Origin of the sequence: Streptomyces sp. NPDC014727 (genome assembly GCF_043083485.1) — a bacterium.
In the GTDB taxonomy this organism is placed as follows: domain Bacteria; phylum Actinomycetota; class Actinomycetes; order Streptomycetales; family Streptomycetaceae; genus Streptomyces.
Genome location: NZ_JBIBYR010000023.1, coordinates 50,475 through 107,018, shown reverse-complemented (window position 1 = coordinate 107,018; position 56,544 = coordinate 50,475). Strand labels below are relative to the sequence as shown.

The 56,544-nt window shown below is 70.6% G+C and carries 41 protein-coding genes and 1 riboswitch; of the genes, 20 read left to right on the top strand and 21 right to left on the bottom strand.

From position 1 onward, the window contains the following. The coding region (locus ACF1B9_RS28850; RefSeq protein WP_391745332.1) for a peptidase C14 at positions 1-1,625 on the top strand (1,625 nt) is incomplete at its 5' end. Further along, entirely contained in the window at positions 1,622-2,554 is a 933-nt protein-coding gene (locus ACF1B9_RS28845; RefSeq protein WP_391745333.1) for a GNAT family N-acetyltransferase, read from the top strand. The genes ACF1B9_RS28850 and ACF1B9_RS28845, both read left to right, overlap by 4 nt. Before the next feature lie 71 nt (positions 2,555-2,625). Here ACF1B9_RS28845 and ACF1B9_RS28840 read toward each other — a convergent pair whose 3' ends face one another. Beyond that, positions 2,626-4,017 (bottom strand): uracil-xanthine permease family protein, encoded by a 1,392-nt coding sequence (locus tag ACF1B9_RS28840; protein WP_391745334.1) that lies wholly within the window; start codon positions 4,015-4,017, stop codon positions 2,626-2,628. 174 nt (positions 4,018-4,191) lie between these two features. Next, positions 4,192-5,433 (bottom strand): MFS transporter, encoded by a 1,242-nt coding sequence (locus ACF1B9_RS28835; RefSeq protein WP_391745335.1) that lies wholly within the window; start codon positions 5,431-5,433, stop codon positions 4,192-4,194. Positions 5,434-5,579: 146 nt separating this feature from the next. On the opposite strand from ACF1B9_RS28835, the gene ACF1B9_RS28830 reads away from it, so the two are divergent. The 11 genes from ACF1B9_RS28830 to ACF1B9_RS28780 all read left to right on the top strand — a co-directional run bounded on the left by ACF1B9_RS28830 (position 5,580) and on the right by ACF1B9_RS28780 (position 15,871). After that, complete coding sequence (locus tag ACF1B9_RS28830) at positions 5,580-6,770, top strand: ROK family protein (protein WP_391745336.1); 1,191 nt, start codon at positions 5,580-5,582, stop codon at positions 6,768-6,770. Positions 6,771-7,023: 253 nt separating this feature from the next. After that, a riboswitch (FMN riboswitch) is annotated at positions 7,024-7,154 on the top strand. A gap of 158 nt (positions 7,155-7,312) precedes the next feature. Continuing rightward, entirely contained in the window at positions 7,313-8,413 is a 1,101-nt protein-coding gene (gene ribD / locus ACF1B9_RS28825) for a bifunctional diaminohydroxyphosphoribosylaminopyrimidine deaminase/5-amino-6-(5-phosphoribosylamino)uracil reductase RibD (RefSeq protein ID WP_391745337.1), read from the top strand. Next, positions 8,414-9,031, top strand: a complete 618-nt coding sequence (locus ACF1B9_RS28820) for a riboflavin synthase (protein WP_351084351.1) — start codon at positions 8,414-8,416, stop codon at positions 9,029-9,031. Further along, positions 9,028-9,672 carry a nicotinamide riboside transporter PnuC gene (locus tag ACF1B9_RS28815; RefSeq protein WP_391745338.1) on the top strand — a complete coding sequence of 215 codons (645 nt, stop codon included), beginning with the start codon at positions 9,028-9,030 and terminating at the stop codon, positions 9,670-9,672. The genes ACF1B9_RS28820 and ACF1B9_RS28815 overlap by 4 nt, the downstream gene beginning before the upstream one ends. After that, positions 9,669-10,967, top strand: coding sequence for a bifunctional 3,4-dihydroxy-2-butanone-4-phosphate synthase/GTP cyclohydrolase II (locus tag ACF1B9_RS28810; RefSeq protein WP_391745340.1), 1,299 nt, complete (start codon positions 9,669-9,671; stop codon positions 10,965-10,967). Before ACF1B9_RS28815 ends, ACF1B9_RS28810 begins: the two co-directional genes overlap by 4 nt. 30 nt (positions 10,968-10,997) lie before the next feature. Further along, positions 10,998-11,483, top strand: a complete 486-nt coding sequence (gene ribH / locus ACF1B9_RS28805) for a 6,7-dimethyl-8-ribityllumazine synthase (protein ID WP_114243451.1) — start codon at positions 10,998-11,000, stop codon at positions 11,481-11,483. Between the two features lie 35 nt (positions 11,484-11,518). Continuing rightward, a complete protein-coding gene (locus tag ACF1B9_RS28800; protein ID WP_391745342.1) occupies positions 11,519-11,791 on the top strand; it encodes a phosphoribosyl-ATP diphosphatase in 273 nt (90 codons plus the stop codon). A gap of 83 nt (positions 11,792-11,874) precedes the next feature. Further along, positions 11,875-12,723 (top strand): ATP phosphoribosyltransferase, encoded by an 849-nt coding sequence (gene hisG / locus ACF1B9_RS28795; RefSeq protein WP_361458207.1) that lies wholly within the window; start codon positions 11,875-11,877, stop codon positions 12,721-12,723. A 34-nt stretch (positions 12,724-12,757) separates the two neighbouring features. Beyond that, positions 12,758-13,222, top strand: coding sequence for a PH domain-containing protein (locus ACF1B9_RS28790; RefSeq protein ID WP_391745344.1), 465 nt, complete (start codon positions 12,758-12,760; stop codon positions 13,220-13,222). A gap of 184 nt (positions 13,223-13,406) precedes the next feature. After that, positions 13,407-14,777, top strand: coding sequence for a hemolysin family protein (locus tag ACF1B9_RS28785; protein ID WP_391745345.1), 1,371 nt, complete (start codon positions 13,407-13,409; stop codon positions 14,775-14,777). Beyond that, positions 14,774-15,871, top strand: coding sequence for a hemolysin family protein (locus ACF1B9_RS28780; RefSeq protein WP_391745347.1), 1,098 nt, complete (start codon positions 14,774-14,776; stop codon positions 15,869-15,871). The genes ACF1B9_RS28785 and ACF1B9_RS28780 overlap by 4 nt, the downstream gene beginning before the upstream one ends. 57 nt (positions 15,872-15,928) lie before the next feature. On the opposite strand, the gene ACF1B9_RS28775 is transcribed toward ACF1B9_RS28780, so the two are convergent. Together ACF1B9_RS28775 and ACF1B9_RS28770 are read right to left on the bottom strand one after the other, a co-directional pair. Beyond that, the gene (locus ACF1B9_RS28775) at positions 15,929-17,836 is read right to left on the bottom strand and encodes an AAA family ATPase (protein ID WP_391745348.1); all 1,908 of its coding nucleotides are present in this window, start codon (positions 17,834-17,836) and stop codon (positions 15,929-15,931) included. A 360-nt stretch (positions 17,837-18,196) separates the two neighbouring features. Then, positions 18,197-18,826: a uridine kinase gene (locus ACF1B9_RS28770; protein ID WP_391745349.1), complete on the bottom strand. Its 630-nt coding sequence runs from the start codon at positions 18,824-18,826 to the stop codon at positions 18,197-18,199. 175 nt (positions 18,827-19,001) lie between these two features. On the opposite strand from ACF1B9_RS28770, the gene ACF1B9_RS28765 reads away from it, so the two are divergent. Further along, the gene (locus tag ACF1B9_RS28765; protein ID WP_391745350.1) at positions 19,002-20,366 is read left to right on the top strand and encodes a peptidase C39 family protein; all 1,365 of its coding nucleotides are present in this window, start codon (positions 19,002-19,004) and stop codon (positions 20,364-20,366) included. On the opposite strand, the gene ACF1B9_RS28760 is transcribed toward ACF1B9_RS28765, so the two are convergent. Continuing rightward, positions 20,272-20,844: a tyrosine-type recombinase/integrase gene (locus ACF1B9_RS28760; protein ID WP_391745352.1), complete on the bottom strand. Its 573-nt coding sequence runs from the start codon at positions 20,842-20,844 to the stop codon at positions 20,272-20,274. The two genes, ACF1B9_RS28765 and ACF1B9_RS28760, sit on opposite strands and share 95 nt — an antisense overlap. On the opposite strand from ACF1B9_RS28760, the gene ACF1B9_RS28755 reads away from it, so the two are divergent. Together ACF1B9_RS28755 and ACF1B9_RS28750 are read left to right on the top strand one after the other, a co-directional pair. Continuing rightward, entirely contained in the window at positions 20,800-21,204 is a 405-nt protein-coding gene (locus ACF1B9_RS28755) for a RidA family protein (protein WP_391745353.1), read from the top strand. The genes ACF1B9_RS28760 and ACF1B9_RS28755 overlap by 45 nt on opposite strands. A gap of 241 nt (positions 21,205-21,445) precedes the next feature. Continuing rightward, the gene (locus ACF1B9_RS28750) at positions 21,446-21,757 is read left to right on the top strand and encodes an NIPSNAP family protein (protein ID WP_391745355.1); all 312 of its coding nucleotides are present in this window, start codon (positions 21,446-21,448) and stop codon (positions 21,755-21,757) included. On the opposite strand, the gene ACF1B9_RS28745 is transcribed toward ACF1B9_RS28750, so the two are convergent. Then, a complete protein-coding gene (locus ACF1B9_RS28745) occupies positions 21,708-22,106 on the bottom strand; it encodes a LysR substrate-binding domain-containing protein (RefSeq protein ID WP_391745356.1) in 399 nt (132 codons plus the stop codon). The genes ACF1B9_RS28750 and ACF1B9_RS28745 overlap by 50 nt on opposite strands. Positions 22,107-22,424: 318 nt before the next feature. After that, on the bottom strand, positions 22,425-23,903 hold the full coding sequence (locus ACF1B9_RS28740) for a hypothetical protein (RefSeq protein ID WP_391745358.1): 1,479 nt from the start codon (positions 23,901-23,903) through the stop codon (positions 22,425-22,427). A gap of 185 nt (positions 23,904-24,088) precedes the next feature. Between ACF1B9_RS28740 and ACF1B9_RS28735 the strand changes: the two genes are divergently transcribed. Next, on the top strand, positions 24,089-24,439 hold the full coding sequence (locus tag ACF1B9_RS28735; RefSeq protein ID WP_391745359.1) for a TetR/AcrR family transcriptional regulator: 351 nt from the start codon (positions 24,089-24,091) through the stop codon (positions 24,437-24,439). A gap of 45 nt (positions 24,440-24,484) precedes the next feature. Here ACF1B9_RS28735 and ACF1B9_RS28730 read toward each other — a convergent pair whose 3' ends face one another. Next, complete coding sequence (locus ACF1B9_RS28730; RefSeq protein ID WP_391745361.1) at positions 24,485-25,135, bottom strand: response regulator; 651 nt, start codon at positions 25,133-25,135, stop codon at positions 24,485-24,487. After that, positions 25,123-26,394: a histidine kinase gene (locus ACF1B9_RS28725; RefSeq protein ID WP_391745362.1), complete on the bottom strand. Its 1,272-nt coding sequence runs from the start codon at positions 26,392-26,394 to the stop codon at positions 25,123-25,125. The genes ACF1B9_RS28730 and ACF1B9_RS28725 overlap by 13 nt, the downstream gene beginning before the upstream one ends. Positions 26,395-26,529: 135 nt before the next feature. Between ACF1B9_RS28725 and ACF1B9_RS28720 the strand changes: the two genes are divergently transcribed. Together ACF1B9_RS28720 and ACF1B9_RS28715 are read left to right on the top strand one after the other, a co-directional pair. Beyond that, positions 26,530-27,045: a hypothetical protein gene (locus tag ACF1B9_RS28720; protein ID WP_391745364.1), complete on the top strand. Its 516-nt coding sequence runs from the start codon at positions 26,530-26,532 to the stop codon at positions 27,043-27,045. A gap of 53 nt (positions 27,046-27,098) precedes the next feature. Continuing rightward, the gene (locus ACF1B9_RS28715) at positions 27,099-27,653 is read left to right on the top strand and encodes a class I SAM-dependent methyltransferase (protein WP_391745365.1); all 555 of its coding nucleotides are present in this window, start codon (positions 27,099-27,101) and stop codon (positions 27,651-27,653) included. Positions 27,654-27,707: 54 nt separating this feature from the next. Here ACF1B9_RS28715 and ACF1B9_RS28710 read toward each other — a convergent pair whose 3' ends face one another. The 11 genes from ACF1B9_RS28710 to eccD all read right to left on the bottom strand — a co-directional run bounded on the left by ACF1B9_RS28710 (position 27,708) and on the right by eccD (position 51,379). Further along, the gene (locus ACF1B9_RS28710) at positions 27,708-29,045 is read right to left on the bottom strand and encodes a hypothetical protein (RefSeq protein ID WP_391745367.1); all 1,338 of its coding nucleotides are present in this window, start codon (positions 29,043-29,045) and stop codon (positions 27,708-27,710) included. Then, positions 29,042-29,689, bottom strand: a complete 648-nt coding sequence (locus ACF1B9_RS28705; RefSeq protein ID WP_391745368.1) for a type VII secretion system-associated protein — start codon at positions 29,687-29,689, stop codon at positions 29,042-29,044. The genes ACF1B9_RS28710 and ACF1B9_RS28705 overlap by 4 nt, the downstream gene beginning before the upstream one ends. Positions 29,690-29,730: 41 nt before the next feature. After that, positions 29,731-43,323 carry a hypothetical protein gene (locus tag ACF1B9_RS28700; protein ID WP_391745370.1) on the bottom strand — a complete coding sequence of 4,531 codons (13,593 nt, stop codon included), beginning with the start codon at positions 43,321-43,323 and terminating at the stop codon, positions 29,731-29,733. Positions 43,324-43,341: 18 nt separating this feature from the next. Next, the gene (locus tag ACF1B9_RS28695) at positions 43,342-43,686 is read right to left on the bottom strand and encodes a hypothetical protein (protein WP_391745371.1); all 345 of its coding nucleotides are present in this window, start codon (positions 43,684-43,686) and stop codon (positions 43,342-43,344) included. 7 nt (positions 43,687-43,693) lie between these two features. Continuing rightward, positions 43,694-44,107, bottom strand: a complete 414-nt coding sequence (locus ACF1B9_RS28690; protein ID WP_391745424.1) for a YbaB/EbfC family nucleoid-associated protein — start codon at positions 44,105-44,107, stop codon at positions 43,694-43,696. A gap of 95 nt (positions 44,108-44,202) precedes the next feature. Continuing rightward, positions 44,203-46,896: an AAWKG family protein gene (locus tag ACF1B9_RS28685; RefSeq protein WP_391745373.1), complete on the bottom strand. Its 2,694-nt coding sequence runs from the start codon at positions 46,894-46,896 to the stop codon at positions 44,203-44,205. A gap of 120 nt (positions 46,897-47,016) precedes the next feature. Then, a complete protein-coding gene (locus tag ACF1B9_RS28680; RefSeq protein ID WP_391745375.1) occupies positions 47,017-47,460 on the bottom strand; it encodes a type VII secretion system-associated protein in 444 nt (147 codons plus the stop codon). A 13-nt stretch (positions 47,461-47,473) separates the two neighbouring features. Further along, positions 47,474-47,797 carry a WXG100 family type VII secretion target gene (locus tag ACF1B9_RS28675; RefSeq protein WP_361453915.1) on the bottom strand — a complete coding sequence of 108 codons (324 nt, stop codon included), beginning with the start codon at positions 47,795-47,797 and terminating at the stop codon, positions 47,474-47,476. Between the two features lie 126 nt (positions 47,798-47,923). Next, a complete protein-coding gene (locus tag ACF1B9_RS28670) occupies positions 47,924-48,289 on the bottom strand; it encodes a hypothetical protein (RefSeq protein ID WP_361453918.1) in 366 nt (121 codons plus the stop codon). 103 nt (positions 48,290-48,392) lie between these two features. After that, positions 48,393-49,961 (bottom strand): type VII secretion protein EccB, encoded by a 1,569-nt coding sequence (eccB, locus tag ACF1B9_RS28665; protein WP_391745376.1) that lies wholly within the window; start codon positions 49,959-49,961, stop codon positions 48,393-48,395. Between the two features lie 17 nt (positions 49,962-49,978). Further along, positions 49,979-51,379, bottom strand: a complete 1,401-nt coding sequence (gene eccD / locus ACF1B9_RS28660; RefSeq protein WP_391745425.1) for a type VII secretion integral membrane protein EccD — start codon at positions 51,377-51,379, stop codon at positions 49,979-49,981. 299 nt (positions 51,380-51,678) lie between these two features. Between eccD and eccCa the strand changes: the two genes are divergently transcribed. Continuing rightward, positions 51,679-55,623, top strand: a complete 3,945-nt coding sequence (eccCa, locus tag ACF1B9_RS28655; protein WP_391745426.1) for a type VII secretion protein EccCa — start codon at positions 51,679-51,681, stop codon at positions 55,621-55,623. Between the two features lie 88 nt (positions 55,624-55,711). Here eccCa and ACF1B9_RS28650 read toward each other — a convergent pair whose 3' ends face one another. Beyond that, positions 55,712-56,398, bottom strand: a complete 687-nt coding sequence (locus ACF1B9_RS28650) for a S8 family serine peptidase (protein WP_391795945.1) — start codon at positions 56,396-56,398, stop codon at positions 55,712-55,714. Positions 56,399-56,544 lie beyond the last annotated feature (146 nt).

Sequence of the window (56,544 nt, the reverse complement as noted above, 5' to 3'; positions counted from 1 at the left end):
ACCGCATACGCACCGAAGGCATCGAGAAGAACACCCACGACAACCCCTTCGGCGCCGTCCTCTCCTTCCGCGGCACCGTCACCGACACCACCGTCAAGCACGCCCTCTCCGGCAAGGTCATCGAACTCACCGACACCTTCCCGGTCCCCGACGCCAAGGCGTTCGAGGTCGGCCAGTGGTGGTCGGTCCAGGTCGATCCGGTCGCGGGCGGCGGCCGTGACGAACGCGAACTGCAGAAGCTCGTCGAGATCACCGAGATCATCGACGCGGACCACATCCGGATCGGCTACCTCAACGGCTGGGAACTCGCCGCGGGCCGCACCCTGACCTGGACCCGCGTCGAGCCGGTCCGCGACACCCACATCCGCAACATGGTCTTCGAGGGCGCCGGCCCCGACGAGTACACCGGCTCGCATCCCGTCAGCTTCGAGTACGCCGTCGGCTGCGACGTCTCCGGAATCCACGCCACCGGGACCTTCTGGCCGGTCATCATGCGCCGCTGGTGCACCCGGTTCCGTACCGAGGACTGTTCCCTGAAGAACCCGCCCACCGTCGAGTACGGCGGCGCGGGCTACCTCACCCAGCAGATCTACTGCCTGTACGGACGGGTCGAGGACTGCACGACCAGCAATGTCCGTCATCTCAACGACCTCACCGCCTCCGCCTACTGCACCGTCGTGAACTGCCACGGCGACGGCGACGACGCGGGCGGCAACCCCTTCACCTCCCACGGCCAGTACGAGCACGATCTGCTCTTCGATGGCAACTCGGGACTGATGGACATAGCCAACTCCGGTGCGCAGTGGGGGATTTCCGCCAAGCGGATCACCGTACGCAGACATGTCTGCTCCTGGTTCACCGCCAACACCAAGATCACCGATCTGACGCTCGAAGACATCACGGTGATCGCGCGCCCCACCTTCGACCAGGCCGGCACCCTCACCGTCAACGCCGACGGCGCCCAGGTCCGCGGCTGCACGGCCAAGACCTTCGCCGTCGCCCAGCGCTCCACCCGCTCCACCCGGCCGACCACCATCAGCGACTGCTCCTTCGAGCCGCCCGCGGGCGCCGTCCTCGTCCAGACCCCGGTCACCACGCCGGTCCACTTCGTACGCTGCGTCTTCAAGGGCGTCGACGGCGCGATCCTGCGCGGTGCGGGGCCCGTTCGCTTCACCGACTGCACCGTCACCGGCTCGGACGACGCGGCCCCGCTCTCGGTCGGATCGGCGGATCTGCGGATCGACGGCGGCAGTTACGACAACACCGGCATCGAGCTCAGTGCCGTGCGCGACCAGCGGATCACCGTCACCGGTGGCGCCCGTCTCACCGGCAGCAACAAGGCCAAGGCGCTGCTCGGCCGAGCGGCCGGGCCCGGCAAGGTGACCTGGGACATCTCCGCGCTCAGCAGCGCCGCCTCCGGACCGGACACCGTGCACGTGCGCATCGCCGACGGCGCGAACCACTACGCGGCGACCGGCAGCCGCTTCACCGGCGGCACGCTCCACCTCGCCCCGGAGGCCCTGGACTCGGTCCTGCACACCGCGTGCGTCGAGGACGGCACCCGGCGCAGCGCGATGCCCGCGAACGGCGACTCGGTACGCACGGACGGGAACCTGACCCTGTGACCGCCGTCGTCAGGACCGCGACCCCGGCCGACGACCCGGCCCTGGCCGCCCTGTGGCAGCGCTGCTTCGACGCGCCCCAGATCGCCCGCCTGCACGCGCTGGACCCCGACCGCCATCGCCACACGTTCGTCGCGCAGAACGGTCCGGAGGGCGGGATCGACGCCGTCGTCGTCTACGTGCCGAGGCTGATCCGTGACGCGCACGGCACGCCGCAGCGGGTCGGCGGCATCGGCAGCGTCGCCACCCGCCCCGAGGCCCGCGGCCAGGGGCTGGTGCGGCGGCTGCTGGTGGAGGCCGAGCGCACCATGACGGCCGAACGATGCGCATGGTCCCTGCTGTTCACCGGGACGCCCGGCGTCTACCGGGGCTCGGGATGGCAGGAATTCGGCAGTACGTACACCGAGGGGGTGCTGGTGCCGCCGGCCGCCTCCGGGGCGTTCCGGGTCCGCGGGGCCACCGCGCGGGACGCCGTGGAGGTGACCGCGCTGCACCACGCGTACAACGCGAACAGGCCGCTCAGCACGTTGCGGGGCCCGGAGGACTGGGCGGTGCGCGTACCTGCCTGGTACGGCGCGCCCGACCGCTCGCTCGTCGCGGTGGACCCCGCAACGGGGACGCTCGTCGGCTGGATCGTGGCCCAGCACGTGGGGCAGTGCGTGGAGGTGCGCGAATTCGCGGGCGCGCCCGAGTGCCTGGGTGAGCTGTTGGCTGCCGTCGGTGCGCGGGGCCGGGCCGCAGGGCTGACCCGCGCCCGGGTCAGGCTCCCGGACGGTCCCGAGGTACGGGCGGCCCTGCCGGCCCTGCTGGCCGATCCCCGGACGGTGGCGGAGCACGTGGGCATGGCACGACCACTGCACGCCACCGTCGAGGCCGTCCGGGCCACGGTCACGGCACCGGGCGCGGTCCACTGGTACGGCGACTGTTTCTGAGGGCCGGGCGGTCGTCGGAACGGGGGAGCGGCCGTGACACCCGCCGGTCCGGCCGGGAACGCCGTGGCGTACTACGCCTTGCCCGTCGGCGTCGGCTCGTCGTACGCCGACGTCCCCGAGTCCAGCAGGGGCTCCTGGGTCTTGAGGTGCGCCGGGGCGAAGGCCCGCAGTACGTGGTAGCCGGTGATCACCACGATGGTGCCCAGCGCGATACCGCTCAGCTCGAAGTTGTCGGTGATCTTGAGACTGACCCCGCCGACGCCGATGATGATGCCCGCCGCGGCCGGCACCAGGTTCAGCGGGTTGCGCAGATCGACCTTGGCGTTCAGCCAGATCTGGGCGCCGAGGAGGCCGATCATGCCGTACAGGATGACGGTGATGCCGCCGAGCACACCGCCGGGGATGGCGGCGACCACCGCACCGAACTTGGGGCAGAGCCCGAAGAGCAGGGCGAAGCAGGCGGCGGCCCAGTACGCGGCGGTGGAGTAGACGCGGGTCGCGGCCATGACGCCGATGTTCTCCGAGTACGTGGTGTTCGGCGGACCGCCCACCGCCGTCGACAGCATCGACGCGGCGCCGTCGGCGGCGATCGCGGTGCCCAGCTTGTCGTCCAGCGAGGCGCCGGTCATCTCGCCGACGGCCTTGACGTGTCCGGCGTTCTCGGCGATCAGCGCGATGACCACCGGCAGGGCGACAAGGATCGCCGACCACTCGAAGCTCGGCGCGTGGAAGGACGGGAGCCCGATCCAGTCGGCCTTGGCGACGCCCGACAGATCGAGCCGCCAGTGGTCGACGGCCTCGGCGCCGCCCGCCGGAGAGTGGATCTTGCCGAAGATCCGGTCGAGGACCCAGGACAGCGCGTACCCGAAGACCAGGCCCAGGAAGATCGCGATGCGTGAGAAGAATCCGCGCAGGCACACCACGGCCAGTCCGGTGAACAGCATCACCAGCAGTGCCGTCCACTGGTCCTGCGGCCAGTACGTCGACGCGGTCACCGGAGCCAGATTGAACCCGATCAGCATGACGACGGCGCCGGTGACCACCGGCGGCATCGCCGCATGGATGATCCGCGCGCCGAACCGCTGCACGGCGAGACCGGCGAGGAAGAGCACCACACCGACGGCGAACACCGCGCCGGTGACCACGGCGCTGCTGCCACCGCTCGCCCGGATCGTCGCGGCGACCCCGACGAACGAGAGCGAACAGCCGAGGTAGCTGGGCACCTGCCCGCGCGTGGCCAGCAGGAAGATGGCCGTCGCGACACCCGACATCATGATCGCCAGGTTCGGGTCCAGGCCCATGAGCACCGGGGCGACGAACGACGCACCGAACATCGCGACCACGTGCTGGGCGCCGAGTCCGAACGTACGGGGCCAGGAGAGCCTTTCGTCCGGCCGGACCACGGCCCCCGGTGCGGGGGTCTTCCCGTCGCCGTGCAAGGTCCAGCGCACGCCGAGGCCCATGGTTGCTCCCTGTGTGTAGATACGGGGTCCAGTGCCTCGCCCGGCATGGTGCTCACCGCAGAAATGATCAGCGCAATGATAATGCCGAATCGCGGCGCGCCCTCGGCCGGGCCGCGGACGGGGGAGCACCGCCGCTGTGCGGGCCGGGGGCCCGCGCCCCGCACAGCCCTCGGCTCAGGGGCGCGGCTCGGCCGCCGCCGCGTTCGGAGCGCCGGCATCCGAGGACGACACCGACGACACCGCCCGGCGGTCACCCGCCCGCAGCACCCCGGCCCCCAGCACCAGGCCGAACGCCAGCACCGTCACCAGGCCGAACGACACGACCAGCGAGGTCGCCTCGGCCAGCGAGCCGATCGCGGACGGGGCGATGAGCCCGGAGGTGTACGTGATGGTGGCCACGCCCGCGATCGCCTGACTCGGATTCGGGCCGCTGCGCCCGGCCGCGGCGAAGGCGAGGGGGACGACCACGGCGACCCCGAGGCCGAGGAATCCGAAGCCGCACATCGCCAGTACCGCGTTCGGTGACGCGACAACGAGCACTCCGCCGATCGTCGCGAGGACGCCGCCGACCCGTACGGTCCTGACCGCGCCGAAGCGGTCGACGACCTTGTCCCCCGCGATCCGGGCTACCGCCATCGTGAGCGCGAACGCCGTCGTGGACGCCGCGGCCAGCCCGGCGGAGGTGTCCATGATGTCCCGCAGGTAGACCGCCGACCAGTCCAGGCTGGCCCCCTCCGCGAACACCGCGCAGAAGCCCACCGCGCCGATGATCAGCGCCGACTTCGGCGGCAGCGTGAAGCGCGGCGGCGGCTCCTCGTCCGGCTCGCTGCGCAGATCCAGCACGCCGCGGCAGGCGATCAGGCCGAGCGCGGTCAGGACGAGGGAGGCGAGGGCGTGGTGCAGCCGGGCGTCGGCGCCCAGATGCGCGGCGACGGTGCCGGCGGCCGAGCCGATGAGTGCGCCCACGCTCCACATCCCGTGCAGCCCGGACATGATCGACTTGTCGAGGCGGTTCTCCACCTCGACGCCGAGGGCGTTCATCGCCACGTCCGACATGCCGGCCGTCGCGCCGTACACGAAGAGCGCCGCGCACAGCGTCAGCAGATTCGGTGCCAGCGCGGGGAGGACCAGCGCCAGTGTCCACAGGGCCAGCAGTCCGCGCAGCGCTGTCCTGGCGCCGAAGCGATGGCTGATCGCGCCGGCCAGCGGCATCGAGAGCGAGGCGCCGATCGCCGGGAAGGCGAGGGCGAGACCGAGCTGCCCGGCGCTGACCCCGGCATGGTCCTGGATCCAGGGCACCCGGGTGGCGAAGCTGCCGGTCACCGCGCCGTGCACGGTGAAGACCGCGGCCACGGCGAACCTGGCCCGCCGCACCTGTTCCATGCCGAAGACCGTCTCTGTGGAATCCGTTGTCATACCGCCGTGCCCTCCCCTGGGAATCCTCTGTCACCGGCCACCCCGGTGCCCGTCTTCGCGGTGCGCGCAGTAAACTATCAGGAACCCTGCCTGATAAATAGCCCACCCGCCCCACCCGTGCGGCAGTGATCTGGAAGGATCCCGGCATGCCCGCATCACCGAGCACCGCCCGGGCCATCAACGACCGGCTCGCCCTGCGACTGCTCCAGCAGGACGGCCCGCTGACGGCCTCGCAGTTGAAGACCCTGACCGGTCTCTCCCGCCCCACCGTCGCCGACCTCGTCGAACGGCTCCAGGGCGCCGGTCTGATCCGGGTGGTCGGCGAGTCGGGCGCCGAGCGCCGTGGTCCCAACGCCCGGCTGTACGGGATCGTCGCCGACCGTGCCCACCTCGCCGCGCTGGACGTGCGCACCGGCAGCGTCGCCGTGGTCGTCGCCGACCTCCTCGGCGCCACGCTGGCCGAGGCCACCCTGCCCATCGGTGGCGACACCGGCACCGAGGCCGCCGCCGAACAGGCCGCGGCACTGCTGGAACGCACCGTCCGCGAGGCGGGCGCCGCCCCGTTGCACAGCGTCGGCATCGGCGCGCCCGGCCTGATCGACCCCGTCACCGGCGAACTGCGCGACACCACCGGGCTGCCCGCCTGGCACCGGCGACTGGTGCGCGTGCTCCAGCAGCGGCTGCCCGCCACCGTGCTGGTCGAGAACGAGACCAATCTCGCCGCCGTCGCGGAGCACCGCATCGGCGCGGCCCGCGAACGCGACACCTTCGTCCTGTTCTGGCTCGGGCACGGCGTGGGCGCGGCCGTCATGCTGGACGGGAAGCTGCGCCGCGGGGCCTCCGGCGGCGCGGGCGAGATCGGTTTCCTGCCGGTCCCCGGCGCGATCGGCACCCCGTCGGCCGTCAATTGCGACGGAGGTTTTCACTCGCTGGTGGGTTCCGCCCCGGTCTGTGAACTGGCCGCCGCCCACGGGATCGTGGCGCCTGCTGAAACGTCCGACGGGGACAAGGAGCCGGGCGCCGCGTTCGCCGTGCGGGCCGCGCTGGCGGGGGAGGGGGAGAGCGAGGCGTTCCTGGACGCCCTCGCCGAGCGGCTCGCACTCGGCGCCGCCGCGATCGCCTCGGTCCTCGACCCCGGCTGTGTGGTGCTCGCCGGCGAGGTCGGCCACGCGGGCGGCGACGCGCTCGCGGCGCGGGTCGAGGAGCGGCTGGCCGGAATGTCCCCGCTGCGTACCGAGGTCAGGGCCGGGCGGCTCGGCGGTGCCGCGGTGCTCCGCGGCGCGCTGCTCGCCGCACGGGAGTCGGCCCAGGACGAACTGTTCGCCCCGGCCGGCTGAGCCGCGCGGCGAAGCAGGCCAACTGACAAGGGGGCGGGTCGTGTTGATGCCCCGGGTGTGCGCACACAGCAGGACCGCTCCTCGGAGGTGACGCAGAGATCAAGAGGACTGGACCATCGCGTCAATAGGTCCGGACCCTTGATGCCCGACTGTCCCGTTGCGGTCCGCGTTCCGCGCCGCCTGTGAGCCACCCCACAGACGCGCACCCATATGGCCCATCGGCGGGCGTGGCACACTGATCGTGTACCAGCAGCAGCGCACTCCGGGGTCGGTGCAATTCCGAACCGGCGGTTATAGTCCGCGACCCGTCCGCATCCAGCGGCCGGTTGACCAGGTGGGATTCCTGGACCGACGGTTAAAGTCCGGATGGGAGGCAGTGCGCGGCGGGCCGTTTCACGGGTACGCCGCCGTCGGCGGATGGTCTTCGGGCGACCGATCCATCCGTTTGTTCCGGCATTTCGGCGTCCCCGCGTCGCGTTCCCGCTTCATCTGTCGTCATCGACAGGCCCCGGAGTCCGTGCCCGAAGAGGCAGGAGGACCCGGTGGCCACCGCAGCCGACATCACCGCCATGCGCCGAGCGATCACGCTCGCGGCCCGCGGTCTCGGCTCCACCAGTCCCAACCCGGTCGTCGGCTGTGTCGTCCTCGACGCCGCGGGACACCAGGTCGGGGAAGGATTCCACCAGCGCGCCGGCGGGCCGCACGCCGAGATCCACGCCCTGCGCGCCGCAGGCGACGGAGCCCGGGGCGGCACCGCCTACGTCACCCTCGAACCCTGCAACCACACCGGCCGCACCGGCCCCTGCGCCCAGGCCCTCGTCGAGGCCGGTGTCGCCCGGGTCGTCTACGCGGTCGGTGACCCGAACCCGCAGGCCACCGGTGGTGCGGACACCCTGCGCGCGGCCGGGATCAAGGCCGAGCAGGGGCTACTGGCGGACGAGGCCGCGGCGGGCAACACGGCCTGGCTGACCTCGGTGCGCCTCGGCCGCCCGTACGTCCTGTGGAAGTACGCGGCGACCCTGGACGGCCGGATCGCGGCCGCCGATGCCACCAGCCGCTGGATCACCTCTCCCGAATCCCGCGCCGACGTCCACCGGCTGCGCGCCGAGGCCGACGCGGTCGTGGTCGGCTCCGGCACCGCCCGTACCGACGATCCCCAGCTCGGTGCACGGGGCGTCGAAGGCGCCGTGCAGCCCCTGCGGGTGGTCGTGGACACCGACGCCACCGCCGTACGCCCCGGTGCCCGGGTGCTCGACGACACCGCGCCCACGCTGATCGCCGTCGCCGACGACGCCGACACCCGCCGTCTCCCCGAAGGGGCCGTCCTGCGGCTGCCGCGCGCCGCCACCGGCCCCGGCCTGGACATCCCGGCCCTGCTCGCCGCCCTGTACGGGCGCGGCATCCGCTCCGTACTCCTCGAAGGCGGCCCGACCCTGGCCGGGTCGTTCGTCGCCGCGGGAACGGTCGACAAGGTCGTCGGCTATCTCGCACCCGTACTGCTCGGCGCCGGCCCCGCGGCCCTCGCCGACGCCGGAATCTCCACCATCTCCGAGGCGCTGCGCCTCGATGTGACCGAGACCGTCCGTATCGGCCCCGATCTGCGCCTCACCGCCGTCCCCGGCCCTGCCCGGAAGGGAAACTGAGTGTTCACCGGAATTGTCGAAGAACTGGGTGAAGTCACCGCCGTCGAGGAACTCGGCGACGCCTCCCGCTTCCGCCTGCGCGGTCCCGTGGTCACCGAAGGCGCCAAACACGGCGACTCCATCGCCGTCAACGGCGTCTGCCTCACCGTCGTCGACCTCGGCGACGGCGAGTTCACCGCCGACGTGATGGCCGAGACCCTGAACCGGTCCAGCCTCGGCGCCCTGGAAACGGGCTCCCGGGTCAACCTGGAACGCCCCATGGCGGTCGGCGGCAGGCTGGGCGGCCACATCGTCCAGGGCCATGTCGACGGCACCGGGCGCATCGTCGAGCGCAAGATCTCCGAGAACTGGGAGATCGTGAAGATCTCCCTCCCGGCGGACCTGACCCGTTACGTGGTGGAGAAGGGGTCGATCACCGTCGACGGAGTCAGCCTGACCGTCGTGGACGCCGGACCCGACTACTTCACCATCAGCCTCATCCCCACCACCCTCGCGCTGACCACGCTCGGCATCAAGGAGCCCGGCGACCCGGTCAACCTCGAGGTGGACGTCATCGCGAAGTACGTCGAGCGGCTGCTCGGCCACACTCCGCGGCAGCCCGAGGAGCCGGCGAAGTGACCGCGCTGAACTGGCTGAACTCGCAGGCGTTCACCGTCTTCGGTCAGCACATCATCTGGTCCGACATGATCGGCAACACGGTCGGTCTGATCGCGCTCACCCTGGGCTGGCTCCGCTCGATCTGGACCTGGCCCGCCCAGCTCCTGTCCGGCGCCGTCCTGGTCGCCGCCAATGTGTCCGTGCACCAGGCGGGCAGCGTCGGCAAGCAGCTCGTGGTCATCGCCGTGGCCGTCTGGGGCTGGCAGCAGTGGACCCGGGGCAGGCGACAGGCCCAGGACGGCTCCATCGCCGTACGGTTCGCCACCTGGCGCGAGCGCGGCTGCCTGCTCGGCGGCGCCGCGCTCGGCACCCTCGCCGTCGGCGGTCTGTTCACCGCGTTCCCCTCGCTCTCCTGGAGCCCGTGGGCGGACGCGTACATATTCGCCGGCACGCTCGTCGCGATGTTCGCCCAGGCCCGCGGCATGGTCGAGTTCTGGTTCGCCTGGCTGCTGGTCGACCTGGTCGGCGTACCGCTGAACTTCCACAGCGGTCTCGCCTTCTCCGGACTCATCTACGTCGTGTACGGCGCCCTCGTCCTGTGGGGCATGCGCGACTGGTGGCTGCGTTCACGGACCCCCGCTCTGGAAGGAGCCACGGCATGACTGCCCAGCCCACCTGGTTGCACCGGGACCACGGGAGCGCTGTCGAGGACCTCACGCTCGACCCCGTCGAGCAGGCCATTCGCGACATCGCCGCCGGGCGGCCCGTGGTGGTCGTCGACGACGAGGACCGGGAGAACGAGGGCGACCTCGTCCTCGCGGCCGAGAAGGCCACCCCCGAGATCGTCGCGTTCATGATGAGCGAGTGCCGCGGCCTGATCTGCGCCCCCATGGAGAACGACGAGCTGGAGCGGCTCGAACTTCCGCAGATGGTCGACCACAACACCGAGTCGATGCGCACGGCGTTCACCGTCTCCGTCGACGCCTCGGCGGCCCACGGCGTGACCACCGGCATCTCCGCCGCCGACCGGGCCGCCACCCTCCGGTTGCTGGCGGGCGGCGAGGCGGGCCCCGCCGACTTCGTACGGCCCGGTCACATCTTCCCGCTCCGCGCCCGCCCCGGCGGTGTGCTGGTCCGCAACGGCCACACCGAGGCCGCGGTCGACCTCGCCCGGCTCGCCGGGCTGCGGCCCGCCGGAGCGATCGTCGAGATCGCCGGCGAGGACGGTGTGATGCTGCGGCTGCCCCAGCTGATCCCGTTCGCCCGCAAGCACGGCCTCACGATCATCTCCATCGAGGACCTGATCGCCTACCGCCGCACCTCGGAGCCGACCGTCCGCCGCGAGGCCGAGGTGCGGCTGCCGACGGGCTTCGGCGCGTTCACCGCGTACGGCTACCGCTCCACGGCCGACGGCGTCGAGCATGTCGCGCTCGTCCACGGCGACATCGCGGACGGCGACGACGTCCTGGTGCGGATCCACTCCGAGTGCCTGACCGGCGACATCTTCCAGTCGCAGCGCTGTGACTGCGGGCCCCAGCTGCACGCCTCCATGCGACGGATCGCCGAGCGGGGCCGCGGCGTCGTCGTCTACCTGAGAGGTCACGAGGGACGCGGCATCGGCCTGCTGTCCAAGCTGCGCGCCTACGAACTCCAGGAGCGCGGCGTCGACACCCTCGACGCCAACCTGGAGCTCGGTCTGCCGGCCGACGCCCGGGACTACGCGGCCGGCGCCCAGATCCTCAAGGACCTCGGCGTCCGGAGCCTGCGGCTGATGACCAACAACCCCGACAAGACGGCCGCCGTCCTGCGGCACGGTCTGGCCGTCACCGGCCGCGAGCCGATGCCCGTCCAGGCCGGCGAACACAATCTGAGCTACCTGCGCACCAAGCGCGACCGCATGGGGCACGACCTGCCCTGGCTCGACGCCGCCCCGGTGTCGACCTGCGGCAACCAGTGAACGATCACGGAAACGAGTGGTGGGAGATACATGAGCGGCAAGGGCGCACCCGAACTGTCCGTACGCAACTGCGGTGACCTGCGCGTGGCGGTCGTCGCCGCGCAGTGGCACGAGAAGGTCATGGACGGACTCGTCGACGGCGCCCTGCGCGCCCTGCACGAGCTCGGCATCGACGAGCCGACCCTGCTCCGGGTACCCGGCAGCTTCGAACTCCCGGTGGTCGCCAAGGTCCTCGCCGGCCGGGGCTACGACGCGATCGTCGCCCTCGGAGTGATCATCCGCGGCGGCACCCCGCACTTCGAATACGTGTCCCACGGGGTCACCAACGGTCTCACCCAGGTCGCCGTCGACACCGGAGTCCCGGTCGGTTTCGGCGTGCTCACGTGCGACACCGAGGAGCAGGCGCTCGACCGGGCCGGGCTGGAAGGGTCCAACGAGGACAAGGGCCACGAAGCCGTCACCGCGGCCGTCGCCACCGCCGCCACGCTGCGCACGGTCAGCGAGCCCTGGCGCTGAGTGGAGGGGGTGGACCCCGTACCCTAAGAACCATCATGGCGAACAAAACCTTTGAAGAGCTCTTCGCCGAGCTGCAGCTCAAGGCCGCCGGCGGCGACCCCTCCACCTCCCGCACCGCCGAGCTGGTGGACAAGGGCGTCCATGCCATCGGCAAGAAGGTCGTCGAAGAGGCCGCCGAGGTCTGGATGGCCGCCGAGCACGAGAGCAAGGACGCCGCCGCCGAGGAGATCTCGCAGCTGCTGTACCACGTCCAGGTGATGATGGTCGCCCGCGGGATCTCGCTCGACGACGTCTACGCCCACCTCTGAGCACGATCTCCGCACCGCACTCCGTACGACCGCATATCGCATACCCGGACAAGACTCCCTCCTCGCAAAGGAAACCTGACCTCATGCTGCGCATCGCCGTCCCCAACAAGGGTTCACTCTCCGGGCCTGCGATGGCGATGCTCCATGAGGCCGGCTACCAGCAGCGCAAGGAGTCCAAGGAGCTCGTCCTCGTCGACCCCGAGAACGAGGTCGAGTTCTTCTACCTGCGGCCCCGCGACATCGCGATCTACGTCAGCTCCGGCCGCCTCGACATCGGCATCACCGGCCGGGACCTGCTGCTGGACTCCGGCGCCGACTCCGAGGAGATCCTCCAGCTCGGCTTCGCCCGCTCCACCTTCCGTTACGCCACCAAGCCCGGCACGGCCCAGGGCCCGCAGGACTTCGACGGCAAGACGATCGCCACCTCCTACGAGGGCATCGTCGCCAAGCACCTCGCCGATGTCGGTGTCAACGCCTCCGTCGTCCACCTCGACGGCGCGGTCGAGACGGCCATCGAACTCGGTGTCGCCCAGGTCATCGCCGACGTCGTGGAGACCGGCACCAGCCTGCGCAACGCCGGGCTCGAAGTCATCGGCGAGCCGATCATGAAGTCGGAGGCCGTCGTCATCCGGCGCACCGGCGCACCGGACGACGACCCCAAGGTGCGGCAGTTCCTCCGCCGCCTCCAGGGCGTCCTGGTCGCCCGTTCCTACGTGATGATGGACTACGACTGCCGTGTCGAGCACCTGGAGCGCGCGGTCGCCCTCACCCCGGGCCTGGAGTCGCCGACCATCTCCCCGCTGCACCACGAGGGCTGGGTCGCCGTCCGTTCCATGGTCGCCGCCCGGGAGGCCCAGCGGATCATGGACGATCTGTACGACCTCGGGGCCCGCGCCATCCTCACCACCGCCATCCACGCCTGCCGCCTCTGACGGCCGGCGACCACCGGAAGACAGAAGAAACACGATGTCCGCCCCCGCGCCCCGGCCCGAACTCCCCACACTCCCAGTCACGTTCCGGCCGACCCGAACTCGGGTGGTCCTGCTCACCGTGGGGGCGGCGATGTTCGTCGTCATCACCGTCATCGCCATGACCCTGGAACAGCTGAGCGCGGGGGAGCGGTCCAGCTTCGTCTTCACCGCGCTGCTCTTCTTCGGCGTGCTGGCGCTGCTCAGCCGCCCGAAGGTGGTCGCCCACGAGGACGGGGTGACCGTGGTCAATCTCACCCGAACGCGTCGGCTGTCCTGGGCCGAGATCCTCCGTGTCAACCTGCGCGTCGGTGACCCCTGGGTCTTTCTCGACCTGAGCGACGGGACCAGCATGCCCGCCCTCGGTATCCAGCCGGGAATCGCCAAGCAGCAGGCCATCCGCGACGCCCGCACGCTCCGCGCCCTCGCCGAGAACCGCGGCACCGGTACGGACAACGGCTGAGCCCCCTGCCCCGCAGGGCCGCTTCTTGTTTACTCTGGAGGACGGCGGCGCTCCGCGCGCCCCGCCCCGCACGAGAGGTCCATGAGGCCGGCGGGGCTTTCCTGCGACCCAAGGAGTGACTCCTTCCAGCAATGGACGGATCGTCCGGTAGTACCTGCGCCGCCCCTTCCCCGGAGGCGGCGGAATGACCATCCCCCTGCTGCTGCTCGGCGCAGCGTTCCTTCTCATCCTCGCCAACGGATTCTTCGTGGCAGCCGAATTCGGGCTCGTCACGGTGGAGCGGCCGGACGCCGAGCGCGCCGCCGCAGCGGGCGACCGGCGGTCCCGCACCGTCGTCGAAGCCCTGCGTGAACTCTCCTTCCAGCTCTCCGGCACCCAGCTCGGCATCACCATCACCTCGCTGGTGGTCGGCATGCTCGCCGAACCGGCACTGGCCCAGCTGCTGGACGGCCCCCTCACCGCCACCGGTCTGCCCGACGGTGCCGTGTCCGGCATCAGCGTGGTGATCGGGATGATGGTGGCCTCCGCCGTACAGATGGTCATCGGCGAACTCGTGCCGAAGAACTGGGCGGTCTCCCGGCCGCTCCAGGTCGCCCGGTTCGTGGCCGGCCCCCAGCACCGGTTCTCCGCCGCTCTCCGGCCGGTGATCAGCCTGCTGAACACCGTCGCCAACCGGATGGTCCGGCTGCTGGGCGTCGAACCCACCGATGAGCTGGCCTCCGCCCGCACCCCCGGGGAGCTGGTCTCCCTGGCCCGCCACTCGGCCGAGGCCGGCACCCTCGAACAGGACACCGCGGATCTCTTCGTACGGACCCTGTCGCTCGCCGGACTGACCGCCCAGCACGTCATGACCCCGCGAGTGAAGGTCAGCGCCCTGCAGTCCTCGGCGACCGCGCAGGATGTCCTCAACCTCACCCGCGCGACCGGCCTCTCCCGCTTCCCCGTCTACCGGGAGCGCATCGACGAGGTCATCGGCATGATCCACCTCAAGGACGCGCTCGCCGTGCCTGCCCAGGACCGGCTGCGCACCTCGGCCGGCCGGATCGCCGTACCGCCGCTGCTGGTGCCTGAGACCCTGCCCGTCGAACAGCTGCTCCAGCGGCTGCGCAACGAGCAGCCGATCGCCGTCGTGGTCGACGAGTACGGCGGCACCGCCGGAGTGGTCACCCTTGAGGACATCATCGAGGAGCTCGTCGGCGAGGTCCGGGACGAGCACGACGCCGAAGGCGCCGACCGGCCCGAACTGGCTGCCGCCGCTCCGGAGGACGGCCGCCCGGCCTGGGACGCCGAGGGCAGCTGCCGGGTCCTGACCCTGCGCCGGATAGGACTCGACGTACCCGACGGCCCGTACGAGACCGTGGCCGGACTCGTCGCCGATCTGCTGGGACGCATCCCCGCCCCCGGTGACCGGGCCGAACTGCCCGGCTGGCGGATCTCCGTCCGCCAGGTCGGCCACTACCGCGCCGAGAAGGTCCGCTTCGTGCGCACGGTGGAGGCGGCCGATCCGGTGACCGCGGCCCCGCTGTCCCAGGACGCACTGGAGGCCGTGCGATGAGCCTCGTCCAACTGCTGTTCGCCGGGCTTCTCGTGCTGGCGAACGGATTCTTCGTCGGAGCCGAGTTCGCGCTCGTCTCCGTACGGCGCAGCCAGATCGAACCGCTCGCGGCGGCCGGCTCGGGCCGGGCCCGCCGGACGCTGTACGGGCTGGAGAACCTGCCGCAGATGATGGCCGCCGCCCAGTTCGGCATCACCGTCTGCTCACTGACCCTCGGCGCCGTCGCCGAACCGACCGTGGCCCATCTGCTGGAGCCGGTCTTCCAGGCGATCCGCCTGCCCGAGGGCCTCATCCATCCGCTCGGCTACGTCCTGGCGCTGGTCTTCGTGGTCTTCCTCCACCTCGTCATCGGCGAAATGGTCCCGAAGAACCTCGCGATGGCGGCGCCGGAGAAGACCGCGCTCTGGCTCAGCCCCGGCCTCGTGGGCTTCGCCCGTGTCTGCCGCCCGGTCACCTCCGCGCTGGGCGCCTGCGCCCGGCTGGTGCTCCGGTTCTTCGGCGTCGAACCGAAGGACGAGGTGGAGGCCGTCTTCACCAGCGAGCAGCTCAACCGGCTCGTCGAGGACTCCGGTCAGGCCGGGCTGCTGGAGCCGGAGGCGCAGGAGCGGCTGGAGGACGCGCTGGAGCTGGGCAGCAGGCCCGTCACCGATGTGCTGCTCCGCCGGGCCTCACTGGTGACGGTGGACCCCTCCGTCACCCCGCGCCGGATCGAGGAGCTGACCGTACGGACCGGCTACTCGCGCTTTCCCGTGTGCGCGGAGGGCGGCGGCCCGTTCATGGGTTATCTGCACGTCAAGGACGTGCTGGACCTGGAGGACGGCGAGCGGGCCGTTCCCCAGCACGTGTGGCGGCCGATGGCGACCGTGCGGGCCGAGCTGCCCCTGGACGACGCCCTGACCGTGATGCGCCGCGCGGCGACGCATCTGGCGCAGGTCGCCGACGCGTCGGGCCGGGTCCTGGGCCTGGTCGCCATGGAGGACGTGCTGGAGATGCTGGTCGGTGAGGTACGCGACCCGGCCCACCGGGTCTCCGTACCCCGCCGGACGGCGGAGACGACCACCGGCCACGGCGAACTCACCGCATCGGTCCGCTGACCACGCCGTGCTCCGCGATGCCGGAGGGCCGACCCCGGCCCTCCGGCATCGCCCACGTCACAGCGTCGGCGGCTCCTGCGGCCCCCGGTCCACCGGCCCACGGCCGGACAGCACCTCGCCGTACGCCTGCATCAGGTCCGGCAGCCGCAGCGTGGCCAGGTCGTCCCGGCCCGGCTCGGCCGCGTAACCGGAGAGCCGCAGGTCGCGGTAGGCGCAGCTCTTCTCGTACAGTGTGCGCAGGAACCGCCCGTTGCCCAGCTCGTCGATCCAGCCCTGCTCGACCACATGGCCGCTGATGGAGCGCAGCTCCTCCAGGGACTCCTCGTCCCACGCGTCGCCGTTCTCCGCGGCCAGCACCTCACCGATCGAGGTGAGCTCCAGCGGCCGGTAGCTCGGGAAGTCCACCCGGGTGGTGAACCGTGAGGAGAGCCCCGGATTGGTGGCCAGCAGCCGGTCCATGCCTTCCGGATAGCCCGCGAGGATGACGACGAGATGGTCCCGGTTGTCCTCCGCACGTTTGAGGAGGACCTGGAGGGCCTCGTCGCCGTACGCGTCGCCCTTGCTGTAGGCGGTGTTGGAGAGGCTGTACGCCTCGTCCACGAAGAGCACCCCGCCGAGGGCCGAGTCGATCAGCTCATTCGCCTTCACGGCGGTCTGTCCGAGGAACTCGCCCACCAGATCCGCGCGCTGGGCCTCGACGAGATGGTCGCCCCCCAGCAGGCCGAGTGCGTAGAAGACCCGGCCCAGGATGCGGGCCACCGTGGTCTTACCGGTCCCGGAAGGGCCGGAGAAGACGAAATGGCGTTTGGGCGGCTGCACGGGCAACCCCTGGCCGGCCCGCAGGCGTGCCATGTTCAGTTGCGCCGACAACGCCTTGACCTGGCGCTTGACGGGCTCCAGGCCGACCATGCGCTCCAGCTCCGCCAGCGCTTCGGCGAGCAGCACCGGATCGCTGGACCCGGCGGGGAAGGGCGCCGACGGCTGACCGGGCACCGCCGTCTTCCGCCGGGTTCCGTCGGACGACGGCGGCATCCCATTGCCCACGAGCCCCGGGATCTCGCCGCCGGGCCGCAGCTCCCGACCGTCCGCCAGATCGGTGCCGAGCAGCGACTCCCCGTCCGGCTGCGCCTCCGCCACGGTGTCCGTGCCCAATCCGGCCAGGGACAGGGCGGTGAGACCGGCCTCGTCGCTGCCTTCGAGACCGTCGTAGTCCGCGATCGCGGCGAGCCGTGCCGAGGTGTCCATGAACGCGGGGTCGATCCGGTGCACCGCCCGGTAGAGCGGCAGGGCGGCCGCGCTGCGGCCGGTGCCCTCGTGCGCGCGGGCCAGCCAGTAGCGCAGCTCCTTGCGCTGCGGCTGTTCGCTCCGGCAGCGCATCAGGGCGGTGGAGAGCAGCGGTTCGGCCTGTCCGTACATCTCCAGCCGCACCCGTGCCATCCCGCCGAACAGCCCCGCCTCGATGCCGAGCATCGGATCGTCGACCAGCTGCTCGGTGTTGCGCACGAGCTGCTCCCAGTCCTTGACCAGATAGGAGCGGCAGGCGTGCAGGAAGCGCACCTGCGGGTCCGCGTCCACCGGCGGCAGGCCGGCCAGCGCGCGGTCCAGCTCGGGGACATGGCGTCCGTCCAGCCAGTGCGAGGCGTGCGCGAGGAGCAGGTCGCGCGGGCTCTCCAGCACCGGTTGCACCCACCAGCCCAGCCAGTACCAGGAGTTGAGCGTGCGCCGATGGCGGGTGCGCTGCTCGCCGAAGCGGTCGCGATGACGGTACATGCGCAGCAGCGCCGTCGTGGTGTCGATCCTCAGCGCATGGAGGCCGAGCCAGCCGTCCGCCATGCCGGGATCGATCCGTACCGCAGCCCTGAACTCCTCCTCGGCCTGTGGGTAGGCGCCCATGGTGTAGGCGTCCACGCCGCGCAGCCAGGCGAGGTCGGCCGGGGCCTGTGCGCCCTGCGTGCCGATGTCCATCTGGTCCCCCACAAACCGTGCCCCCAGGATGTCCCGCCGCACGACCCGCCCGCCGAGGCGCGCCGAATCACTGGGCCACGGACGGGAATTGACCGCACCGAGAGGCATCGTACCTGCGCAGGGAGTGTGCGACTAAGAGCGTCGTAGGCAGAAGGGAGACCGTGACCGAGGGTGAGCGGAATCCGTCGAACCGGCGTACGGGAGGGGGTGCGAGGGCAGAACGAAGCCCCCGATCACGGGGGAACAACCGGGGGCTTCGTGTCCGCGAGGGCTCCGAAAAGCCGCACATTGAGAACGTAAGACCTGTACCGCCCTCGGGTCAAGCGGAGTTGAGGTACTTCCGGGCCGATTTCCGGGCACTCAGGACGGGGGTACGACGCGCTCACGATCTGTGACGGAATGGTTCGTTCCTGCTGCTGCGCCGGGCCCCTCCAGCCACTCGTACCCCATGGGCAACTGCCGTATCAGGGCATCCGCGTGGGAGCGCGAGGGATCGGCCGAGAAGTGCTCCGCCTCGGCCGCCGTCCACCCGTCCCAGAAGGCCGAAAGGGCCGGCCCGTCCCGGCGGCGGCCCCGTGCCCAGGACTCCGCGGCGGCGAGATCCATCCACAGCAGCCGCGCCAGGTGGGGGCGGAGAGCCCTGCGGCCCGCCCCCACCCCTTCGATCAGGACCACCGGTGCGGGCTCCAGGGTGCGCGGCGCCGTGAACGTCCGCGCGGTCCAGTCGTACGGCGCGTAGTGCGCGCGCTCCCCACGTGACAACGGCCCGATCACCTGCTCCCGCAGTCGGTCCACCCAGGTGAAGAAGGACTCATGGGTGGCCAGATCGTCCAGATGCAGGACGGGGGCGCCGTCGAGCGCGGCGGCGAGGCGGGACGCGAAGGTGCTCTTCCCCGATCCCGCGTGGCCGTCGACGGCGATCAGCCGCACCGGCCCGCAGGACGGCGCCAGGGCGCGGAGCCGGGTGGCGAGGGGCGCGAGGTCGTTCATGCGCCCCAGCCTACGAGCAGTTCGGAAACAAGCGCAGGTCACGCCAGTGGATCAGACCAATATTGGTTTCCTGGCATGGGGCGAATCGCTGGCCGAATCCGGCCGTGACCCGCGATAGTTGGCGCACTGTCGTGCACCCGCAACCCCATTCCGCTTACGACCGGGGGTCTCGCCCATGAACAGACCGACCTCGCGCAGGACCGTGCTGACCGCCGCGCTCGCGGCAGCGGCCACCGCCGGTACGGTGTCGTCCGGCTCCGCGCACGCCGCCGTCCCCTCCGCCGCCCCGCCCCGCACCCCCTCGGCCGCCTCCTCCGTGGACAACCACTCCTGGCACACGTACAGGGACTGGCGCAGCGGTTCCGGCGCCGGGACGCGGGCCGTCGCGGGCCGCCGCCCCGGCCTGGTGATCGGCCACGCCGAGGGGCGCATCGACTACCCGGATCCGCACACCGGCGCGACCACCACCTGGGAGTACGCGACCTGGACCTCACCCGTCCACCGTTCCGCCGTCCCGGCGACCGAGGTGATCGCCTCGTGGAACGCCGACACCCCGGAGGGCACCTGGATCCAGATCGAACTCCAGGGTCGCTACTCGGACGCCACCTCGACACCGTGGTACGTCATGGGCCGCTGGGCGGCGGGCGACGGCGACATCCGCCGGACGTCCGTGGACGACCAGACCGACGGCAGGAGTTCCATCTGGACCGACACCTTCTCGGTGGACGACGCGGCCGGTGGGCTGCGGCTGGACTCCTACCGGCTGCGGCTCACACTCCACCGCACACCGGGGACCCGTCTCACCCCCACCGTGTGGCGGATCGGCGCGATGGCGTCCGACATCCCGGACCGCTTCACCGTGCCCGCAACCGCCCCCGGCCTCACTCGGGAACTCCTGGTGCCGCGCTACTCGCAGAACATCCACGCGGGCCAGTACCCGGAGTACGACAACGGCGGCGAGGCCTGGTGCAGCCCCACCTCCTCGCAGATGATCATCGAGTACTGGGGACGGCGGCCCACCGCCGAGGACCTCGCCTGGGTGGAGCCGGGGCTGGCCGACCCGCAGGTCTGTCATGCCGCGCGGTTCACGTACGACTACCAGTACGAGGGCTGCGGCAACTGGCCGTTCAACGCCGCGTACGCGGCGACGTACCACGGCATGAGCGCGGTCGTGACCCGGCTCGGCTCGCTGACGGACCTGGAGACGCTGATCCGGGCGGGCATTCCGGCCATAACGTCACAGTCCTTCCTCAAGGGGGAGCTCACCGGCGCGGGGTACGGGACCTCCGGCCATCTGATGACCGTGATCGGATTCACCGCGGACGGTGACGTGATCGCGAACGACCCCGCCTCGCCGAACGACGAGGCCGTGCGCCGGGTCTACCAGCGCCGGGAGTGGGAGAACATCTGGCTCCGGACCAAGCGCTACGACGCGAACGGCAAGGTCAGAAGCGGTACCGGCGGGGTCTGCTATCTCTACTGGCCCGCTCGTCCGACACCGGTTCAGCGCCGGGTTCTGAGGTCGTTCGGCCTGCTGTGAGCATGTGCGGTGCCACGGCCGCCTCGCCCACCTGACGGCAGCGTTCCCGGCCGTCCTGGGTGAGGTGGCCGTACTTGTCCACCGTGACCTTGATCGAGCGATGCCCGAGCCGGTGAGACACTTCGTGGATGGACATGCCGCTCGTCAAGGTCACGGTGGTCCATGTGTGTCGCAAGTCGTGCGGGTTGTATTCGGGAAGCCTGAGCCGCCTGACGGCCCGATCCCACGACCTGCGCAGGAGATCGAGGTATGGCGATCCGCCGTTTGCGTCGCGGATCGGAAGTCGATCGATGAACGGCTCAAGGGAAGCGGGCGCGGGGACAGCCCTTGGCTGAGAACGCGAGCCCGTGATCCGCAGCGTCCTCGAACGCGCCGCCCCTACGTGCCTTGATCCCGATGGAATGGGTAGGTCGGTGCACGTGTTGAAACAGGCATGACGACCGATCAGCGCACGATCACCAACCCAGCCGCCCTCCATGACCCGACGCCGTTTGGCTACAGCCACGCTGTCTCGGCGCCCGGCGAAGCCGTCTTCATCGGCGGTCAGTACGCCTCCGACGCCACCGGTGCTCCTGTGCCCGGTGATTTCGCGGCCCAGGTGGACCTGGCGTTCGACCGGCTGTGCTCCGCGCTGGAGGGGGTCGGCCTTGGGTACGAGCACGTGGTCCGCCTCGGTACCTTCATCGTCGACCACGACCTGGACAAGCTGGAGATCCTCGGCAAGGCGCTGCACGCCCGTTTCGGCGACAAGCTGCCGGCCCAGACACTGAGCGGCGTGGCCTCGCTCGCACTGCCGGGGATGCTGTTCGAGGTTGATGCAGTGGCGATACGGCCGTAGCGGATCATCCGCCACTCCCAGAGGAAGGCTGAAGGTCTGCTGGCGTCAAGCCGTTGTCATGTACAAGATCAAGATGCCGCGCCTCTGCGTGGCCGTCGCCGACCGCCTCACCTTTGGCTGCCTATCCTCAAGACCGGCACCGGCTCCGACCGACTCGCCACCCCCCGCACCCGCGCGGACCGACAACTGGCCACGTCCTTCGCTCACCGGCCCAGGGTCCGGTACCCGGCATGATGCAGGCATGATCACTGTTCATCTGAAGTACGAGATCGACGCCGACAAGCTTGAGGATTTCGAGGAATACGGCCGCCGCTGGGTCCGGCTCGTCAGCCGTTTCGGCGGGACGCACCACGGCTACTTCCTGCCGAGTGAGGGCGACAGCGACATCGCCTACGCCCTGTTCTCGTTTCCCAGCCTGGCCGCGTACGAGCAGTACCGCACGGACAGCATGTCCGACCCGGAATGCCGGGAAGCGTTCGAACTGGCCCGTGACACCCGCTGCATCAAACGGTACGAGCGCCGCTTCCTGCGACCGCTCGACGGCGTGTCCTAGACCGGCGGAGGCGCGGGGTGCGGTTCTGTCGTGCGGCTGTGCGCAGCGCTGCGACGGCGGCCGTGGTCGCCGGGTTCGTGGTCTCGGTGCGACGCGTCGTGGCGAACAGCAGGCGCAGGATCGGGCGATCCTCGATGGACGCTGTGCGGATCTTGGGTGTGGCCGGATCGATGGCCGTCCGGGGGACGAGCCCGGTGGCGAGGCCGGCCCGTGCGAGGGCGAGCCGGGCGGCGATGTCGGCGGTGATGCAGCGCGTCGAGGATGTGAAGCCGGCCTGCCGGCAGGCAGCGGGCCGGCCGAGCACGGACCCGAGTGCCGCGAGTTCCGGATGGACGGTGGTGGTGTCCACGCCGGAGCAGCACATCTGATCTCCTGTCACACCTGATTGCGCTGGGGATCGTGAGGCGGCATCAGCCCCTGCCGAACACCCCCCCAGGCGCCCGGCCGGAGGACCGTCATCCTCTGCGGCCGGGCGCCTGGTGCTTTGCTTGTCCGGTCAGGGGCTGGGCAGCGGCAGGCCTGGTAGTTGGGGGCGCTGCACATGCTGCCCGCCGCCGTAGATGTGCAGCGTGTACGACTCCGGCCCGCTCGCTCCCTTGGGGTGCCGTCCCCGCCGTGCAGGCGGAGCCGGCGCGGTCGCGGTGGTTGGTGCGCTTCGCTGCGGTATTCAGCCGCGACCGATCATCTTCCTGTGGTGGTGCTTGTGGTGGTGACAGCGTTTGTTGGGTTTGATGGTGGTGGGGTTGGTGGTGGTGTGGGTGGTGGTGTCGCCGCCGCCGGTGACGGTGGCGGTGTTGGTGACGTGGCGTTTTGCGTGGCAGGAGGCATTGACCTTGAGGGTGATGGGCGGGTAGCTGGTGCCTGCTGCCAGGACGTTGCTGCGGGTGCAGGTGAGGGTGGTCCGGGTGCAGTTCCATCCGGTGCCGGTGATGGTGCGGGCGGTGAGTCCTCGCGGGAGGGTGTCGTGCACGGTGACCGTGGTGCCGTCGGTGGTGCCGGGCCCGGTGTTGCGGACCGTGATGGTGTAGGTCCCCTGTTTGCCCTGGACGAATTTCCCGGTGTGGGTTTTGGCGATGGCCAGGGTGGGTGTGAGCAGCGTGTAGGAGATGATCACTTGGCCGTTGTTGTTCGCCGTCCCGATCGTGGACAGCGCATAGCTTGTGCCGGTGCCCGTCGGGGTGGCGAAGCTGCTGCCTCCTCCGCCACCGCCACCACCCGCCCGGCCGAAACCGCTGGAGCCGGGGGAGGAGGCCCCTCCTCCACCACCGGCGAAGTACCCTCCGCCTCCGCCTCCCCCGGCCCCGGCGGCCACGCAGTTGCCGCCGGTGTTGTTGCCGCCGGTGCCGCCGGTGCCGACCGTGGTGCCTGTGAAGCCGCTTCCTGGGCCACCTGCGGCGGGCGTGCAGCCTCCAGTGGCGGTGCCCGGCGCACCGCCGGTGCCGCCGGTCATGGTGGTGGTGCTGCCGCCTTGCCCGCCGGATCCTGGCGAACCACCACTATCGAATCCTCCGGTGGTGCCGGCGGTGGCATCCGGTGTGCCACCGTTGCCCCCGTTTCCCCCCGCGGTTGTGCCGGCGAAGGGGGTGCCGCCGCCGGCGCCGGCGCCGCCGGCGACGAGGAGGAGGCCGGTGCCGGTGCTGACGCTGGACGCCCCGCCTCCTCCGGAACCGTGCCGGAAAGAGCCCGTGGGGTTGCTCGAGATGCCGCCCGGGGCGCCGCCGTTGTATCCGCCGGCGCCGGTTCCGTTGCAGCCTTTGCCGCCGGTGCCGCCGACGTTGACGGTGAAGGCCGTCGGGGCGGTGGTTGCCGGCAGTGTGGTGATGACGCGTCCGCCGGTCCCTCCGGCCCCGGTGAACCCGCAGACGGTGCCGGTGTTGTCGGCGCCGCCGGCGCCGTCGGCGGTAATCGTGACCACCGCGTTTGCTGGGACGGTGAGGCTCTGCGGGGTCCCGGTGAAGCCGAAGGTGAACGATGGGTCAGTCCCTCGTGCCCGCACCGGGGCGGTGGCCGGCTTGGCCCCCGCCGGTGCGGCGGTCGCGGGGGTCAGTGCGGTGCCGGACAGCACCACGCACAGTCCCGCCGCCACCCCTGCGCGCCGCCACTGCTGACGAGTGCCGACGCCTGTGTGGGCTTGGCCTCGTCTCATCCGCACTCCTGAGGGGGGTCGTTTGGGGGCGTGATGTCTGGTCACCGATGTCTCCTGACGTCCTGGCTCGAGGTGGGGTCTCTTTCCGCCCGCCGTGTGGCGGCGAGGGGACCACAATCTGATCACCCACTGTTAACGTACATGCGCAATGAGTGATTACATGGATGGTGCTCCGACCTGGTGACGTGTCATCCAGGCCTGGGGTTCGAGCTGGGTCCTCCCGGGCCACGCTCTACAACCACTTCCCCACCCGGGAGAACCTGCTCCAGGCGTACATGCGCCGCGAGACCCAGCACATCCACCGGACCGTCCACGGGCACGTCCGCACCCTCACCGATCGTGCGGACGCCCTCATCGCGGGGATGTGCAGGCTGCTGGACCAGGTACGCAGTCACCCGGCGCAGGCCGAGTGGTTTGCGGCGACGGAATGGATCAACCGGATCGCGGTGTCCTTCCTCAGCTTTTCCGCCCCCGCACCGCGCACGGACGCCGAAGAAGGCCCCGCCCTGCGCTGGTATCTGCTGCGCCATCACTGACCAGGCATACGGATGTGATCGCCCAGTTTTCTCCCGACTCAGCGCTTATGCGTTCGCAACGCCCAGGAAGCGCAGGACCGCCAGGACGCGGCGGTGGTCGGCGTCTGCCTTGGGCAGGTCGAGCTTGGTGAAGATGCTGTTGATGTGCTTGGCGACGGCGCTCTCGCTCACCACCAGCTCGGCGGCGATGCCGGAGTTGGACCGGCCTCCCGCCATCAGCTCCAGTACCTCACGTTCGCGCGGAGTGAGCCGGTCGAGTGGATCGCTGTGCCGACGCACGAGCAGCTGCGCGACGACCTGCGGGTCGAGTGCGGTGCCGCCGGCCGCCACCCGGCGTGCTGCTTCCGTGAACTCCTCGATGTCGGCTACTCGCTGCTTGAGCAGGTAGCCGACGCCTGAGGTGTTGGCGGCGAGCAGATCGGCCGCGTACCGCTCCTCCACGTACTGCGACAGCAGCAGCACGGCGGTTGGTGGATACTGCCGGCGGATCACCAGCGCGGCGCGCACACCCTCGTCGGTGAAGCCGGGAGGCATGCGCACGTCGACCACGGCGATGTCCGGCCGGTGCTCCTCGACGGCCGCCAGCAGCCCTTCCGCGTCGGCCACTTCGGCACATACTTCGAAGCCGGCCGCTTCCAGCACCTTGACCACCCCGATCCGCAGCAAGAGGGAATCCTCGGCGATCACGGCGCGCACGGCAGCTCCACGGTGATGACGGTCGGGCCCCCGGCGGGGCTGCGGCAGGAAAACGTGCCGTCGACGGACGCGACGCGCTTGGCGAGCCCGGCGAGCCCGGTGCCGCCGGCCGCCGGGAGATCCGCGCCGCCCGCGCCGTCGTCCGCGACGACCACCAGCAGTGTCTCCCCGATCCGCTCCACGGTCACGTCCGCCCGGGTCGCCTGGGCGTGTTTGACCACGTTCGTCAGGGCTTCGGAGACCACGAAGTACGCGACGGCCTCGACCGTGGGTGAGGGGCGCTGCGGCAGGTCCACCGCCACGCGCACCGGGATCGGGAGCCGGGCGGCGACCCCGGACAGCGCGGCGTCGAGGCCGCGGTCCTCAAGGACGGCCGGATGCAGGCCGCGCACCAGGTTGTTCAGCTCGGCGATCGCCTCCTTCGCCTCGCGGTGCGCCTCGTCGATCACCTTGCGGGCGTCCTCCGGCAGGTCGCCGAGGGTGGACCTGGCCAGGCCCAGGTTGACGGCGAGTGAGACGAGGCGCTGCTGTGCGCCGTCGTGCAGGTCGCGCTCGATCCGCCGCCGCTCGGCGTCGGCGGCGTCGAGCACGCCGGCCCGGCTCTCGGCGAGGTCGGCTACCCGGCGGGCGAGCTTCTCCGTGCGGCTGGGGCCGAGCAGGACCTCGGCCGTCCGGGTCTCCAGCCGCACCAGAGCGCCGGTCAGCCGGGGCCCGAGGAACAGCAGGGCGAGGCCGCCGGCGGTGATGTACGCGGCCTGCGTGGTGTACCCGAGGTCGGTGACCCGCCACTGCGGGGGCAGCGCCCAGATCCACACGTAGATGGAGGCGGCCACGAGAGCGGCGGCCCAGACGGCGAGGACAGCGAGGTCCAGGACGGCGAGCAGCGGACCCGCCACGGCGTGGTAGCAGACCTGCCGCCACAAGGCCCGGCTGGTCAGCCGGCGCACCGCCGACTTCCAGTTGCGTCCCGGCCCGGGTACGGCGGGGCGCGGGAGGTCCTTGCCGACGAGCGCCCGGTAGCGCCGCCGCTGCCCGACGGTCAGCAGGGGTGTCACCACGAGCGTGAGCAGCACGGGCAGCGGAGTCACGGCCACCGCGCCGGGCGCGCGCACCAACGCCGCCATCGTGCCGAGCAGCCAGAGCCACAGGGGCACCACGGCGAGGTGGAGCGGCAGGCCGGCGGCGACGAGCGCGGTCCGGTGTCCCGCCCTGCGGAACGGCCGGCCCAGCACCAGCTGCGGCCACGTCGTGAGTTGCATGCGTCAAACGGTAAAGCCGCAGGCCATCCCCGTGCCATGACACCCCCGCCCGGTTCGGGGGTGCACTTATCTCCACCCCGGGTCGGAACCCTGCGTGACTGACGGCGCCCTGGTGTGCGGCGGAGGGTGGAGCACATGAAGGGGAGAGCCGACGGGGAGCGGGGGAAGACGATGCGTCAACTGGTCTTGTGCGATGAGGAAGTGGCCGGTGCCGAGGGCTTCGACCGCGCCGAGGTCATCCCGCTCCACGAAGAGGCGGAGGAGCCGCGCCCGGCGCGGGGCATGCGGCGGGCCGGGTGGCTGCTGGTCGCCTGCGGGCTCGCCCTGCTGCCGTGGCTGTACGTGCTGGCCACCGGCCTGCCGGCCACCGCGACCGCGGCGCACTGGCCGGTCGCCTGGGTCGGGCTCGACGCGCTGGAGGCGCTCGGCCTGATCGCCACCGGCCTCCTCGCCGCCCGCGGCGACCGGCGGCACGCCCTGGCAGCCGCCGCGACCGCGGCGCTGCTTGTGGTGGACGCCTGGTTCGACACCACGACCGCGGCCCCGGGCGACGACTTCGCCACCGCGGTCGCCATGGCGCTCGGCGCCGAGCTGCCGCTCGCCGCGCTGTGCGGCCGACTGGCGCTGCGGACGCTGAGCCGGCCCGCGTGACGCCGACCGCCCGACTACGTACCACGGACCGAATCGATCCACCGGAGAACACCATGCACCGCATCACCACCGCCCCTGTCGCGTCGCTGCACGTCGCCCCGCAGCTCGGGCCGGAGGGACGGCTCGATGTGCTCGACATCCAGCAGGAGATGCTCGACCACGTGATGCGCCGCGCCGTGCACGGCGGCCTGGCCAACATCACGCCGGCCCGCTCCGACGCGCGTGCACTGCCCTACGAGGACAAGACGTTCGACGCCGTGTACGCCGTCACCGCGCTCGGCGAGATCCCCGAGTCGGAGCGGGTGCTGCGTGAGGCAGCACGGGTCCTGGCACCGGGTGGGCGGCTGGTCATCGGCGAGTTCTTCGACCGGCACTGGATCTCGTTCGTGGTGGCGATGGGCGAGGTTCCCTGCACTACGCGACAAAACCCCAGCTCATCCGTGCACGTGATTGCGAACATTCACACACCCACTGCCGACCGAGCGAGATGCCATGACCACGACTGCTGCCGGAACCGCCACAGCCCCTGTCAGCCGTGCGCGGACCGGAGGTCTCGGGGACGGGCCGAAGCTGCTGAGACCGCACTGGGTTGGATCCTCGTCGTGTGATCGCCGTGTTCGTCACCCGGGCCGGCCTCATGTTGAGAAGCCGGCCCCGGTGGGTCAGGAGCGGCAGGTCACCTTCATCTGGGCGGCGGCGTGGTGGGCCTTCTCCCAGCCCTTGGACCAGTCGTCACCCCGGTCGAGCAGTTTCACCCCGATCGTGGCGCCCTTCATGGCGAAGGTGCCCGCGTCGACCCACTGGCCGCGGTGAGCCACCTGGTTGATCCTGAAACTGTTGTACTTGGTCGTACGGTCGTTGGCGTTCACCAGCACGTGATACGTCGTGGGGTGCCCGCCCACGTCCAGGATGGTGCCGCTGCTCGGGATGTAGACGGAGATCTGACAGGTACGGGCCTTTGTTCCGGGGTTCCACCACCACTTGACGCGGGCGTCGTGATCCTGGTCGGTGTCCCCGGACATGGGGACGGCGGAGTAGCTCCCGTTGCAGCCGTTGCCCGTCCAGCCGCCGGAGGAACGCGTGTTCCAGCCGTTGCTGCCGTCGCTGTAGTAACCGTCCTGCTGGAAGCCGCCGCCGGCGGGGGTGGGGCAGCCATGACCGGCCACGCCGGTGTAGACCACGGTCGACCGCGGCGCGGCCTTCTGCGTGGTGCCGGTCGATGTGCTGCCGGTGCCGCTCTTGCTGCCGGTGCCGCTCTTGCTCCCGGTCGTGGTCGTCTTCCCGCTCGTGGTCGTCTTCCCGTCCTTGGCCGGCTTCCGGTCGGGGGCGCCGACTCCTCCGGTGTCCCCGCCCTCGTTGATCGGTCCGGATCCGTGCGCACCGTCGGCGGAGGGGCCGCCGTCCTCCTCGATGCCCTTGCCGGCCGGCGAGTGCTTGCTCCGGTCCTCGCGGGGCGAGGGCGCCGCGGACGCGAACGCGCCGGGTATGTCCCCTGCGCCGGAGCCGAGAACGGTACCGGGTGCCTCGCCGTTGCCCGTGGCGCGCTTGCCGTCGTCGCCCCCGCCCGCGTGGACCAGGAACGGGATCGTCACCAGCAGGACCCCGGCGATGGCTGCGCCCGCGAGGAGCGCCTTGTTCGGACGGCCGGCCTTGTCGGGAGCCTTGGTGGCGGCGGTGGCGGTGGCGGTGATCCCCGCCTCCGCCTCGGCTTCGGCGGTGGCGGTCGCGGTCTCCGCCTCGGCGGTGGCCGGGGTTTCGGCGGTGGCGGACTGCGCGGTCGCGGGCTCGCTCCCGGCTTCCTTCTCCGCCTTCTTCCCGGCTCGCTTCTCCGCCTCGGCGCCGCCCGTCGTCGTGCTCGCGGCCCCGGACGCGGCCGTTCCCTCCGTGGGAGCGGCGGGAGCGGTCCGTACCGAGGACTCGCCCGATCCGGTGGCCTCGGCGGTGGCATGGACCTCCGCCTCGGAGGCGGCCGCGGTTTCTTCGTTCCTGGACGTGGTCATGGGGTCCTCTGGGTGACGGGACTGGTGGGGACGGTGCTGGGGGGCTCGGCGGAACTCGCGGCAGGGGAAGACCCGGTGGGGACAACGGCGTCGAGCACCTGCCGTGCGTCGAGCAACAGACGAGCGGGGCCTGCGGGATTGACGGAGATGCGGCCGTCGGCGGGGGCGATGAGCCGGACCAGTTCGGCGACAGCGACCGTATCGTGTGCCAGGGCGCCTCCGAACACCTGGTGGGGTGCCGAGGTGAAGACCGGTACCGCGGGATCCCCGTCCTCCCCGGCGACGGTCAGCGGACCGCCGTCGGGTGCCCGAAGCACCGTCACTTCCGCGCCGGCCAGGGCTGTTACGGCGTCACGCAGGAGTCCGTACCCGGTGACGGCCAGTTGTACGGCGGCGTCCACCGGGTCGGTGGGCTCCGCCCAGCCGAGGGTCAGCGGCGACGGCCGGTAGTCGTCATTGGGCTGCCACTCCACGACCTCGCCGTCGAGCCCGGAACGCCACTCCCCGGCCACCGCCCAGGGTGGCGGCGGGGCCGGATCGGACCAGCCGGGGTCGACGACGCCGAGCCAGTGGTCGGGCGCCTGCCGGGCCGCCTCGCGGATGTGGTCCGGCGCCGGCGGCAGCGGCGATCCGTCCGGCCGCACGCGCGACTCCGGCTCGTGACTCGGCTCATCGCTCCGGTCCGTCATGACGCACCGAGCAGATAGTCGACGATCTTCTTCACGTCCTCGGTCATGAATCCCTTTTCCAGGTCCTTCAGTTCCTTCGGCTTCTCGGCGCGCGGCCCGGGGTACCCGAAGACGAACGGGGGCCGCTCCACGTTCCAGCCGAGTCCCGGCCCGTCCCCGAGTCCCGGCCCGTCCGTCTGCAATGCACGCTTCCCGACGAGATATTTGCCGGTGCGGGTGGGGGGTTCGTGGACGATGATGCGCTCGTATCCGATGGATATCGAATTCGACAGATGTCCTCTCTTCGAGTTCGCGTCGTGCCATTTCTCCATCCGAGCGCCGCCACTGCTGCCGGGTTCCTCCAGGTAGCGGACCTCGTGTCCGGACAGCGCCATCGCCTCCAGGTTTCCGCTGCGGAACCCGAGATGTCGCAGAGGAGCGCTGTTGCGGTGCAGATATTCGTAGAGCCGCATCTGTCCGATGCGGGTGTCACCGCCCCAGGCGGCGTGCGAGGCCGACGCGTCCTCCCAGAAATGGGTGAGGTTGTGGACATCGAGTCCCTGTTCGCGCATCTTCCGCACCGATTCCGCGTACTTGCCCTGGTGCCGGGGGTCCGCGTACGCATCGCCCGCGATGATGACCAGCGGGTTCCTGCCCTGCTGCGCCGCCCGCAGCCGTACTTCCTCCAGGAGCTGACTCATGCCCGTGTAGCTGGTGTCGTGCTCGCTGTGGATGTCGCCCTTCTTTCCGCTGAAGCGCGACCAGAGGACGATCGTCTCGCGGTCCTTGGACACCTCGATGTCCCGGTTCCGGAGCCAGGTCTCCACGGCTGTCCGGTCCGCTTCGGAGAAATGGTCGTCGTCCAGCTTCCAGGCGGCACGGATCCGGTCGCGTATGTCTTCGTCGAAATTCTCGCCGATCCACGTCGTGCCGGATCCGACCGGAATGACATGGGCGTCGAGCTTCTTGTTGGAGAGATTCCCGCTTTCCGGGAACCTGATCCTGAACTGCTCCTGTACGACCTTCTTTCCCGCCTTGACGGAATCGGTCCGGAACAGGAGGACACGCTCGGACGGGATACCGCTTCGGATGAGGAAATCCCGGATGGCGGGGCCCTTGTCCCTCGGGTCGTGCCCCTCCGCACCGCGCTCGGGTCCGGTGACGATCAGGCAGTACCGCTCGGGGTCGCCGATGAGCATGGCGGCGATGCCGAACTGGTCGCCGGTCGCGTAGCCCGGCATCCACACCATGGTGGGCGGCGTGGACGGCGTGGGAGGGGGAGACGAGGACGTCGACGGCTGCGGGGCCGGGCCGGGGCCGTTTTCGCGCTTGCCGATCTTGTTCAGACCCTCCAGTACGCCGGGGCGGTCCCGGAGGAGATCCGCGTTGCGCTGGAGCAGGGTGCGCACCTGGACGTCCTCGATGCCCAGGTCCGCGATCCTGACCTGTGCACCCAGAGCGAGGGTGGCGCTCACGCCCGTGTTCCCGGTGAGCAGGGGCCTGCCCTCCTTGCCGAGGCGGCGCACCTGCGCATCCCCGACCTCGATGTCCCTGAGTCCGTGCTCGTCCAGGAACCGGCTCAGCGGGTCCGGCGTGCTCGGGCCGTCGTCGGCGCTCTCGCTGATCACTCCGGTGGTCGTTTCCTCGGCAGGGCCGACCGGTGGTCTGGGCCGGGCCGTCAGGAAGTCCGAGCCGCGTCGGAACAGCGTCACCACGGGCCAGTTCCGCTCGTCGGCGGAGAAATCCGGGTCCGACGGGGCGTAGGTGCGGGACGTACCGTCCTCGTTCACCACGACGATCGTGATGCCCCGCCCGTCCGCGGCGAGTTGGATCGCGGTCTGCGTCGTCGCGTCGTTCCAGCGGCGTTCCTCCAGCAGATCCTTTCTGACCGACTCGGGCAGCGACCGGTTCGCCACCAGGGCGGCGGCGGTGCCCGTCGGGCTCGGGGGCAGCGCCTGGGCCAGGGACGACCAGAAGCCGTGACCGGTACCGTTGCCGGGGCCGGTCGGCCCGACGAGGTCATGGACGATGCCGGAGGGGTCGGTGAGCGTCATCGCGCGGGCGTCGACGATGTGGCCCGATCGGGCCGGCTCGCCGGTGTTCGGGCGCTTCCACGGCGGAGTCGTCCAGGACGGGCGCGGCGGCGGCGTGGGCTCCTTCGGCGTGACGGAGGCCTTCGTGGCCGGTGCGACCGGTGCGGGCAGCGGCGGACCGTCTCCCGCCGGGGGCACGCCGTCCAGCGCCGCCCACCGGTAGTGCTTGTCCTTGAGGAACAGCACGATGTGCGGTGCCGCGGAGTCCGAGCCCGTGGGTGGGGCGAACTCCTGGAAGGTGCCGTCGTCGCGCACGACGGTGACCCGGGTTCGGAAGGTGCGCGCCGCGAGCGCGGGCAGCAGGTCCGCGGCACCGTGGTCCCAGCCGCTGTTGTCGGCGGCGGCACCGGGACGCCTCAGCTGGGCGGCGGCGAGGGCCGCGCGCTCCTGCGGATCCGGCAGCGCCGCGTACAACGGGATCCTGCCGAGCTTCTCGAACTCCCGCCCCTCGGGGGAGTCCTGGGCGAACCGAGGCCCACCGGACTCCAACTCCTCCTTCGTGAAGGTGTCCGGCCGGTCGGGCAGGGCGAATTTCAACAGATTGCGATTGCGCGGGTGCTGGAGCGCACCGGCCATGAGTGCGCGCAGTCCGGTGACGAGCGACGCCCGGTCGGTCGCCTGCACCTGGTCGCTCAGCGACGTGGGGGCGGTGTGGTGCAGCGACTCCGCCAGCGCGTGGTAGAAACCGTCGCCGTCCTCGGGCACGTCGTTCAGGACGTAGGTCTCCCCGGTGGGGGAGACGAGCGTGGCCGGACCGAAGTCGGCACCTGCGGTCTCGTCCGTGTCCGTGTCGAAGGCCGTACCGGTGTACTTGGGAACCGGAGGTCGTGCCGGTTCCTCGGCCGTGGCGGGCGGCTCGTAGGTCACTGCCTCGGGCGCGGTCAGGCTCTCGCGCCTGCCGGCGGGCAGCCGGTGCCAGCGCGTCAGCCGGTCGGCCGCGGCCCGGATCCGGTGGAACTCGGCGGCCGCCTCGTCCGCCGTGGCCAGCAGATCCGCCAGGGCGGTCACCCGTCGGTCGCGTTCGGCCACGTCGGCGGGCCGGTCGCGCAGTGCTTTCCTGGCCGCTTTCAACTTCACGTTCAGCGCGCCGAGTTCTTCGGCGGTGGCGAGGTCGTGCGGTGAGCGGTCGCCCGTGGTGCCCGGGTGCGCGAGGCCCGTGTACCCGGCCAGCGACCGGACCCTGCGGACATCGGCCCGCTCCCGTTCGAGCCGGTTGATCTGATTCCGCATCTCGGTCAGGGAGGGAATCTCGCTGATCTCGCGCCGCGCCGCCCAGTACTTCTTGTCGGCGTCGACCCAGGCACCGGTCGCGTCCTTCACCGCCGTCCAGGCGTCGGAGACCGACTCGGGGAAGGAGTCGTCGCCGATGAGCCCGTACTGCCGTGCCACGTCCTCGCGCACCCAGGCCAGCACGTGCGTCTCGAACTCGACTGCCTGGGGGCCCGGCTTGGTGTAGCCGAACGGACCGAGGGCCCTGCCCATCCACGCGCCGGCGGAGCTGTCCTTGAAGCTGCGCTCCACCTCGGCCACGCCCAGCCAGGCGGTGGGGATCGAGAACAGGAAGGACCGGCCCGTCTTGGGCTTCACATTGAACTGCGAGCCGGTGGCGTCGGTGGCCTTGTTGCCGGTGCCCTCACCGGCGTTCATGCCGTTCCCGGTGGGTGCGGGGCCGGTGGAACCCGCCGCCGGGGTCGCCAGGTTCGGCTGGAGCCCGAGCGTCGACGACTCGGTGCCGCCGAGCGTGATCGTGGTGTCGGACCCCTCCGTGTAGCGCTCCGGGCTCTCCATGGTGCTCTCGGGCGCCACGGTCAGAAGAGTCGCCCGGTCGAGGTGGGGCTTGGAGTGCAGACGGTAGCTGCCGTTGGCACCCCCGGCGAAGGTGTTCTCGGACAGCCCGGCGACCACGTACCCGTCCTCGTCGGTGCTGTCGCTGAAGAACGCCGCGAGCTGGGTGGGCTGAAGGCCGTCGGTCACCGCCTGGGCGGCGGCCGTGCCCGGCCGGACCAGGCCGGACCGGTGGGCCTTGCCCACGGCCGTGACCAGCGGTGCGCCGGTGTACTTCTCGGCGTTGGGCAGTCCGGTGCCGTACGCCTTGGCGATGGCGAGGTCCGCGGCCTGGCGCATGGTGGGCAGATTGGTGACACGACGGACGTGGAACCCGTTGGACGGCAGCGAGAACGGGCGGGTCGTACCGTCGGGCTGTTTCGTCGACTGCCAGGCGGCGACGGACTCAGGGGTGACCGCGGCGGGCGGCCAGAACGTGACCTCCGGGACCGGATCGACCACCTCCGGATCACCGAGGTCATCGGGTTCGCCGAGGTCGTCGGGTCCGTCCGGTGCGTTCTCGTGCTGGATCCGGGGGGCGGACAGGCTCAGCGGCACCTGCTCGCGCAGTGTCCCCGCGTCGCCCGACTCCTCGATGCTGCTCCCGTCGCCGAAGTCGAGGGTGAGCCGGATCCGGTAGGGCGTGAGGAAGTCCGCGTACGGCTCGTTCGGATAGAAGGTGAAGCCCTTCAGACGGGTGATCGAGGTGGTGACCGAGGTCTGCTGGGACGAGGCGCCCGACTCCCCGTACGAGGGGGACACGGCCGTGGCCTTCTCGTTCCCGGTGCGGATCCCCTCGGACACCGAGACGCCGAGCGCCTTCGACACGCCCTTGGTCTGCGCCACGTCGATCGTCTCGGCGGCGGCCAGATTGTCCTGGAACGTGGCGCTGTGATCGAGCCCGTCGAACTTCGGGTCTCCCGGGATCAGCTCCATCCGCAGTACGGCGTCCCGGGAGCCGATCTTGACCGGTCCGAGACTCAGCCGGTGCACCCGGCCCCGTGCGGTCATCCCGGCCGGGGAAGCCATCTGCTGCCGCAGCGCGAGCAACGCGCGCGGAGTGACGAGGGAACGGACCCGCTCCCGGCTCACCGAGTCGACCTTCGCCCCCTTCAGCCTCCGGTCGAAGGCGCTCAACGCCTCGCTGGGATCGAGGGAGTTGACGGGAAACGAGCCGAACGGATTGCGGCGCAGCCAATTCGGCATATACCAGGGCGACTTCGTGTAGAGCGGTACCTCGCCGAGTCCGTCCTTGACCAGCCCCAGCCGATGTGCGGCCTTCTCCGGTACGTGGGCGAGCAGGTCGGAGCCGAACATGAGCTGCCGACCACGCCGGGACAGGCTGGTCAGGTGCGCCAGCTTGTCCAGCGGGGCGAGGAGCCCATCGGGGGCCGAGGCGACGGCGATCTCGTGCACCGTGTCGGCGGACACCAGATACTTGCGGCTCTCGTCGTCCCGGTCGATCTCCGCCGTGACCGTGCGGCTGACGGTGTCCGCCTGCGCCCTGGCCCGCGCCCAGCGTGCCTGCAGCCCGTACGCGCCGGCGAGCGAAGGGCCCACCGGATGGCTGCGGGTGAGCGAGAAGACGCCGCTGACAGTGAAGACACGGGTGGTGACGACCGCGTGCGACACCTGGATGTCGCTGCCGATGGTCTGCTCGGTCTCGATGCTGACCGACTCCGACACGACCACCGGATTGCGTGCCTGCGTCCGGTGGACCAGTTCGCCGACGCGGTTCAGATAGGGGCCCGAACCGAAGAGCCCGGTCGTACGCGCGCCCGTCTTCGCGGACGACTGGTCGAACGCCGACGTCAGGTACTGCGACTGGAACTGGCGCACCATGGCGTCGTGCGCCGCCGAGCCGGTCCGGGCGAAGTGCCACGAGTCGCCCGATGCCTGAGCCATCAGTTCTTCGGCGGTCCGCGCGAGTTCGTCATGGCCCGCGACGCTGATGAGCTGGTACGGCAGATCACCGAAGGGGCTCAGTTCGTGTCCTTCGGCCAGACCGTCCGGATTCCCGGTCAGCAGGGCCAGCGTCCGCTGATCGGACAGGGCAGTGGTGACAGGCGGCTTGACGACCGGCTCGACCGGCTCGGTGCGCGGGCTGTGCTCGTCCGGCACATTGAGCAGGACCTGTCCGGTGATGGCCTGGCCCGCGGTGCCCCCGATGAGATCGCGGCTCTTCTCCACCCGGACGAACGGTCCCGTGCCGAGTACTCCCAGCGAGCCGATGCCCCGCAGCATGCCGCGGAACCGCCAGTAGCCGCCGCTCTTCACGGTCAGCTTCAACTGATACCCGAACACGTGCGACGGCGAGGCACTCGCGTGCAGCGACTCGTACGAAGCCGTGGCACCCGACCCGGTGCGCCGTCCCTTCTGCCGTGTCCAGCGGAATCCGGCCTGCGCGGCGCCGGCGTTCATCGGCATGCCGCTGGAGTCCTTGACGGAGTCGCGTACGGCCAGACTGACGTCGAAGCCCCCCTCCTTCGTCCTGACCACGTTCTCCGAGCCGTCGAGCCGCTCCGAGCCCGCGGCACTGGTGCGCAGAATCAGATCGTCGCGCGTCCCCACGTACTGGCGGCCGGCCAGCTCGCCGTCGATCCAGATCCATCGCTTCGCCCGCGTGGCGCGGTGCGGGTCGGTCAATCCGATCCGTATGCCCGTGGTGACCAGCGTCTCCAGCCCGCCGGCCATGCTGTGGTGACTGAGCGTATTGACGAGCGTGAGCGTGTTCTGCAGCGCGATCCGGTAGTGCGTGTCGCCGCGCCACCAACTGTGCTCGGGGTCGCCGAAGTGCTCCAGCGGAGCGACCATGCCGGGGTAGGCCCGTGCGATCGCCTCGATCGTGCGGTCCGTGAACGTGTCCAGGAAGTTCCGGTCCGGGACCGGACCCGGGTGCTCCTGGCCGTTGGACATCTCGTGCTCGTGCAAGAACGTCTCGGCGCGGCTCATACCCAGCGTCGTGGGATTCGTGTCGGTCAGATAGGGCGGCGCGAAGGGCTCCTCGGTGTCCCGGCGCAGCGTGGACCCGTCGTCCCACTTGGCGAGCCTGCGGGCCTCCGCCCGCGTCATCCGGTCCAGGCTCCACGTGGTGATCGACTTGGTCTCGGATGTTCCGACCATGTGCACCCGCACCGTCTTCGGCACCAGATACAGATCGGTCGGCACCTTCTTGGCGCGCCCGACGGTCTTCCTGCTCCCGGAGCCGCCGAACACGACGGTGCGCGTGGCGCTGCGCCCGTACCGGCCGAAGAGCCCCGCCATGGCCCGCAGCCCGGCGGGCGGTCCGAAGAACGAGGTGATGTCGAAGCTGGGACCGAGGATCGCCTGGAGTTCCTGGCTCGTCGTCCGCGACAGGCTCCGGTCGTTCTTGATCACCTGCTGGAGAGTGTTGCGCAGTTCGGCGAGGGTCGTCTCCGAGAGCAGCAGTGCTTTGCCGGGCACCACGCGGTCGATGACGAACGCGCCCAGCGGTGTCGCGGACCTGCCCTCCTTGAACAGTGGTTGACCGGTGACCCTGCCCTTGGCCATCCGGTCCGCCATCCGATGGAAGTTCTCGGAGCTGAAGAACCTGGTCAGTTCGGCATGGGTGGAGCTGCCCGGCTCGGCACCCGTCACGCCGACGGCCCACTCCAGGAGTCCTTGTACGGGACCGAACCCTTCGGTGTGCACGTTCCGGTAGTCGGACGACGCGTCCAGTTCCATCGTCGGCGGCGCGTGCAGGGAGGTGCTCTTCGTGGTGAGGCTGTCGGAGATCCTGACCAGCAGACCGTGGCGGACGCCGAACGTGCTCCGCTCCGTGGATTCGTCGGGCTTGGTGAGGTCCTCGGTCCACACCTCGTACTGCACGTCGTCCAGATACAGATGGGACTCGTCGGCCAGCCGGGTCTCGACCTGGCTGAGGGTCTGGTCCTGCGTGTTGTAGTCATAGGTGCGCTGGCTGCCGAAGGCGGCCCCGACCCTGCCGTAGGCGGCGACCCCGCCGGGCGGTCCGACCGGCAGGCTCACCGCCAACTGCCGTGCGGTGGAGACGGACTTCGTGCCGCCCGTCGTGATCTGACTGCGCTGGACCTGGTCGACCTTCACCGGGTTGCCGTCGGGGTCGGTGAACCGTTCCCAGGCGTTGTGCGGCCGCTGGACGACGCGCAGGACGCGCTTTCGCCCGTCCGCGTCCTCGAAGGCGGGCGAGGTCCAGCCGTCGCCGTGGAACACCTGCGGGGTCAGGTGCAGCGCCTTGTCGAGCGCGGTGAGGGGATGCTTCGGTCCGGGTGGGCCGGGTGGCAGACGCAGTCCGGTACGGCCCGCGATCTCGCCGACCGCCCGGTCGACGCCGCGCAGGGTGACGTGGCTCTGGCCGTAGGTACTCCCCGAATCGGGCTTCTTTCCGTCTCCGGTCAGATAGGTGGGGAGCTCGCTGCCGTTGTCGAAGACCACAGGGCTTCCGACGGGGGGCGGCGACGGCATGTCGGGGACCACCTGCGCCGGACGGTGGAGGTCGAGCTCGTCGGCGAAGGGGAGGGGCGGGGTCGTTCCGACGGAAGGCGGCTCGGAGGCGGGGCCGGTGGCCGGGTCGTCCGGGACGGAGTCCGAGTCGGGCTCCGGGTTCGGGACCGTCGTGGGCGCGGGGAGCGTGAGGGAAAGCAGTTCTGCGTAACGCTCCTTGAGGCCGGCGAGACCCTGGTCCCCCTCGGGCTGCGCCAGGTCGCCCAGCTCCATCACGGAGCCGCCGGACGTTCCTTCCGCCGGACCGGTCCGTCCGTCCGTTTGTGTGGAGGCCGTGGAGTCCGCCGCAGGTGCCGCGGCCAGGTCGTGGCTGATCCGGCGCAGGAGCTCGGGGATCATCCGTCCGTTCTGGTACGGCGCCCAGAACGCGGCACCACCGAACCGTGCGGAGTCCAGCTCGGCCAGGGATCTCAGCAGGTCGGGGTAGCGGGGTGAGCGTTCGACGTCGATGCCGAACGTCCCCCGCAGCGTACGGACCAGTTGCAGGGTCCGTGTCCGGGCCCAGGGGTCGAGCGGCTGCGTCCCCTCGTGCAGCCCCGCCGCGGCGGCGAGCCCGGTGAGGGTCGCGCCGGTCGGTTCGGGGTGGAGAGCCACCCACGAGCCCGGCGTGCCGTGTGCGTCGAGGTAGAGGATCGGCTCCACCCGGCCGTTCACGAGCGCGGTGCCCGCGTCCGTGGTGGGCGCGTACACGACCCGTCCGGTCAGGTTGGCCACATGCTGGGCGGCGGACAGGCCGCCGTGCGTGGGGGCGCCGCCCGTGGAGCAGGAGTACAGCACGATCGGTCGGCCCTGCGGCCCGAGTTCCTGCGTGCGGAGCAGATAACGGCCCAGCTCCTTGCCGGTGATGCTGACCTTCGTACCGTCGGTGCGCGTCAGGGTGACCCGGGTGGGCGTGCCGTGCGCGGCGAAGAAGGAGACCTTCTGCCCCTTCCACGGCACGGTGTGGCGGTCGCGGAGGATGGCGGCCTTGTCACGGCGGTGGTCGCGGTAGGTGTCCGCGCCGACGACGGTGGGGAAACGGTTCGAGCGCTGCTTCCAGTCGGTGTCCGAGTGCGAGGCGGAGCCCACCTGTCCGTTCTCGGCGTCGACCAGGAGCTGACGCACGAGATCGCTGTCGGACACCGTGCTGTCGTCCAGCCCCAGGACGGACGAGGCGGGCCGGGTGACGATCCGGGGCTGGACGGGCGGCTGCGCAGCCGTGACCGGATGTGAGGTGCCGGCGACAGGAACGGATTCGATCTCGGACTCGGCGCCGCTGTCGAGCAGGCTTCCGAAGGTCTCGCCGCCGAAGTCGTCGTCGGAAGCGGTGGCCGTGTCGTCGAGGAGAGAGCCGAAGTTCCCGAAGTCCTCGTCGGACGACGCGGGTCCGTCGTCCAGCAGCGATCCGAAGTTCCCGAATTCCTCGTCGGATTCGGATTCGGCCTGCACCGGGCCGGCCGTCGAGGTCACCTGCACCGGAGTGGGCGATTTCATGGGCGCGGGAGTGGCCGTCGTCGACGTCTTTCCCTGCTGATTCCGGTCCTGGGTCCGAGGCAGCGTCGGCGCCTGGGACCGGACCGGGGGCCGGAGAGTCGCCCGGGACTCCGTGACCACCGGGGACGGCGCTGCGGTTCGTTTCGGCTGCACGGGTACCGGCAGTGGCTGACGGCTTGTCAGAACGACCCGCAGGGCCTGGAGCGTCTGATCGTTGTACGGGTCGCGAGCCCTGGACCTCAGATCCTGGTAGTACGCGTACAGCGCCGAATCCGGATCGCGCATGTCCCTGAGGGCGTCCGCGATGATCGCGGTCTGCCGGGCACTCGGGATCACCGAGTAGCCCGCGGTTTCTTCGCGTACGGATTCGAGATGCTGTTCGTGCCGCGCCCGCACCAAGGTCCGCAGTCGCTCCACCTGAGCGGGTGTGATGTGGATCGGTGGGGGCGGGGTCACCGTGCGCTTGTCCACGGCCTCGTACGTGAGCATGGCGTCGAGGCCGCTGGGACCCCGCAGGGTCTCGGCGACCTGGGCCGGTTCGAGGACGTCGTACCTGCGTTTCCGGTCGGGGTTCCTGGAACCGTCGTCCCTGGCGAGAAGCCGGGCCATCTCGTCCTGGGTCAGCTTCAGGTTCGCCGAGCCGTCCTCGGCCGGCGGCAGGGCCTTGAGGACCGACAGAGCGGTCTGCGTACGTTCGGCCCGTGGCCAGCCGTCCGTGAATTCGAGTTCCTGTCCCCACTCGGTGTAGTGGGTGACCGCCTTGGTGACCTGCTCCAGGCGGGCCGCCTGCTCCGGATCGAAGGAGTCGTAGGGGGTGTGCCGGGTGACCGCCGAGAGGTACGGACGCCCGAGAAGCTGCATCAGGTTGCTGGTGTTGGCACCCTCGACGACCGCGGGCAGGTCGCCCAGCTGGAAGATCTGCCGGAACACGTCCTGGGGCAGCTTGTCTCCGTCCACGACGAGGACGTGGTCCGGATCGAGACCGCTGAGCTTCTCGCCCAGACGCTCATCACCCAGCGTCGTGGTGTGCAGCCAGTCCGGCTCGTACTTCCTGGCGCCCTCCACCGCCACCGCACCGAACGTCAGGATCACCGACGGCTTGCCCAGCCGGGCGTCGTGGATGCCCTGCGCCAAAGAGCTGAGCGACGAGGCACGCGCCTGCGGTTCCAGGTTGTGCAGCCCGTACACCGGCATCAGGTCGACGGCGCCGTTGCGGACGGCCTCGGCCAGGGCCTTGAGACCCGCCGCGCGCTGCGGGGGAGCGATGTCCTCGTGCTGGTCGATCAGCCGGTTCAGTTCGTCGCCGGTCAACAGTGGCGTGGGGAAGTTGAACAGCGCCTTCGCCGGTACCGTCCGGTCCGGTGCGCTGTCGGTGTCCGCGCCGCTCCCGCTCAGTTCCAGATCCGTCACCGTGACCGCCGACGTGGCGTTCTGGCGGGAGTACCCGAGCCGGTGCGAGGTCTCCCAGGCGTACGGCTTCAGAATGACGGCCCGGTCCGTGTCCATGAAGTCGAGGAATTTGCGCGCGATGTCCGGTTCACCCGAGAGCCGGTCGCTCGCCGCCACGAGGACGAGCCGCCTGTCACCGGTCCGGGGTCCGGATCCGGCGGAGTGGGAGGGGAACGGCGTCACCTGCGCGTCGTGGCTGAGGTCGAAGGTGCCCGTCAGCCATTGGACACGCTGTCTGAGGTCCTCGCTGAGCAGCAGTTCGAGCCGCTTCTGGACGCCGGCGTCGGCGATGGCCGTGATGGGGCCTGTGTATCCGAGCGCGTCGAGGGAGTCCATCAGCATGGTCGCGGCGGCCTGATGGCCGAAGTTGGCGGCGTCGTCGACGTAGATGACGACACCCTCGTCCAGTTCATGGAGCCGGCTGAGCAGGTCCCTGCGCAGATTGACCTCGTCGAGCGTGGGAGGTGGTGTGCCGCGCTCCTCGCCGATCCGTTCGAGCAGGTGCTGCTGCTCGTCGGTGAGGGAGACGATGTCCTGACCCGGATCACCAGGAGACTTGTCGAAGAGTTGCTTCCACACCTCGTGTTCAGAGGTCGGCGAGGTCTGCCCGGAGGGCGAGGAGAGGCTGCTCGGGCCCTGGTGGGAGGGCGGGGTGGTGTCCCCCTGGGTGAGGACATCGCTGCTGGACTCGGTGTCCGTGTCCGTGTCGGTGCCGGTGTCGGTGTCGTGGGCGATCTCGTCGGTGCTGTCGGCGTTGTTGTTCTCGCTGTTGTTCTCCTTGGTGGCGTTGTCCTTGTCCACGACGTGGTCGGACCGGACGTCGCTCTGGTGCCCGCTGTTGTGAGCGGTTCCGGGCCCACCAGTGGAACCGGGTTGCTGAACGGATGCGGGGTCGTGCTCGGTTGCCTGCTCGGTCTCGTGCTCGCTGTTGTTCTCCGGGGGAGTGTCCGTTTCGGGACCGTCGAGCGTGTTCGCATCGGGCGACTGCTGCGTGGAACTCGTCGGTGGGCGCGTCGAGCCGTTGGGGTTCGTCGGGGCCGGGACGGGGGAGTTCCCGGTCTTCCCCTCGTCGTGCTGGTCGTTCTCGCCGTCCGGGCCGGTGCTGAGGTCATGGGCCGGATCGGACACGGTGGTGGTTTTCGGCGTCGCGCCCGTGCCGGCGCCGACGCCTGTGCCTGTGCCGGCGCCCGTGCCGGATTTCGTACGCGTGCCGGCTCCGGATCCGCTCCCCGTGCTGTCGGCCGGGCCCCCACTGCTCGACGTATTCACCTTCATCCCGGTGAAGTTGTTCTTCACCCAGGTTCCTGGCTTGGACGCGCTGTGGCTGAGCGCCGATTCCGCCTTGCTGCTGATTCCGGAACCGAGGAACGTGTCCCAGGTCGTGGTCCAGTTCCCGGTCGTGAGCCCGCCCGCCACGACCTCCGCGACGGACTCCGAGCCCCCGGAGACCAGGAAATCCTTGGCGTCGTTCAGCGCCGTGTTGCCCCAGCTCTTCGTCCGCGTCGGCACGGGAGCTTTGCCGGTCACGTCCTTGGCAAGGTTCTTGACCGGGACCGGCCCCGCTCCCGTGATGTTCTTGAGGAGTTTCCCGAGCCCGGACGAGAACGCGCCGTGAAAGAAACCCGCGAAGCCACCGAAGACGCCGTCCTGTGCGATGGCCTTCCAGTCGAACCCTTTGGGCCGCCGCCCGTCGGGCCCCGCCACCATCATGGCGAGGCGTACCGCGAACGTCTGGAACGCCTCTTCGAACGCCTCGCTCAGGCTCGGCATCAGATGCGTTCGCTTCAGCAGTGTGTCCAGCACCGTGAGCAGCACCACCCGGCTGCGGGCCTTCGCCACAGCGGCGTCGCTCGCCGAGGCTCCCCCGGAGAAGAACGACATCACGAAGATGATCAGCAGCTCGATCAACAGCCGGATCAGCTCGGCGATGATCTGCCACTTGGACTCGGTGATGTTCATCGACGTCTCGGTGCGCCCGTCGCCGATGTTCTTCAACTGGCTGGAGAAGTCGCGCAGATGGTTGGTCCCACCGTTGTCGATGAAGAGCTTCATCGACTGCAGATAGTGCGCACCGACCTGAGGCGGCAGCGACCGGCTGATCCCGACGACCGACTGCTCGATGTCGCAGGACAGGTCCGTGAGACGGTCCGCGAGCCGGTGGTACGGACGCCGGCTCGCGTACGCGAGATCCTCGTCCGCCTGGAGCAGCCGTTCACCGATGAGCACGAACAGGAGATTGTTCAGCTCGGGCGACGCCTTGATCGACATGGGGCGGTGCTCTCTGCCTCAGCGCTTGCCGCTGTTGGTGGGGCTGATCCTGTGATCCCGGATGGCGTCCAGGATGTTGTTCTGGTTGGACTGGATCGAGGTCAGGTTGACCGACGTCCCGTGAGCCACCCCGTGCACCGCGTCGGACAGGGCGATCGCCGTTTCGGTACTGCTCTCCCGCTCCTTCTGTTCCTGCGGGATGACCTCCAGAGCGAAACTGTCGTCCTGACCGGGCCAGTCACGCGTCGCACGCACATCGGCGACGAAGTCGTCGACCATCGACCCGATCGACGAACTGATCGAGAACATCTGCCGCAGACCGGCCTGGATCCGGGCCGGCTCGGCGAAATAGGCGTCGCTCATGCCGCGTTCAGCGCTCCTCGTCCTCGTCGATCTCGTCACGCAGCCGGTGCCCCGAGGCCTGCTGGGCCCGGTCGTCCGGATCCTGGAGCACCTCCGGCCCGAAGATCTTCGCCCAGTCGATGTCCACACCGGTGAGCTCGGGCACCTCGGCGCTCGGCCGGGTGAACGGCTCGAAGGTCTCCATCACCTGCCGGGCGATCTCCGTACGAGCCCGTCCGAACGCCTCCAGCACCGAACCGGACAGCTCGCCGGGAGACATCGTCCGGTACTTCCCGTCCAGGAACCGCAGATCGGTCAGTTCGCCCTGGGACCCCACAGTCACCTCGACCGACCGGTCCGCCGAGCGCACGGTGCGCGTCGCCCGCCGCAGTTCGGCCTCGGCCTTCGCCACCCCCTTCTGGGTGGCCTCCAGTTCGGCCATCGCCGCGGCCAGCCGGGCCTCCACGGACCGGGCGTAGGGCGAGACCTCGCCATGCCCCGCCGAGGAGCCCTGCGCCGACTCGTTCATCGCGCCGCTCACCGTCCGATCACCGTGGGCGTGCCGCCCTCCTCGGTACCCCATACGTCCTCGTCCTCGGCCACCCAGTGCACCCGGTCGCGCTCACCGCTGCCGGTCGCCTGCCCGCCCTGGGTGCCGCCCGTCGCACCACCGGCGACCGGTGTGGAAGTGGTGGCCGTGCGGACCCGACGGGGGCTCCGCTCCCGATCGGTGCCGCGCCGTCCATCGCCGGAACGGCCGGAGCCGCCGCGCTCACCGCTGCCGCTCTCCGTCAGGACATTGCGCACGCGTTCCCCCGATGATCCGCCGGCCTGCCCACCGGCACCCATCCCGCCCATGCCTCCCATACCCCCCATGCCGCCCATCGGCATGGGGTTGAGGGGCGTGGTACCGGCCGGGTCGGCGCCTGTGCCCGAAGTGCCCGTGCCCGATGTGCCGAGAGCCCCGGCGCCGTTGGCACCGGGCGGCGCGCCGAGCGTGCCACCGGGATGGAAGGTGCTGTCGTACTCCTCGTAGTCGCCCCCGCCCGCGGTGTGAGCGCCACCGGATGTCCGGCCACCACCGGACGACGAAGTGTTCAGCGAGGTGTGGTCGGCCCCGCCGGGGGAGTTGAGATCGCGGTGGAGGTTCCCGCCGTGGTTCCTGCCGAGATCGCGGTTCAGGTCCCGGTTCAGGTCCCGGTTCAGATCGTGGTTCAGATCGTGGTGGAGATCGCTGTGCGTCGGCGGCGGCGGGAGGTGGGTGTTGCGGTCCGGCGGCCACCGGAGACCGGTGCCCGATCCGTTGAGATCGGTGACCGTCTCCTTGCCGTTCTTGTCGATGTTCGTGACCTTGCCGGTGCCCGGATCGACGGTCTGCCGGCTGCCGTCCTCGAACGTCGTGGTGAGCGTCCCGTCCTTGTTCCGTTTGGTGACGCTGCCGTCCGGATTGGTCACGCTCTGACCGGGGTTGAGGTCCTGCACCGTCGCCTTGCCCTGCGCGGGGGTGATCGTGTACTTCCCGGTCCTCGGGTCGTACACGGACCGGCCACCGTTCGGGTACGTGGTGACCAGGTTGCCGTTCCTGTCGAGGGTGGTGACCCCGCCGCCCGGCCCCTGAACGGAGCCGTTGGACACGGTGGGCGGAGGGACCAGGGGGTTCAGCGGACCGGTCTGTGTCGAGTCCCCGCCACCGTTCGCGAGGTTGTTGTTCAGGTCCTTGGTCAGGTCCTCGGCCAGGTTCTTGCCGGTGTTCTGGTCCGCGCCCTTGTCCGTGTTCCCGTTGAGATCCTTCGTCTCGCTGTCGGAATTGCCCAGCGGATCGTTCAGTCCGTTCGGTCCGTTCCCGCCGCCCAGATCGTTGAGGGTGTCGGTGACGCCCTTGCCCATGTCCCCGATGCCCTTGTTGAGGTTCTCCAGCGTCTTGTTGAGATCCTCGCTGTGTTTGTCCGCTTCTTCCTTGGTCTTCTCCGTCTGTTCCTTGGTGTAGAACTCCGTCAGCGTATTGGTGTTCTTGGTGGTGAGTTCCGATTCGAACGGTGTGGCGGCGTCGATCCAGGAGTTGTTGAGATCGGACAGCACCTGCTGAGCGGTGCCGTTCAGGCCCAGTTCCAGCCCGGGCAGTTCCGGATGGGGGGCTTCGATGAACTGGTTCCAGCGCCTGACGGCTTCCTCGCCCACCTTGGCCCAGTTCTGGATGTCGTTCAGATTGCCGTAGCTCGGATGCGGCTCCTGGAAGCCCGGCTTGGTGGAGTACGACGTGCTGTAGCTGTCCTTGCCGGTCTGGCGGGTGGTCACCGAGATGTACGGAATGTTGTTCTGGCTCAGCCAGGCCAGGATCTCGTCCAGGGTCTGGATCAGGAAGTGGTGCGGGTCGTGCTCCTTCTGCGCCATCCAGGTGTCCCACGCGGTCCACATGGTCTGCGCCTTGCTCAGCAGGGTCTGCTGGGCCTGCATCAGGTGGTTCGAGTGGTGGGACTTCGGTGTGTACGCGGGGTCGCCGAGGGGGGAGAACTTCTGGTCCGCGCCCAGCTGCTGCACGTAGTTGTCGTAGTTCCCGTGCAGCTGGTGCACCAATTGCCAGAAAATTCCCGCGGCTTGACCTTTCCACGCCGACTGCTCGCTGCCCAGGGACTTCTCCCAGCCGTCCAGGATCTGCGCCTGGTCCACGAAGAACTGGGCGGCCCGGTCGAACGCCTGGGCAGTCTGCTGGAACGAATTGAGGTCCACCGAGTCGGCGTCGGGGACCGTCGCCCCGTTGTACGAGGTACCGCGCGTCGTCTTCGACTTGATGAGGGCGTCCAGCGCCGCACCGGGGCCGCCCATGTACTGGCCCAGCGGGCCGATGTCGAAGTCGTCGCCGTACTTGCCCTTGTACTTTCCCCCGGACAGCGACTCATGGGCGTCCAGCCCGCGGCTGCGGCCGTTCTCCGACATGAAGGAACCGATGAAGACCAGCCGCGCGTGGTACATCTCCACGTTGCCGTTGGCGTTGGAGTAGAAGTACAGGTCGTAGTCCTGTCCCTCGCTCTTCAGCGACCCCTGCTTCGCCGCGTCCACGACCGACTGGACGGAAATCTTGTCCAGGCTCATCCGGAACAGCGGGCTCTTCTCCTTGCTGCTCAGGCCGGTGAACAGACCCTTGCGGCTGGGCATCGGATAGCCGGTGAACTTGGTGACGCCCTGTCCCCAGTAGTCGTCGGCGTCGTAGGCGGGGGAGGTCGGGGTCGACATGCGGAACGCTCCGGGGCGAAGAAGAGGATCGGGGCGGGCGGGAGGGGACGCGGACGGGTCGGCCCGGGAGCGGCCCGGGGGATCGCCGGAGCGGACCGTCCCCCTGCGGGGACGGCCGGGTCAGGTACCGGTCTTGGTGGTCGGACCGAGCTCCTTGTCCACGTCCGAGAAGATGTCGAGCAACGAGGCACCGTCGATCGACTCGAGGCTCTTGCCCTGGGTGTCGAGCAGCTTCGTGATCGTCTCCTGCAGATCGAGCTCGATGTGCTTGAAGAGCGTGTGCTGGCTGTCGAAGACTGCGTCGACCGAGCCGGCCGCCTTCTTGACCGCCGTGACGAGGGACTGCCCGTGCACGACGTCGTCCTTGCCCATCAGGCCGATCGCCAGCGCCGGGTCCTGCTGGAGGTGCTGAGGGTCCGTACGGCCGTCGAGAATGCTCTTGAGCGCCTTGATCCCGGCGTTCGAGTCCTTGCGGATGTCGTCCAGCGCCTTGATGAATTCCGCGACGTCGTGGTCGGTGAACGTCTTCAGTGTCTTGCCGTCGAGATGCGTCAGGTCGGCCATCGGTGGCTCCCGCTCAGCGGCCGATGGTGATCTCGGACCACATCTGCGACAGCGAGTTCTCGCTGTACTTGTAATTGCCCGAGATGTCGGACAGCAGGGCCGCGTGCGAGTTCAGCAGCGTTTCCATGTTCTTCACCGCCTGGTCCCAGGCGGCCTGCTTCTGCCGGTAGACGTCGGCGTCGGAGCCGTACCACGTCTTGCGCAGCTCGCCGAGCTCCGCCTCCAGCGACGCAAGGGTCCGGGCGATCGCCTGGGTCTGGCGGACCATGTCGTCGCCGGCGTTGTTCATGTGGCCGTAGTCGACCAGGATGTAACCGTCGGTCAGGTTTTCGGACATCGGGGGAGACCTCGCTTCGCTGCCTGGGAAGGTGCCTCGCCGCCGGTGACGACGAGGGGTGCCGGACGACCGGCGGGCGGAACGACGGGACGCGCGGTACGCGATCACGCCGTTCGGCGCGGCGGGCTACGCCATCAGGTCGTCGAACGCCTTCTGCGAGGCGCTGTACGCCTGGTTGATGGCGTCGTTGGACGACCCCTGCGTCCTGCCGTGCTCCACCAGGCTCGTGTTGAGCTTGTCGACCATGTCTTCCAGGTTCTTCAGGATGATGTTGACCTGGTCGTCCCACTGCTTGAGCAGGGCGCCGTACTGGCCGCCGTCGCTTCCCTGGTAGCCCTTGCTCAGGTTGTTGCGGGTGTCGTCGACGTCCTGCCGGGACTTGAGAATCCCGCTGTAGGCCGCCTCAAGGGCCTGAATGCCGTTCCGTGTCGAGCTCTCGCTCGACTGCTGGAGGTTGCCGCCCGGCCCCGTCTGCGCGCCTTCGTCTGCCACGGTGTCTCCCATGCCTCAAGTGCTGGATGTTCGCGATCCTATGATCAGATCCGTGGTGTGCTCAATGATCCTCGGTGGCATCTGAGGTTTTCCTGAGGAACCATCAACTGCTTTCACCGGAAGGCAATCTGCCGTTGTCCGTACGGCTGCCCTTGTCCACGTCCGTTCCCGGGCAAGACGGCGCCGTCGTGCCCACGCCGCGTCCCGCCGCGGCCGCCTCCGGGCTCAGATCGGGTCCGGACGGCAGCATGGCCAGGAGCGGCGACGGAAGCGCCTGCGGGGTGGCGCCGTCGTACCCCAGCGCCTTCTGCGCGGCCTGGGACAGGAGCCGGTACTTCACCCCGTTGTCGGCGACGAAGTAGGTGGTTGCGCCGATATCGGTGCCGCCCGCGCCGAGCGCCTTGACCAGCGCGCCGTGTCCGGGGCGCACGGCCGTCGCGTCCACCGGCAGACAGGCCGGGGTGATCTCCTCCGGCGACGCGGCGGAGGCAGGGGGGAGCCCGGTGAGCGGGACCAGCGCGCCGGTCACCCGGGTGCCGTCTCCGTGGTCGGGCCGCACCCGTGCACAGGCCGCCCACCCTGCCGGTACGGTCTCGGCACGCGGCGGCCTCCCGGGCAGCCCGGCCGGGACGGGCTCGCTGCCCTCCGCACCGGGCGCCAGGCGGGCCTTCACCTCGGCCGCACCGATCACCGTCGCGGCGGGCGCCGCCCCACCGTACGCGGAGTCCCTGGTCGCGGCGTCACCGAGCACCAGCGCGGCTCCGGTCTCCGTCAACGGGACCAGCCCCTCCTTGCGCAGCAGGTAGTACTGGCGCGCGGCCCCCGGTGTGCGCGACTGGAAGACCTGCCCCAGCTTCGACGGACGCCCGCCGAGCGAAGGGCCGGCGCCGCCACGGCCGGGCACGGCGGGCGGCACCAGATCCGGTCCCCGCACCAACGCGTCCAGGAACGCGGCGGACACCGGCCGCGGCGTCACCGCCCCGTACCCCAGCGACACCGCGGCGCCCGCGCCCCGGTCCAGCCGCAACCGACTGCCCTGCCAGACCAGATACCGCGCCCGGTCCGGCCCCGACACCACCAGACCCTGCCCTGCACCCATCCCGCGCCCGTCCACCGGCGCACCGGCCACCAGCGCCGTGAACGCACCGCCGGAACCTCCCGGGCCGCCGGCACCGCCGAGGGCCCCCGCGCCCGCGCCCGCCTCCGAGGCGAGCACCGAGCAGACCTGCCACGGATCCTCCTCCAGGTCCCGCACGCCCGGGACGGAGTCCGGGGCGCCGGGTATGCCGACCGGCGCGCCCACCGCAGTGCCCTTCAACGAAGCCGTGCTCACGTCATCGGACTTCAGCTTCCCTTCGCCGACCAGCAGCGCGGAGGCGTAATTGCGCACCGGGCGCAGCCGGCCCCCCACATACACGTAACGGGCCCCCGTCTCCCGGTTCACCACCAGCGTCCCCGAGGCCCGCCACGCGTCGTCGCCCCCCGGGGACATGAAGCCGTACACCAGCGAACCGGCCGCCACCAGCGCCGTGATCACCACACCGATCAGCACTCCCCGGGTGGTCCGCCCCAGCGGGCTCTCCGGGGCGTCCGGATCGGCCAGCAGCATCCCCGAGGTCAGCCGGCCCATCACGAAGGTGTGCGCCTGGACTTGGTCACGCTTGGACTGCATGTCGCATACCTTCCGGGTCAGCCGTTGATCGCCCGGAGCGCGGCGAAGACGCCGAGCACCCAGAGCGCGAGCGGCAGCAGGCTGATCGCCAGTGCCGAGTGCAGCAGTTCGGCCGCGCGGCCCCAGTACGGCACCAGACGACGGCCGGGCACCGTCCAGGACACGATCACCAGCAGTGCGGTGAACGCCACGAGCCCCGCGACCAGCAGCGGCCGCTCACCAGGGGTCAGTGACGCCGCCGACGCCACGGTCAGCAGCAGCGCACCCCAGACACCGGGCAGCAGCAGCGCGAGGCGCTGCGGCACATTGACCATGCCGCGCCCGTGCAGCAGCAGAAGCAGCGAGAGCACCGAGGCGGTCAGGGTCTCCGGCAGGTTCGGGTCGTCGGCCAGCACGACGAGGCACGCGGCGCAGATGGCGCCCGCCGCCCCGTACAGGGCGGTCATCCAGCCGCCCGCCAGCTCGGTCCGGGTGGTCACCTCGCCACCGGCGTACGGCTCGATGCCCTCCTGCAACTGCTGCGGGTTGGTCGGCAGCGCGGGCATCCGCATCCCCGCCAGCTTGAACGCCAGAGCCGGTACGAAGCCGCCCAGCACCACGGACAGCGCGGCGAGCACCGTCGCCGCTCCGTCCATCGTCAGATCCGCGGGCCCGGCGAGCGCCCCGCCCAGTGCGACGGCACACCAGAACACCGCCGTCGCCAGGAAGAACGGCACGGACACGGCCGCGAGGGCGAGCCCGAGCACCGCACCGCCCGCCCCGGCCGCCCCCGCGGCCAACAGCCGGGCGCCGAGCACCTCCTGCACGTCCGGGCCGTTCAGATCGCCGCCCGGCAACAGCCAGCCGGCCAGCGCCAGATACGGACTCGCCATCGCCCCGAGCAGCGCCGCGGCGGCCGCGTCGCCCACCGCGCGACTCGCCGAGGCGGCCCCGGCCAGCAGCAGCGCACCCACCGCGCCCGCTCCGGCGGCGCGGACGCCGACCGGGCCGCCCGGCCAGGCCAGCAGCGCGAGTCCGGTCAGCAGAGTCAGCACGCACAGGGCGCGCAGCAGCCGTCTGCTGGAGTCGGCGGTCCAGCCGTGGAGCCGGTCGCGCACCACACTGGCGATGCCGTCGACCAGGTCGTCCAGGCGTACTTCGGGAAGGGCGTCGGTGTGCGGGCGCAGGTACAGCACCTCACCGTCCTTGAGATCGAGGGTCTCCAGGGTTCCCTCGTCGTCCAGGGCCGGTCCGCCCAGCCGTTGCAGCACCCAGCCGCTGTGGTCCAGGCCGTTCTCCTCCAGTTCCTCACCCGCGTAACGCAGCACGGTGGGCAGGAGATCGGCCACCGGCACATCGGCCGGCACCGCAAGGTCGATGGTCTTTTCGGGGGCACGTATGGTGAGGCGGCACAGGCCCGCCACGGAGCTGTCGGTCACGGTGAGGGCTCGCGTTCTCGGGGACTTGTCGGATGCGACGTGGACGCGCTTGGCGATCGGATGCAGACTACTGATCATCATCCGGACCGTTGTCAACGGACCTCTCGGCAGTCCCTGTTGGTCCGGAACCGTCCGGCTTGTGCGCGTGTCGGCGCCCCCGTGTGCCCGCGCCGGCCCGGTCCACCCGTCACGGCGGGCGGTTCGCCGCCGTTCCGCGGCCGGCCGTCGCCGTCGTCGAAGGAGTCTGTTCGTTGAGTGTGGTCCTCTTCCGCCGCCCAGCCCGCCGCCGCGGCCCGGACATGCCCGAAGGAGAGCTGAACCTCCAGGAGCCACCGACCCTGCCGGAGACGGTTCCCGACTCCTCGGCGATCTGGACCTATCTGCCGATGGCCATGATGTCGGTGTCCATGATGCTGATGTTCATGCGTCCGGGCGGCGGCAGCAGCGTCTTCACCTACCTGGCGCTCGGCATGATGGTCACCGCGTCGGCCGCCATGCTCATCGGCCAGGTGATGCGCAAGGGCGGAGAGCGCAAGCAGCGGCTGCGCGGCGAACGCCGCGACTACCTGCGCTATCTCTCGCAGATCCGGCGGCGCGTCCACGAGGCGGTCGGCGACCAGCAGCAGGCCCTCGCCTGGCGGCACCCCGAGCCCAGGGTGCTGCGCACCATGGTCCGCTCCACCCGGCTCTGGGAACGCCGCACCACCGACGACGACTTCGCCGAGGTACGGATAGCTGTCGGCGACCAGCAGCTCGCGTTGCGCCTGACCCCGACATCCACCAAGCCGGTCGAGGACCTCGAACCGCTCTGCGCCCATGCGATGCGCCGGTTCATCAAGGCGTACGGAATCGTTCCCGAGCAGCCCACGGGGCTCTATCTGCGTTCCTGGACCCGGATCCTGTTCCGCGGTGACGACCAGGCCGTCCGCGACACCGTCCGCGCGGTCCTGTCCCAACTGGCCTTCTTCCACCCGCCGGAGGAGCTCTGGATCGCCCTGTGCGTCGCCGACGAGCGGCGCGCCGAATGGGAATGGGTGAAATGGCTCCCGCACAGCCAGCACGCCCAGGAACAGGACGGCGCGGGACCCTCCCGGATGGTCGCCTCCACCTTCCGTGACCTGGAGGACCTGCTCGGCGCCGAATTCTCCGAGCGGCCCGCCTTCGACCCCGAGGCCGTACCCGGCCGCGACGAACCCTTCACCGTGATCGTCGTCGACGGCACCACCGTGCCCGCGGGCCACCGCCTGGACGGCCCCGGCCTGCGCAACGCCGTCGTTCTCGACCTGTCCGGCGCCCTCAGCTGGCGTCCCGGGCGCACCACGCTGCGCCTGGACATCCAGCCCGACAGCCTGCACCTCGTCCGTACCGACCGCAGCCGCAAGGAGCAGACCACCCTCCTCGGCCGTCCCGACGCCATGGGCCCCGGTTCCGCCGAAGCGCTGGCCAGGCTGCTCGCCCCGTACCGGATGAGTCTGTCCTCGGACGCCGCCCAGCCGCTGGACACCGACGTCGAACTCACCACCCTGCTCGGCATCCCCGATCTGTACCGGCACGACCCGGCCACCCTCTGGGAACGCTCCACCGGCGCCGCCCGGCTGCGTGTCCCGGTCGCGGTCGGCGCCGACGGGGTGCCGGTGGAGCTGGACATCAAGGAGTCCGCGCAGGGCGGCATGGGCCCGCACGGCATGCTGATCGGCGCCACCGGATCCGGCAAGAGCGAGCTGTTGCGCACCCTGGTGCTCGGCCTCGCCCTCACGAACTCTTCGGAAACACTCAACTTCATCCTGGTGGACTTCAAGGGCGGCGCCACCTTCCTCGGCCTCGACGAACTCCCGCACACCTCCGCGGTGATCACCAACCTTGCCGACGAAGTCGCGCTCGTGGAGCGCATGCAGGACGCCCTGCACGGTGAACTCGTGCGCCGCCAGGAGCTCTTGCGCAGCGCCGGTAATCACACCTCCGCGCTGGAGTACGAGAAGGCCCGAGCGGCCGGGGCCGACCTCGCACCGCTCCCCAGCCTCTTCGTCGTCGTCGACGAGTTCAGCGAACTGCTCTCCGCGCACCGCGAGTTCATGGACCTCTTCGTGATGATCGGCCGACTCGGCCGGTCACTCGGCGTCCATCTGCTGCTCGCCTCCCAGCGTCTGGACGAAGGACGCATGCACCAGCTGGAGAGCCACCTCTCCTACCGGGTGGGGCTGCGGACCTTCTCCGCGATGGAGTCACGCGGTGTGCTCGGTGTCCCCGACGCGTACCAGTTGCCCTCCCAGCCCGGCAGCGGCTTCCTCAAGAGCGGTGTCGACGCGCTGACCCGGTTCCGGGCCGCCTACGTCTCCGGCCCGTACCGCAAGCGGCGCGGCGCCGCCGTCCAGGCCAGGGTCGCCAGTCAGGTGATGCCCTGGACCACCGACTGGGTGGTTCCCCGGGCCCCCGCGCGCACGCCCGATCCCGAACCCGCCGCCTCGGCCGAGAAGTCCGACAGCGGCGACACGCTGCTCTCCGTCGCTCTGGACCGGCTGCGCGCCTCGGGACCGCCCGCCCACCAGGTGTGGCTGCCGCCGCTGGACCTGCCGCCCGCCCTGGACCTGCTGCTGCCGTCCCCCGAGCCCGACCCGGACCGCGGCCTCACTCCGGCGGGAACACGGGGACCGGGCGCGCTCAAGGTGCCACTGGGGCTGGTGGACATGCCGTTCGAGCAGCGCCGCGATCCACTGATGGTGGATCTCTCCGCGTCCGGCGGCCATGTCGCGATCGCGGGTGGCTCGCAGAGCGGCAAGTCGACCGTCGTACGGACCCTGATCAGCGCGCTCGCTCTCACCCACACCCCGCGCGAAGTGCAGTTCTACTGTTTGGACTTCGGTGGCGGCGCACTGTCCGCGCTCTCCCGGCTCCCGCATGTCGGCGGTGTCGCGGGCAGGCTCGACACCGAACGGATCAGCCGTACGGTGGCCGAGGTCACCGGCGTGCTCAACGAGCGCGAGCAGTTCTTCCAGGACAACGGCATCGACTCGATGGCCTCCTACCGGCGCCGCCGCGCCGCCGGGGAATTCCCCGACGAGCCCCACGGCGATGTCTTCCTGGTCGTCGACGGCTGGTCCACGGTCAAGCAGGACTTCGACTCGCTGATCCCCACCTTCCATCAGATCGCCGCCCGCGGCCTCAACTACGGCGTCCACCTCGTCGTCACCACCGCCCGCTGGATCGAGCTGCCCGCCCAGGTCCGTGACCAGTCCCTGACCCGTCTCGAACTCAAGCTCGGCGACCCGATGGACTCGGTGATCGACATCCGCAAGGCAGCCACCGTGCCCCGCGGCGCCGGACGCGGCCTCACCACGGACGGCAAGCTCCACTTCCTGACCGCCCTGCCCCGCATCGACGGCAGCGACAGCGCGGACGACCTCGCCGAGGGAGTCGCCGACCTGGTCGACCGGATCGCCGGACACTGGCAAGGGCCGCCGGCGCCGCCGGTCCGGATGCTGCCGCACCGTCTCCCGGCCGCCCAGCTCCCGGAGCCGGAGCGCACCGAGGGGCTGCGCGTCCCGCTCGGCCTGGACGAGGAGACCCTCTCGCCCGTCTGGCACGACTTCGGCCGCACGCCGCACCTGATCGGCGTGGGCGACAGCGAGAGCGGCAAGACCAATCTGCTGCGCCTGCTGGTCCGTGCCATCACCGCGCGGTACACCGCGGCCGAGGCGCGCATCCTGGTGGTCGACTACCGACGCGAACTCGTCGACGCCGTACCCGAGGAGTACCGCCTCGGACACGTCGTCGCGGTCGACTCCCTGCGCGAACTGGTCGGCGGCGCGGCCCGCGCCATCAAGACCAGGCTCCCCGGTCCGGACATCGCCCCGTCCCGGATGCGGCAGTGCGACTGGTGGACCGGCCCGCGGTTGTTCGTCCTGGTCGACGACTACGACATGGTCGGTGGCACCGGCTCCTACGATCACCCGTTCGCCCCGCTCCTGGACCATCTCGCGCTCGGCTACGAGGTCGGTCTGCACGTGGTCGCCGTGCGCTCGGCGACCGGCGCGGGCCGTGGTCTCAACGACCAGTTGCTGCGCCGCCTGGACGAGGTCAACACCCCCGGCATGCTGCTGTCCTGCCCGCCGTCGGAGGGCTATGTGTTCGGTAATGTGAAGCCGCGCAATCTGCCGCCGGGCCGGGCCCAGTACATCGTCCGGCGCAAGGCCGCCCTCGTGCAGACCGCACTGGCGGACGAGCCCGGGGCGCCGCCCGCGGGCTGATCCGGCCTGATCCGGCCTGATCCGCACGAGAGGCCCGAGGGCCCCGGGGTGCGGCGCCCCGGGGCCCTTCGTCCTTTCGTACGCTCGCTCAGTCGCCCGGTGTACCGGTCCCCGCCCCGGCCACCCGACGGCGGGCCGCGGGACGCCAGCCGCGCGAACGGCCGCGGGGCACGATCAGCGCGGCCCAGGCGACCAGCAGCGCGAGGGAGCCACCGGCCACCGTGATCCACACCGCCCTGCGAGTGGCGCCCTCGCTGCCGTTGCCCGGAGGCAGCACCACGGAGTCGTCCCGCTCGGCCCGGGTGTGCTCGGCCGGATCCTGTACGGAGGTGACGGCGGCGTACGGGTCCAGGTGCGGCACGTCCGCCGGATAGGCGGTGCGGGTCAGCCGTCGTGCGGTGGCCGCGGCCGAGAGCTCCGGGTGCGCCGACCGTACGAGGGCGGCCGTGCCCGCGGCGTAGGCGGCGGCGAACGACGCCCCCGAACCGATGAAGTGCCCTCTTCCGCGCGGCCCGACGCCCACGACCCCGTCGCCGGGGGCGGCGAGATCCGCGCCGAGCGGGGCCGGCGCGTTGTCCGGACGGGCGCCCCGGGAGTCCATGTCGATGACGGAGAGGACCCCGGGCGCCGACGCGGGCCAGTAGTCGCGCGGCGGCTCGGGCTCCCGGCCCGGCGACGAGCGCATCGGGTCGGGGGTCGCGGCGGCCACGATCAGCGCGTCGTGGGCGGCCGCGTACTGCACGGCCGACGTGAGTGCGGGCGAGCCGGAGGCCAGTGCGGGGGAGACCTGGACGACCTTCGCCCCCGCGTCGGGGGCCCCCCCCCCAACCCCGCCCCCCCCCCCCCCGGGGGGCCGGCCCCCCCACGCCCGCGTCCACCTCGTCGAAGAGGTACGTGGGGACGGGGTCGGAGCCGGCGAAG

Coding starts and splice junctions, on each gene's coding strand:
- ACF1B9_RS28675 (WP_361453915.1), bottom strand. CDS start 47,797: ATGTCCGAAAACCTGACCGACGGTTACATCCTGGTCGACTACGGCCAC.
- ACF1B9_RS28755 (WP_391745353.1), top strand. CDS start 20,800: ATGACGACCGATCAGCGCACGATCACCAACCCAGCCGCCCTCCATGAC.
- ACF1B9_RS28840 (WP_391745334.1), bottom strand. CDS start 4,017: ATGGGCCTCGGCGTGCGCTGGACCTTGCACGGCGACGGGAAGACCCCC.
- ACF1B9_RS28800 (WP_391745342.1), top strand. CDS start 11,519: ATGGCGAACAAAACCTTTGAAGAGCTCTTCGCCGAGCTGCAGCTCAAG.
- ACF1B9_RS28720 (WP_391745364.1), top strand. CDS start 26,530: ATGAAGGGGAGAGCCGACGGGGAGCGGGGGAAGACGATGCGTCAACTG.
- ACF1B9_RS28695 (WP_391745371.1), bottom strand. CDS start 43,686: ATGAGCGACGCCTATTTCGCCGAGCCGGCCCGGATCCAGGCCGGTCTG.
- ACF1B9_RS28775 (WP_391745348.1), bottom strand. CDS start 17,836: ATGGACATCGGCACGCAGGGCGCACAGGCCCCGGCCGACCTCGCCTGG.
- ACF1B9_RS28690 (WP_391745424.1), bottom strand. CDS start 44,107: ATGGCCGAACTGGAGGCCACCCAGAAGGGGGTGGCGAAGGCCGAGGCC.
- ACF1B9_RS28785 (WP_391745345.1), top strand. CDS start 13,407: ATGACCATCCCCCTGCTGCTGCTCGGCGCAGCGTTCCTTCTCATCCTC.
- ACF1B9_RS28760 (WP_391745352.1), bottom strand. CDS start 20,844: ATGGAGGGCGGCTGGGTTGGTGATCGTGCGCTGATCGGTCGTCATGCC.
- ACF1B9_RS28770 (WP_391745349.1), bottom strand. CDS start 18,826: ATGAACGACCTCGCGCCCCTCGCCACCCGGCTCCGCGCCCTGGCGCCG.
- ribH (WP_114243451.1), top strand. CDS start 10,998: ATGAGCGGCAAGGGCGCACCCGAACTGTCCGTACGCAACTGCGGTGAC.
- ACF1B9_RS28700 (WP_391745370.1), bottom strand. CDS start 43,323: ATGTCGATCAAGGCGTCGCCCGAGCTGAACAATCTCCTGTTCGTGCTC.
- ACF1B9_RS28835 (WP_391745335.1), bottom strand. CDS start 5,433: ATGACAACGGATTCCACAGAGACGGTCTTCGGCATGGAACAGGTGCGG.
- eccCa (WP_391745426.1), top strand. CDS start 51,679: ATGCCCGAAGGAGAGCTGAACCTCCAGGAGCCACCGACCCTGCCGGAG.
- ACF1B9_RS28685 (WP_391745373.1), bottom strand. CDS start 46,896: ATGTCGACCCCGACCTCCCCCGCCTACGACGCCGACGACTACTGGGGA.
- eccB (WP_391745376.1), bottom strand. CDS start 49,961: ATGCAGTCCAAGCGTGACCAAGTCCAGGCGCACACCTTCGTGATGGGC.
- ACF1B9_RS28725 (WP_391745362.1), bottom strand. CDS start 26,394: ATGCAACTCACGACGTGGCCGCAGCTGGTGCTGGGCCGGCCGTTCCGC.
- ACF1B9_RS28780 (WP_391745347.1), top strand. CDS start 14,774: ATGAGCCTCGTCCAACTGCTGTTCGCCGGGCTTCTCGTGCTGGCGAAC.
- ACF1B9_RS28830 (WP_391745336.1), top strand. CDS start 5,580: ATGCCCGCATCACCGAGCACCGCCCGGGCCATCAACGACCGGCTCGCC.
- ACF1B9_RS28790 (WP_391745344.1), top strand. CDS start 12,758: ATGTCCGCCCCCGCGCCCCGGCCCGAACTCCCCACACTCCCAGTCACG.
- ACF1B9_RS28740 (WP_391745358.1), bottom strand. CDS start 23,903: ATGAGACGAGGCCAAGCCCACACAGGCGTCGGCACTCGTCAGCAGTGG.
- ACF1B9_RS28810 (WP_391745340.1), top strand. CDS start 9,669: ATGACTGCCCAGCCCACCTGGTTGCACCGGGACCACGGGAGCGCTGTC.
- ACF1B9_RS28715 (WP_391745365.1), top strand. CDS start 27,099: ATGCACCGCATCACCACCGCCCCTGTCGCGTCGCTGCACGTCGCCCCG.
- hisG (WP_361458207.1), top strand. CDS start 11,875: ATGCTGCGCATCGCCGTCCCCAACAAGGGTTCACTCTCCGGGCCTGCG.
- ACF1B9_RS28680 (WP_391745375.1), bottom strand. CDS start 47,460: ATGGCCGACCTGACGCATCTCGACGGCAAGACACTGAAGACGTTCACC.
- ACF1B9_RS28750 (WP_391745355.1), top strand. CDS start 21,446: ATGATCACTGTTCATCTGAAGTACGAGATCGACGCCGACAAGCTTGAG.
- ACF1B9_RS28710 (WP_391745367.1), bottom strand. CDS start 29,045: ATGACCACGTCCAGGAACGAAGAAACCGCGGCCGCCTCCGAGGCGGAG.
- ACF1B9_RS28765 (WP_391745350.1), top strand. CDS start 19,002: ATGAACAGACCGACCTCGCGCAGGACCGTGCTGACCGCCGCGCTCGCG.